Origin of the sequence: uncultured Xylophilus sp. (assembly GCA_913776965.1) — a bacterium.
Classification (GTDB): domain Bacteria; phylum Pseudomonadota; class Gammaproteobacteria; order Burkholderiales; family Burkholderiaceae_C; genus Xylophilus.
Genome location: CAJYQL010000025.1, coordinates 108,424 through 160,821, shown reverse-complemented (window position 1 = coordinate 160,821; position 52,398 = coordinate 108,424). Strand labels below are relative to the sequence as shown.

At 66.5% G+C, this 52,398-nt stretch carries 59 protein-coding genes (1 of these 59 only partly in view); 37 read left to right on the top strand and 22 right to left on the bottom strand.

The genetic code is table 11. The features are described 5' to 3' along the window. From QZ500_RS04530 to QZ500_RS04505, 6 genes are all read left to right on the top strand, one after another. Positions 1-855, top strand: an 855-nt coding sequence (locus QZ500_RS04530; protein WP_295851378.1) for a CerR family C-terminal domain-containing protein, incomplete at its 5' end; no start/stop codon positions are given. Further along, on the top strand, positions 852-2,417 hold the full coding sequence (locus tag QZ500_RS04525) for an efflux transporter outer membrane subunit (protein WP_295851376.1): 1,566 nt from the start codon (positions 852-854) through the stop codon (positions 2,415-2,417). The genes QZ500_RS04530 and QZ500_RS04525, both read left to right, overlap by 4 nt. Before the next feature lie 58 nt (positions 2,418-2,475). Continuing rightward, positions 2,476-3,705 carry an efflux RND transporter periplasmic adaptor subunit gene (locus QZ500_RS04520; RefSeq protein WP_295851373.1) on the top strand — a complete coding sequence of 410 codons (1,230 nt, stop codon included), beginning with the start codon at positions 2,476-2,478 and terminating at the stop codon, positions 3,703-3,705. 51 nt (positions 3,706-3,756) lie between these two features. Next, on the top strand, positions 3,757-6,867 hold the full coding sequence (locus QZ500_RS04515) for an efflux RND transporter permease subunit (RefSeq protein ID WP_295851370.1): 3,111 nt from the start codon (positions 3,757-3,759) through the stop codon (positions 6,865-6,867). Beyond that, positions 6,864-7,040 (top strand): hypothetical protein, encoded by a 177-nt coding sequence (locus QZ500_RS04510; protein ID WP_295851367.1) that lies wholly within the window; start codon positions 6,864-6,866, stop codon positions 7,038-7,040. The genes QZ500_RS04515 and QZ500_RS04510 overlap by 4 nt, the downstream gene beginning before the upstream one ends. Positions 7,041-7,504: 464 nt before the next feature. Then, positions 7,505-7,924 carry a Uma2 family endonuclease gene (locus QZ500_RS04505; RefSeq protein ID WP_295851366.1) on the top strand — a complete coding sequence of 140 codons (420 nt, stop codon included), beginning with the start codon at positions 7,505-7,507 and terminating at the stop codon, positions 7,922-7,924. Positions 7,925-8,042: 118 nt separating this feature from the next. On the opposite strand, the gene QZ500_RS04500 is transcribed toward QZ500_RS04505, so the two are convergent. The 6 genes from QZ500_RS04500 to QZ500_RS04475 form a co-directional block, all read right to left on the bottom strand. Then, entirely contained in the window at positions 8,043-9,185 is a 1,143-nt protein-coding gene (locus tag QZ500_RS04500) for a mandelate racemase/muconate lactonizing enzyme family protein (RefSeq protein ID WP_295851364.1), read from the bottom strand. A 34-nt stretch (positions 9,186-9,219) separates the two neighbouring features. Beyond that, entirely contained in the window at positions 9,220-10,191 is a 972-nt protein-coding gene (locus QZ500_RS04495) for an NAD(P)-dependent oxidoreductase (RefSeq protein WP_295851361.1), read from the bottom strand. Continuing rightward, positions 10,188-11,105 carry a fumarylacetoacetate hydrolase family protein gene (locus QZ500_RS04490; protein WP_295851359.1) on the bottom strand — a complete coding sequence of 306 codons (918 nt, stop codon included), beginning with the start codon at positions 11,103-11,105 and terminating at the stop codon, positions 10,188-10,190. Before QZ500_RS04490 ends, QZ500_RS04495 begins: the two co-directional genes overlap by 4 nt. A gap of 13 nt (positions 11,106-11,118) precedes the next feature. Next, positions 11,119-12,261: a mandelate racemase/muconate lactonizing enzyme family protein gene (locus QZ500_RS04485; protein ID WP_295851358.1), complete on the bottom strand. Its 1,143-nt coding sequence runs from the start codon at positions 12,259-12,261 to the stop codon at positions 11,119-11,121. A 46-nt stretch (positions 12,262-12,307) separates the two neighbouring features. After that, positions 12,308-13,297, bottom strand: a complete 990-nt coding sequence (locus tag QZ500_RS04480; RefSeq protein ID WP_295851355.1) for a tripartite tricarboxylate transporter substrate binding protein — start codon at positions 13,295-13,297, stop codon at positions 12,308-12,310. A 145-nt stretch (positions 13,298-13,442) separates the two neighbouring features. Then, complete coding sequence (locus QZ500_RS04475; protein ID WP_295851352.1) at positions 13,443-14,129, bottom strand: GntR family transcriptional regulator; 687 nt, start codon at positions 14,127-14,129, stop codon at positions 13,443-13,445. Positions 14,130-14,330: 201 nt separating this feature from the next. Between QZ500_RS04475 and QZ500_RS04470 the strand changes: the two genes are divergently transcribed. The 3 genes from QZ500_RS04470 to QZ500_RS04460 all read left to right on the top strand — a co-directional run bounded on the left by QZ500_RS04470 (position 14,331) and on the right by QZ500_RS04460 (position 18,505). Beyond that, complete coding sequence (locus QZ500_RS04470) at positions 14,331-16,559, top strand: TonB-dependent receptor (protein WP_295851349.1); 2,229 nt, start codon at positions 14,331-14,333, stop codon at positions 16,557-16,559. Positions 16,560-16,646: 87 nt separating this feature from the next. Then, the gene (locus QZ500_RS04465) at positions 16,647-17,867 is read left to right on the top strand and encodes a phosphohydrolase (protein WP_295851347.1); all 1,221 of its coding nucleotides are present in this window, start codon (positions 16,647-16,649) and stop codon (positions 17,865-17,867) included. 44 nt (positions 17,868-17,911) lie between these two features. After that, complete coding sequence (locus QZ500_RS04460) at positions 17,912-18,505, top strand: glutathione peroxidase (protein ID WP_295851344.1); 594 nt, start codon at positions 17,912-17,914, stop codon at positions 18,503-18,505. Between the two features lie 350 nt (positions 18,506-18,855). On the opposite strand, the gene QZ500_RS04455 is transcribed toward QZ500_RS04460, so the two are convergent. Then, entirely contained in the window at positions 18,856-19,473 is a 618-nt protein-coding gene (locus QZ500_RS04455; protein ID WP_295851339.1) for a glutathione S-transferase N-terminal domain-containing protein, read from the bottom strand. 142 nt (positions 19,474-19,615) lie between these two features. On the opposite strand from QZ500_RS04455, the gene purB reads away from it, so the two are divergent. The 3 genes from purB (at position 19,616) to QZ500_RS04440 (ending at position 22,385) form a co-directional block, all read left to right on the top strand. Further along, on the top strand, positions 19,616-21,010 hold the full coding sequence (gene purB / locus QZ500_RS04450) for an adenylosuccinate lyase (protein WP_295851337.1): 1,395 nt from the start codon (positions 19,616-19,618) through the stop codon (positions 21,008-21,010). 35 nt (positions 21,011-21,045) lie between these two features. Beyond that, entirely contained in the window at positions 21,046-21,705 is a 660-nt protein-coding gene (locus QZ500_RS04445; RefSeq protein WP_295851333.1) for an alpha-ketoglutarate-dependent dioxygenase AlkB, read from the top strand. A 119-nt stretch (positions 21,706-21,824) separates the two neighbouring features. Next, positions 21,825-22,385 (top strand): YaeQ family protein, encoded by a 561-nt coding sequence (locus QZ500_RS04440; protein ID WP_295851331.1) that lies wholly within the window; start codon positions 21,825-21,827, stop codon positions 22,383-22,385. 7 nt (positions 22,386-22,392) lie between these two features. Here QZ500_RS04440 and QZ500_RS04435 read toward each other — a convergent pair whose 3' ends face one another. From QZ500_RS04435 to QZ500_RS04425, 3 genes are all read right to left on the bottom strand, one after another. After that, positions 22,393-22,725, bottom strand: a complete 333-nt coding sequence (locus tag QZ500_RS04435; RefSeq protein WP_295851328.1) for a YnfA family protein — start codon at positions 22,723-22,725, stop codon at positions 22,393-22,395. Positions 22,726-22,794: 69 nt separating this feature from the next. Next, positions 22,795-23,106 carry a DUF2007 domain-containing protein gene (locus QZ500_RS04430; RefSeq protein ID WP_295851326.1) on the bottom strand — a complete coding sequence of 104 codons (312 nt, stop codon included), beginning with the start codon at positions 23,104-23,106 and terminating at the stop codon, positions 22,795-22,797. After that, entirely contained in the window at positions 23,103-23,579 is a 477-nt protein-coding gene (locus tag QZ500_RS04425; protein WP_295851323.1) for a DUF3717 domain-containing protein, read from the bottom strand. Before QZ500_RS04425 ends, QZ500_RS04430 begins: the two co-directional genes overlap by 4 nt. A 533-nt stretch (positions 23,580-24,112) precedes the next feature. Between QZ500_RS04425 and QZ500_RS04420 the strand changes: the two genes are divergently transcribed. The 3 genes from QZ500_RS04420 to QZ500_RS04410 all read left to right on the top strand — a co-directional run bounded on the left by QZ500_RS04420 (position 24,113) and on the right by QZ500_RS04410 (position 25,875). Beyond that, positions 24,113-24,856: a TerC family protein gene (locus QZ500_RS04420; protein WP_295851319.1), complete on the top strand. Its 744-nt coding sequence runs from the start codon at positions 24,113-24,115 to the stop codon at positions 24,854-24,856. A gap of 73 nt (positions 24,857-24,929) precedes the next feature. Continuing rightward, positions 24,930-25,391: a hypothetical protein gene (locus tag QZ500_RS04415; protein WP_295851317.1), complete on the top strand. Its 462-nt coding sequence runs from the start codon at positions 24,930-24,932 to the stop codon at positions 25,389-25,391. A 130-nt stretch (positions 25,392-25,521) separates the two neighbouring features. Further along, positions 25,522-25,875, top strand: a complete 354-nt coding sequence (locus QZ500_RS04410) for a phage holin family protein (RefSeq protein ID WP_295851314.1) — start codon at positions 25,522-25,524, stop codon at positions 25,873-25,875. On the opposite strand, the gene QZ500_RS04405 is transcribed toward QZ500_RS04410, so the two are convergent. Then, entirely contained in the window at positions 25,843-27,408 is a 1,566-nt protein-coding gene (locus QZ500_RS04405) for a M48 family metalloprotease (protein ID WP_295851310.1), read from the bottom strand. The genes QZ500_RS04410 and QZ500_RS04405 overlap by 33 nt on opposite strands. A 203-nt stretch (positions 27,409-27,611) precedes the next feature. On the opposite strand from QZ500_RS04405, the gene moaC reads away from it, so the two are divergent. Further along, positions 27,612-28,106, top strand: coding sequence for a cyclic pyranopterin monophosphate synthase MoaC (gene moaC / locus QZ500_RS04400; protein ID WP_295851306.1), 495 nt, complete (start codon positions 27,612-27,614; stop codon positions 28,104-28,106). Between the two features lie 74 nt (positions 28,107-28,180). On the opposite strand, the gene QZ500_RS04395 is transcribed toward moaC, so the two are convergent. Continuing rightward, positions 28,181-28,735, bottom strand: a complete 555-nt coding sequence (locus tag QZ500_RS04395; RefSeq protein WP_366762559.1) for a pilin — start codon at positions 28,733-28,735, stop codon at positions 28,181-28,183. Positions 28,736-28,857: 122 nt separating this feature from the next. Between QZ500_RS04395 and QZ500_RS04390 the strand changes: the two genes are divergently transcribed. After that, a protein-coding gene (locus QZ500_RS04390) for an IS5 family transposase (RefSeq protein WP_295851303.1) occupies positions 28,858-29,830 on the top strand; the annotation gives its coding sequence in 2 pieces (ribosomal slippage) (positions 28,858-29,718 and positions 29,720-29,830; 972 coding nt in all). Positions 29,831-30,417: 587 nt separating this feature from the next. After that, positions 30,418-32,040, top strand: a complete 1,623-nt coding sequence (locus QZ500_RS04385) for a methyl-accepting chemotaxis protein (protein WP_295851300.1) — start codon at positions 30,418-30,420, stop codon at positions 32,038-32,040. Between the two features lie 59 nt (positions 32,041-32,099). Here QZ500_RS04385 and QZ500_RS04380 read toward each other — a convergent pair whose 3' ends face one another. After that, on the bottom strand, positions 32,100-33,011 hold the full coding sequence (locus QZ500_RS04380) for a DUF3883 domain-containing protein (RefSeq protein WP_295851297.1): 912 nt from the start codon (positions 33,009-33,011) through the stop codon (positions 32,100-32,102). A gap of 246 nt (positions 33,012-33,257) precedes the next feature. Here QZ500_RS04380 and QZ500_RS04375 point away from each other — a divergent pair, with 246 nt between their 5' ends. Further along, the gene (locus QZ500_RS04375; protein ID WP_295851294.1) at positions 33,258-33,587 is read left to right on the top strand and encodes a hypothetical protein; all 330 of its coding nucleotides are present in this window, start codon (positions 33,258-33,260) and stop codon (positions 33,585-33,587) included. A gap of 22 nt (positions 33,588-33,609) precedes the next feature. Here the strand turns inward: QZ500_RS04375 and QZ500_RS04370 are convergent, their stop codons facing one another. Then, entirely contained in the window at positions 33,610-33,879 is a 270-nt protein-coding gene (locus QZ500_RS04370) for a hypothetical protein (protein WP_295851291.1), read from the bottom strand. Positions 33,880-33,917: 38 nt separating this feature from the next. Next, a complete protein-coding gene (locus QZ500_RS04365; RefSeq protein ID WP_295851288.1) occupies positions 33,918-34,694 on the bottom strand; it encodes a FadR/GntR family transcriptional regulator in 777 nt (258 codons plus the stop codon). Between the two features lie 214 nt (positions 34,695-34,908). Here QZ500_RS04365 and QZ500_RS04360 point away from each other — a divergent pair, with 214 nt between their 5' ends. The 3 genes from QZ500_RS04360 to QZ500_RS04350 all read left to right on the top strand — a co-directional run bounded on the left by QZ500_RS04360 (position 34,909) and on the right by QZ500_RS04350 (position 38,915). Then, positions 34,909-36,336 (top strand): aldehyde dehydrogenase family protein, encoded by a 1,428-nt coding sequence (locus QZ500_RS04360; protein ID WP_295851286.1) that lies wholly within the window; start codon positions 34,909-34,911, stop codon positions 36,334-36,336. Between the two features lie 35 nt (positions 36,337-36,371). Then, a complete protein-coding gene (locus QZ500_RS04355; RefSeq protein ID WP_295851284.1) occupies positions 36,372-37,262 on the top strand; it encodes an NAD(P)-dependent oxidoreductase in 891 nt (296 codons plus the stop codon). Between the two features lie 297 nt (positions 37,263-37,559). Next, entirely contained in the window at positions 37,560-38,915 is a 1,356-nt protein-coding gene (locus tag QZ500_RS04350) for a tyrosine-type recombinase/integrase (RefSeq protein ID WP_295851281.1), read from the top strand. A gap of 199 nt (positions 38,916-39,114) precedes the next feature. Here QZ500_RS04350 and QZ500_RS04345 read toward each other — a convergent pair whose 3' ends face one another. The 3 genes from QZ500_RS04345 to QZ500_RS04335 all read right to left on the bottom strand — a co-directional run bounded on the left by QZ500_RS04345 (position 39,115) and on the right by QZ500_RS04335 (position 42,951). After that, a complete protein-coding gene (locus tag QZ500_RS04345; RefSeq protein ID WP_092940159.1) occupies positions 39,115-39,612 on the bottom strand; it encodes a hypothetical protein in 498 nt (165 codons plus the stop codon). Between the two features lie 200 nt (positions 39,613-39,812). Then, positions 39,813-40,253: a hypothetical protein gene (locus tag QZ500_RS04340; RefSeq protein WP_092940160.1), complete on the bottom strand. Its 441-nt coding sequence runs from the start codon at positions 40,251-40,253 to the stop codon at positions 39,813-39,815. Between the two features lie 205 nt (positions 40,254-40,458). Continuing rightward, on the bottom strand, positions 40,459-42,951 hold the full coding sequence (locus QZ500_RS04335) for a hypothetical protein (protein ID WP_295851277.1): 2,493 nt from the start codon (positions 42,949-42,951) through the stop codon (positions 40,459-40,461). A 469-nt stretch (positions 42,952-43,420) separates the two neighbouring features. On the opposite strand from QZ500_RS04335, the gene QZ500_RS04330 reads away from it, so the two are divergent. From QZ500_RS04330 to QZ500_RS04260, 15 genes are all read left to right on the top strand, one after another. Then, the gene (locus QZ500_RS04330) at positions 43,421-43,822 is read left to right on the top strand and encodes a hypothetical protein (protein ID WP_139222841.1); all 402 of its coding nucleotides are present in this window, start codon (positions 43,421-43,423) and stop codon (positions 43,820-43,822) included. A 202-nt stretch (positions 43,823-44,024) separates the two neighbouring features. Continuing rightward, the gene (locus tag QZ500_RS04325; RefSeq protein WP_092940163.1) at positions 44,025-44,261 is read left to right on the top strand and encodes a hypothetical protein; all 237 of its coding nucleotides are present in this window, start codon (positions 44,025-44,027) and stop codon (positions 44,259-44,261) included. Beyond that, positions 44,258-44,515: a hypothetical protein gene (locus QZ500_RS04320; RefSeq protein ID WP_092940164.1), complete on the top strand. Its 258-nt coding sequence runs from the start codon at positions 44,258-44,260 to the stop codon at positions 44,513-44,515. Before QZ500_RS04325 ends, QZ500_RS04320 begins: the two co-directional genes overlap by 4 nt. Before the next feature lie 370 nt (positions 44,516-44,885). Next, entirely contained in the window at positions 44,886-45,362 is a 477-nt protein-coding gene (locus QZ500_RS04315) for a hypothetical protein (RefSeq protein WP_295851271.1), read from the top strand. Further along, entirely contained in the window at positions 45,359-45,778 is a 420-nt protein-coding gene (locus QZ500_RS04310) for a hypothetical protein (protein WP_092940166.1), read from the top strand. The genes QZ500_RS04315 and QZ500_RS04310 overlap by 4 nt, the downstream gene beginning before the upstream one ends. Further along, positions 45,775-46,155: a hypothetical protein gene (locus QZ500_RS04305; RefSeq protein ID WP_092940167.1), complete on the top strand. Its 381-nt coding sequence runs from the start codon at positions 45,775-45,777 to the stop codon at positions 46,153-46,155. The genes QZ500_RS04310 and QZ500_RS04305 overlap by 4 nt, the downstream gene beginning before the upstream one ends. Continuing rightward, complete coding sequence (locus QZ500_RS04300) at positions 46,152-46,439, top strand: hypothetical protein (protein WP_092940168.1); 288 nt, start codon at positions 46,152-46,154, stop codon at positions 46,437-46,439. The genes QZ500_RS04305 and QZ500_RS04300 overlap by 4 nt, the downstream gene beginning before the upstream one ends. Then, a complete protein-coding gene (locus QZ500_RS04295) occupies positions 46,436-46,819 on the top strand; it encodes a hypothetical protein (RefSeq protein ID WP_092940169.1) in 384 nt (127 codons plus the stop codon). The genes QZ500_RS04300 and QZ500_RS04295 overlap by 4 nt, the downstream gene beginning before the upstream one ends. Before the next feature lie 175 nt (positions 46,820-46,994). Further along, entirely contained in the window at positions 46,995-47,261 is a 267-nt protein-coding gene (locus QZ500_RS04290) for a hypothetical protein (RefSeq protein ID WP_139222843.1), read from the top strand. Further along, positions 47,258-47,686, top strand: a complete 429-nt coding sequence (locus QZ500_RS04285) for a hypothetical protein (protein WP_092940170.1) — start codon at positions 47,258-47,260, stop codon at positions 47,684-47,686. Before QZ500_RS04290 ends, QZ500_RS04285 begins: the two co-directional genes overlap by 4 nt. Continuing rightward, entirely contained in the window at positions 47,683-48,216 is a 534-nt protein-coding gene (locus QZ500_RS04280) for a hypothetical protein (RefSeq protein ID WP_092940171.1), read from the top strand. The genes QZ500_RS04285 and QZ500_RS04280 overlap by 4 nt, the downstream gene beginning before the upstream one ends. Continuing rightward, on the top strand, positions 48,213-48,533 hold the full coding sequence (locus QZ500_RS04275) for a hypothetical protein (protein ID WP_092940172.1): 321 nt from the start codon (positions 48,213-48,215) through the stop codon (positions 48,531-48,533). Before QZ500_RS04280 ends, QZ500_RS04275 begins: the two co-directional genes overlap by 4 nt. 151 nt (positions 48,534-48,684) lie before the next feature. Further along, positions 48,685-48,921: a RusA family crossover junction endodeoxyribonuclease gene (locus QZ500_RS04270; RefSeq protein WP_092940173.1), complete on the top strand. Its 237-nt coding sequence runs from the start codon at positions 48,685-48,687 to the stop codon at positions 48,919-48,921. Beyond that, positions 48,918-49,274, top strand: a complete 357-nt coding sequence (locus QZ500_RS04265; RefSeq protein WP_175518503.1) for a hypothetical protein — start codon at positions 48,918-48,920, stop codon at positions 49,272-49,274. Before QZ500_RS04270 ends, QZ500_RS04265 begins: the two co-directional genes overlap by 4 nt. A gap of 61 nt (positions 49,275-49,335) precedes the next feature. After that, on the top strand, positions 49,336-49,740 hold the full coding sequence (locus tag QZ500_RS04260) for a hypothetical protein (protein WP_295851245.1): 405 nt from the start codon (positions 49,336-49,338) through the stop codon (positions 49,738-49,740). Between the two features lie 192 nt (positions 49,741-49,932). Here QZ500_RS04260 and QZ500_RS04255 read toward each other — a convergent pair whose 3' ends face one another. From QZ500_RS04255 to QZ500_RS04240, 4 genes are all read right to left on the bottom strand, one after another. Then, complete coding sequence (locus QZ500_RS04255; protein WP_092940176.1) at positions 49,933-50,133, bottom strand: antitoxin VbhA family protein; 201 nt, start codon at positions 50,131-50,133, stop codon at positions 49,933-49,935. Positions 50,134-50,140: 7 nt separating this feature from the next. Continuing rightward, the gene (locus QZ500_RS04250) at positions 50,141-50,746 is read right to left on the bottom strand and encodes a PIN domain-containing protein (RefSeq protein ID WP_175518504.1); all 606 of its coding nucleotides are present in this window, start codon (positions 50,744-50,746) and stop codon (positions 50,141-50,143) included. Next, positions 50,746-51,429 carry a hypothetical protein gene (locus QZ500_RS04245; protein ID WP_092940178.1) on the bottom strand — a complete coding sequence of 228 codons (684 nt, stop codon included), beginning with the start codon at positions 51,427-51,429 and terminating at the stop codon, positions 50,746-50,748. Before QZ500_RS04245 ends, QZ500_RS04250 begins: the two co-directional genes overlap by 1 nt. A gap of 128 nt (positions 51,430-51,557) precedes the next feature. Beyond that, positions 51,558-52,398 carry the 3' portion of a hypothetical protein gene (locus tag QZ500_RS04240; protein WP_295851236.1) on the bottom strand. 38 nt of this gene lie beyond the right edge of the window, so only the last 841 of its 879 coding nucleotides appear in the window; its start codon lies off the right edge, out of view; the stop codon is at positions 51,558-51,560.

Sequence of the window (52,398 nt, the reverse complement as noted above, 5' to 3'; positions counted from 1 at the left end):
GCCGCCACCCCCCCCCCGGCCCTGCGCCCCGACGGCGCCGAAGCGCGCGACCGGCTGCTGCGCACCGCGCTGCGGCTGTTCTCGGAACAGGGCTTCGCCCGCACTTCCACCCGCGCGATCGCGCAGGCCGCCGGCGTCAACCTGGCGGCGATCCGCTACTACTTCGGCGACAAGGCCGGCCTCTACCGCGCGACCTTCACCGAGCCGCTGGGCGCCGCGCCGCGCGAGCTGGTGCCGCTGCTCGACCGCACGGACGTTACGCTGCGCACGGCGCTGCAGGCGTATTTCGGCGGCGTCACCGCGGGGCTGAAGCAGGGCGAGCTGGCCCGGCAGTGCCTGCGGCTGCACATCCGCGAGATGCTGGAGCCGACCGACCAGTGGGCCGTCGAGGTCGAGCAGGACCAGGTGGCGCCGCAGCAGGCGCTGGTCGGCGTACTGCGCCGGCACCTGGGCCTCGCGGCCGAGGACGACGACCTGCACCGGCTGGCCTTCGGCATCGCCGGGCTGGGCGTGCACCTGTTCGTCGCGCAGGACATGATCGGCCTGATGCGCCCGGCCCTGCTCGACACACCCGAGGCGGTCGATGCCTGGACGGCGCGGCTGGTGGACCAGGCGATGGCGCTGGTGGCGGCCGAGCGTGCACGGCGCCGGCGGAGTGCTGCCGGCGCCCCCGCAATCTCACCCGCACCCGCCCGTGCTCGCGCAACGCCGCGTTCCGCGGCCAATGCCGTCACGCCGCCGTCGCCGCGCCGCCGCAGGATGGCGGCCGCTCCCGCCACGGCGCCGGCCGCCTCCGTCCGTCCCGCATCCGCGCCCTCATCCGCCCCCGCTTCCCGCACCCGCAAAGCCGCATGACACCGCTGCCTTCCCGCTTCCTCCCGCGTCGCGCGCCCTGGGCGGCGCTGCTGCTGCCGCTGGCGCTCGCCGGCTGCGCGCTGCCCCGCCCGCCCGCCACGCCCGACGTGGCCCTCCCCACCGCGTGGCAGGCGCCGCGCCCGCCGGCCCCCGCCGCCGTGGCGCCCGCGACCGACCCGTCGCTGCCCCACGGCGGCAGCGCCGACGGCATGGCGCGCTGGTGGGAGCGCGCCGGCGATCCGCTGCTGGTCGAACTGGTCGGCGCCGCCCAGGCCGCCAGCCCGACGCTCGCGCAGGCCGCCTCCCGCATCGGGCAGGCGCGCGCCAGCCGGGTCGCGGCCGGCGCCGCGCTGGGGCCGACGCTGGATGCGGTCGGCAACCTCAGCCGCGGCTTCCAGCCGCAGTTCCTGGCGGTGGCGACCACCGCGCAGGGCAACCTGCAGGCCGGCTGGGAGCCCGACGTGTTCGGCGGCAACCGGGCGGCGCGCGATGCGGCGCAGGCCCGGCTGGAAGGCGCGCAGGCCGGCTGGCACGACGCCCGGGTGTCGGTGGCCGCCGAGACGGCCAACCAGCTGACCGCCCTGCGCGCCTGCCGCGAGCAGCTGGTCGTCGCCACCGACGATGCCCGCTCCCGCCGCGAGAGCGCCCGGCTGTCGGCCCTGACCACCCAGGCCGGCTTCCAGGCGCCGGCCGACGATGCGCTGGCCCGCGCCAGCGCCGCCGACGCCGGCAACCGGCTGCTGCAGCAGCAGGCGCAGTGCGACGTGGCGGTCAAGGGCCTGGTCGCGCTGACCGCGATCGACGAGACGGTCCTGCGGCAAAAACTGGATGCAGCGCCCGTCGCACCGGTGCCGGATGCCCTGTTTTCGATAGCAGAGCTGCCGGCCCAGGTGCTCGCCCAGCGGCCGGACATCGCCATCGCCGCGCGCGACGTGGTGGCCGCCAGCGCCGACGTCGCGAATGCCGAGGCGCAGCGATACCCGCGCCTGACGATCGGCGGCGCGATCGGCCGGTTCTATGTCGATGCGCCGCAGTTCTCCGGCAGCAGCACCACCTGGACCGCCGGGCCGCTGCAGCTGTCGCTGCCGCTGTTCGACGGCGGGCGGCGCGCGGCCAACACCGCCGCCGCCCGGGCGAAATACGACGAGGCGGTCGCGCTCTACCGCGCCCGCGTGCGCCAGGCGGTGCGCGAGGTGGAGGAAGCGCTGGTCAACCTGCGCGCCACCGCCGACCGGGCGGCCGATGCCGAGACCGCCGCGGCCGGCTACCGCGCGTCGTTCGAGGGCTTCCAGGCCCGCTACGACGCCGGCCTGGCGAGCCAGATCCAGCTGGAGGACGCCCGCCGCACCGCGCTGGCGGCCGAGACCACCCGGGTCAACCTGAAGCGCGAGCGTATGGCCGCCTGGATCGCGCTCTACCGCGCGGCCGGCGGCGGCTGGGAGCCGTCGGCCGCCGCGCCGGGAGACAGCGGCGCGACCGTCGCCGTCCTTTCGCCCGCCGAGGCGCCATCCGCGCCCGCAGCACCCGCGCCGGCCGTCGGCCCCGCCCCCACGTCGCGCTGATCCCGACCGCCGCCCCACCTCGCCCGTCGTCCTGCCGCCTTCCGTCCGAGACCGCACCATGCACCGCCTGATCTCCACCGCCGACGCCGCCGCCCGCCGCCTGCTGCCGCCGGCCCTCGCCGACCATCCCCGCCGCCGTTTCGCTACGCTTTCGATAGCATCTGCCGCCCTGCTGGCGGGCGCGTGGGGCATTTTTGCCGCGCAAAAGGCGGTCGCCGCCGACCCGCCGCCCGCGCCGCGCCCGGCGCTGACCGTGACGACGGTGCTGCCGCAGACCGCGCCGCTGCCGGTCAGCTTCGCCGCCAACGGCAGCATCGCCGCCTGGCAAGAGGCGATCATCGGCTCCGAGGCCAACGGCCTGCGGCTGACCGACGTGAAGGTCAATGTCGGCGACACGGTGCAAGCCGGCCAGGTGCTCGCGACCTTCGCCGCCGACACGGTGCGGGCCGAGCTCGCTCAGTCGCGCGCCAGCGTGCTGGAGGCCGAGGCCACCGCCGCCGACGCCGCGGCCAACGCCCAGCGCGCCCGCACGCTCGAGAAGAGCGGTGCGCTCAGCGCCGCGCAGATCGCCCAGTACCAGACGACCGAGCAGACCGCGAAAGCGCGGGTCGAGGCGGCCCGCGCCGCCTACAACGCGCAGCAGGTGCGGCTGGGGTACGCATCGGTGCGGGCGCCCGACAGCGGCGTGATCTCGTCGCGCAGCGCGACGGTCGGCGCGGTGGTGGGCGCCGGCACCGAACTCTTCCGCATGGTGCGCAAGGGCCGCCTGGAATGGCGCGCCGAGGTCACCTCGGCCGAGCTGGGCCGGGTGCGGCCCGGCACGCCGGCGCGCATCGTGGCGGCCAGCGGCGCGCAGCTCGACGGCCGGGTGCGCATGGTCGCGCCGACGGTCGATCCGCAGACGCGCAACGGGCTGGTCTATGTGGACCTGCCCGCCACCAGCCGCAACGGCATCCCTGCCAAGGCCGGCATGTTCGCGCGCGGCGATTTCCTGCTCGGCACCAGCGACGCGCTGACCGTGCCGCAGCAGGCCGTCGTGGTGCGCGAGGCGTTCAGCTACGTCTTCACCGTCGGCGACGACGGTCGCGTGGCCCAGCGCAAGGTGCAGACCGGCCGGCGCGTGGGCGACCGGCTGGAGATCACCGAGGGCCTGCCCGCCGGCACGCCGGTGGTGGTGCAGGGCGCCGGTTTCCTGAACGACCGCGACCTGGTGAAGGTGGCGAACCCGTCTTCGGTACCGAATCCGGCCCCGGCGCCCGCCGCACCTGCGCCGGCAGCTACGAAATAAGGAGCACGGCATGTCGATCCCCTGCCTGCCGCCCACCACCGGAGCCTGGCGATGAACGTCTCCTCCTGGTCGATCAAGAACCCGATCCCGGCGGTGATGCTGTTCGTGCTGCTCACCTTCGCCGGCCTGCTGTCCTTCAAGGCGATGAAGGTGCAGAACTTCCCCGACATGGACCTGCCGCTGGTCAACGTCACCGCCCTGCTGCCCGGCGCCGCGCCCGGCCAGCTGGAGACCGACGTGGCCCGCAAGATCGAGAACTCGATCGCCACGCTGCAGGGCCTGAAGCACATCACCACCACGGTGCAGGACGGCACGGTCACCATCCTGGCCGAGTTCCGGCTGGAAAAACCGGTGCAGGAAGCGGTGGACGATGTGCGCTCGGCCGTCAGCCGGGTGCGTGCGGACCTGCCGGCCGACCTGCGCGACCCGATCATCACCAAGGTCGACCTAGCCGGCACGCCGGTGCTGGCGTACACGGTGCAGTCCACCAAGCTGGACGACGAGGGCCTGTCCTGGTTCGTCGAGGACACGGTCGCCCGGCGGCTGCTGACGGTGCCGGGCGTCGGCGCGGTCAACCGCGTCGGCGGCGTGCAGCGCGAGGTGCGGGTGGCGCTCGACGCGAACAGGCTGCAGGCCCTCGGCGCCAGTGCGGCGAACATCTCGCGCCAGCTGCGCCAGGTGCAGGTCGAGAGCGCCGGCGGCCGGGCCGACCTGGGCGGCGGCGAGCAGCCGGTGCGCACCATCGCGACGGTGAAGTCCGCGGCCGAACTCGGCGCGCTGCAGCTCTCGCTGCCCGACGGCCGGCGTATCCGGCTGGACCAGGTCGCGACGGTGAGCGACACCGTCGCCGAACGCCGCGCCGCCGCGCTGCTCAACGGCAAGCCAGTGGTCGGCTTCGAGGTGGCCCGCAGCCGCGGCGCGAGCGAGGTCGAGGTCGGCGCGCAGGTGCAGAAGGCGCTCGACGATCTGAAAGCCGAGCATCCCGACATCACACTGACCGAGGCCTTCAACTTCGTGCAGCCGGTGGCCGAGGAATACGACGGCTCGATGCACCTGCTCTACGAGGGCGCGATCCTCGCGGTGGTGGTGGTCTGGATCTTCCTGCGCGACTGGCGGGCCACGCTGGTCTCGGCGGTGGCGCTGCCGCTGTCGGTGATCCCGGCCTTCATCGGCATGTACCTGCTGGGCTTCTCGGTCAACGTGATCACGCTGCTGGCGCTGTCGCTCGTCATCGGCATCCTGGTGGACGACGCGATCGTGGAGGTCGAGAACATCGTGCGCCACCTGCGCATGGGCAAGTCGCCCTACCAAGCGGCGATGGAGGCGGCCGACGAGATCGGCCTGGCGGTCGTCGCGACCACCTTCACGCTGATCGCGGTGTTCCTGCCGACCGCCTTCATGAGCGGCATCGCCGGCCGCTTCTTCAAGCAGTTCGGCTGGACCGCGTCGCTCGCAGTCTTCGCCTCGCTGGTGGTGGCGCGGGTGCTCACGCCGATGATGGCCGCCTACCTGCTCAAGCCCCTGGTGGACCAGGAGAAGGACCCGCGCTGGCTCGCCGCCTACATGCGGGCGGTGACCTGGTGCCTGAAGCACCGCTGGGCGACGCTCGGCGCCGCGACGGTGTTCTTCGTCGGCTCGGTCGCGCTGATCCCGCTGCTGCCGACCGGCTTCATCCCGCCGGACGACAACTCGCAGACGCAGGTGTACCTGGAGCTGCCGCCGGGCAGCACGCTGCAGCAGACCACCGCCGCCGCCGAGGATGCCCGCCAGCGGCTGATGGCGATCGACACGGTCAAAAGCATCTACACCACCGTCGGCGCCGGCAGCGCGGGCGCCGACCCGTTCGCCGGCAGCGCCGCGGCCGAGCCGCGCAAGGCGACGCTCACGATCCAGCTGTCGCCGCGCGGCGAGCGCGAGCGCAAGCAGGGCATCGAGCAGCAGATCCGCCGCGCGCTGGAATCGCTGCCCGGCGTGCGGCTGAAGGTGGGCCTGGCCGGCGGCAACGAGAAATACATCCTGGTGCTGGCCGGCGACGACCCGCAGGCGCTGACCTCTGCCGCCCGCGACGTGGAACGCGACCTGCGCACGGTGCCCGGCTTCGGCAACATCGGCTCGTCGGCGAGCCTGACCCGGCCCGAGATCGCGGTGCGGCCCGACTTCGCCCGCGCCGCCGACCTGGGCGTGACCAGCGCCGCGATCGCCGAGACGCTGCGCGTCGCGACCGTCGGCGACTACGACGTGTCGCTGCCCAAGCTCAACCTGTCGCAGCGCCAGGTGCCGATCGTGGTGCGGCTCGACGACGCCGCGCGGCAGGACCTGGCGGTGCTGGAGCGCCTGACGGTGCCCGGCACCCGCGGCCCGGTGCTGCTCGGCGACGTGGCGACACTGGAGGTGGCGGGCGGGCCGGCCGTCATCAGCCGCTACGACCGGGCGCGCAACATCAACTTCGAGATCGAGCTGTCGGGCGTGCCGCTCGGCGACGCGGCCAAGCTGGTGCGCGAGCTGCCGTCGGTGAAGAACCTGCCGCCCGGCGTGCGGGTGACCGAGGTGGGCGATGCCGAAGTCATGGGCGAGCTGTTCGCGAGCTTCGGCCTGGCGATGCTGACCGGCGTGCTCTGCATCTACATCGTGCTGGTGCTGCTGTTCAAGGACTTCCTGCACCCGGTGACGATCCTGGCCGCGCTGCCGCTGTCGCTCGGCGGCGCCTTCGTGGGCCTCCTGATTGCGCAGAAGAGTTTCTCGATGCCGTCGCTCATCGGGCTGATCATGCTGATGGGCATCGCGACCAAGAACTCGATCCTGCTGGTCGAGTACGCGATCCTGGCGCGCCGCGGCCAGAACCATGCCGGCGAGGACGCCGACGCGCACGACCTCACGCCGATGAGCCGCTGGGACGCGCTGCTCGACGCCTGCCACAAGCGCGCCCGGCCGATCATCATGACCACGCTCGCGATGGGCGCGGGCATGATGCCGATCGCGCTCGGCTTCGGCGCCGCCGACTCGAGCTTCCGCTCGCCGATGGCGGTGGCGGTGATCGGCGGCCTGATCACCTCCACCGTGCTGAGCCTGCTGGTGATCCCGCCGGTGTTCACCTTCATCGACGACATCGGGCAGTGGATGCTGCGCAAGCTGCGCGGCGGGCGGGCCGGGCCGCAGGCATGAGGCCGCCGGCCGGCGCCGGACCGGCCACCGCGCTGGCCGACCGGCTGCTGCCGGTGTCCGACTTCGCGGAAACCCACCGGCGCAGCGGCGTCCGCGCCGTACCGTCGGCCGTCATCGATGCGGTGGCGCGGTACGACGATGCGGCCGACCCGCTGCTGCGCACCGCCCTGTAGCTGCGCGACGCGCCGGCGCGGCTGGCGCGTCGTATCAGCCTCGGCGGCGGCATCGCGCCCGGCACCCGCCGTTTCGGCCTGCACAGCTTCACCGAGCTGGAGCGCACCGATGACCACATCGCCCTCGGGTTGATCGGCCGCTTCTGGGCCGGCGATTTCGGGCCGGCCCCTGCGCCGACCTCGCGCAGTTCCAGACCTTCGATGCACCCGGCAGCGCCCGGCTGCTGCTGTGCTTCGCCACACAGCCCTCGTCTGTTGCGGGCACGTTGCGCATCGAGACGATCACCCGCATCCAGTCCACCGACGACGCAGCCCGCCGACGCATGCGCCTCCACCGGATGCTGATCCGGCCGGTGAGCGGCTTGATCAGGCGGCGCATCCTGCGGTCCCTGTAGTCGGCGGCAGAGGCGCAGCGCTGACCTCCCCGGCCGATAATGGCGACCCTTGCATCCCCGAGGGACGCGATGGCCCGCCCCCGACCCCCGCATCGCCTCACCGCCGACGACTACCTCGCCTGGGAAGCGGAGCAGACCGAACGCCACGAATACATCGACGGCGAGGTCTTCGCGATGGCCGGTGCCGAGGACCGGCACGTAACGGTGTCGGGCAACCTCTACATGGCGCTGCGCCACCACCTGCGCGGCACCCGGTGCCGCACCTTCATGAGCGACATGGGGCTGCAGGTGCAGGCGTCCAACGCCTACTTCTATCCCAATGTGATCGGTCACCTGCAGCGATGCGGACCATGCCAGCCCGCTGTCGAAGGCCGAGCCGGTACTGCTGTGCGAGGTGCTGTCGCCGGGCACCGGCGCCTTCGAATGTGTACCGCAAGGGCGCGGATGGCCTCTGGGTGCTGCATCCGTTCGGTGCCGACGATGCGCTGACGCTGGCGAGCGTTGGGCTGACGCTGCCGGCGGCCGAGCTGTACGCCGACGTGGAACCACCGCCGGCAGCGTGACGGTGCCTGCGGGGCCCTGCCGAGCAAAAGCCGCCCGCCGAGCCTCAGACGTAGCAGGGCCCTTCGATCAGCGGATGGTCCTTGATGAAATCGAGGTCGATCGTCAGCCCGATACCCACGCCCTCGGGCGGGCGCACGCAGCCCTGCTCGTCCAGGGCGTACGGCGGCCGGTCGGTCAGCCGGTCGCGGAATGGGTTGAGCGCGGTGACGTCGCCTTCGAAGTACCCCGGGTTGTCCACGCCGCAGAGGTAGTGGATCGTGGTGGCCATGTTGATCGCGGTGGCCGAGGTGTGCGGGTTGACGGTCAGCTTCAGGGCGCTGGCCATCGCGGCGATGCGCATCGCCTCGGTCACGCCGCCGGTCTTCGACAGGTCGGGCTGCACGAAGCCGACGTGACCGTCCTCGAACAGCGCCTGGAATTCGTAGCGGGTGTAGTGGTTCTCGCCCGCGGCCAGCGGGGTGCGGCCGAGCCGAGCCGCGGCGGCGTAGGCGCGGCGGTCCTGCGGCGGGAACGGTTCTTCCAGCCAGCCGACGTTGCATTCGTCGTAGGCAGGCATGACGCGGCGCACGTCGTCCACGGTGTAGGCGGTGTTGGCATCGACCAGGATGTCGATGCTGTCGCCGACCGCCTGGCGCACTGCGCGCACCCGCTCGATGTCGCGGGCCGCGGTGTCGCCGACCCGCAGCTTTAGCGCACGGTAGCCGGTTGCGATATGCGCCAGCGCCTCCTCGGCGAGCTGCGCCGGCGGCTGGTAGCCGAGCGCGATACCGCCGGCATAGGCCTTGATCGGCCGCGACACGCCGCCGAGCATCCGGTAGAGCGGCCAGCCGGTCTCCTGGCAGCGCAGGTCCCAGAGCGCGATGTCGAGACCGCTGAGCGCCAGCGCCGCGGCGGCGCCCATGCCGTGGCTGGCGAGTTGCATCTTGAACACCCGCGCCCAGACGCCGTTCACGTCGCGCGCGTCGAAACCGACCACCAGCTCGCGCAGGGTGGTGTCGACCAGCTTCGCCACCGCGCCGGGGCAGCGGCCGTGGTGGGCTTCGCCCCAGCCGACGTGGCCGTCGTCGGTCTCCACGCGGATCAGGACCGTGTCGCGCTTGACGCTGCGGCCGATGCCGAGCGTGACGGACTGGTGCGGAGGAACGGGAAAGGAGAGCGGGACGGCCCGGATGTCGGCGATGCGCATGGTGTCGATGGAGCGTGAGGAAGGGGCGCGGCCGTCAGGACGGCTGGGCGGCGAGGAAGACCTCGGGATTGACGATATTGGCCGGCCGTTCGCCGTCGAGCAGCGCGAGCAGCGTGGCCACCGCGCCTTCGCTCATGCCGCGCATGCTGGTGGCGGTGATGCCCGCGACGTGCGGCGTGAGCAGCAGGTTCGGCGCCTCGAACACCGGCTCGTCGGCGGCCAGCGGCTGGCGGTCGTGCACGTCGAGCGCGGCGCCGGCCAAGCGGCCTGCGCGCAGTGCGGCGAGCAGCGCCTCGGTCTCGACCACCGGGCCGCGCGATACGTTGACCAGCACCGCCGTCGGCTTCATCGTCGCGAGCGTGGCGGCATCGACCAGGCCGCGGGTCTGGTCGTTCAGCGGGCAGCAGAGCACCACCGCATCGGCCTGGGCGAACAGCGTCGCCTTGTCGGCTGCCTCGACGCCCGGAGGCAGGCTGTCGGGCCGCCGCGTCAGGCCGAGCACCCGCATGCCCAGGCCCTGCGCCGCACCGGCCAGCCGGCGGCCGATCTCGCCGACGCCGACGATGCCGAGCACAGTGCGGCCGAGCTCGGTGCCGCCGTCGGCCATCGGCCGGGCCGCGGCCCAGCCGTCGCGGCGCAGCCGGCCGTCGATGCCGGCCAGGTTGCGGCGCAGGTGCAGCAGCGCACCGAAGCAGTACTCCACCACCGCGGCGCTGTTGGAGCCCGGCAGGTTGGCCACCACGATGCCGCGCGCGGTGGCGGCCGGCACCGGGATCATGTCGAGCCCGACGCCGTGGCGCACCACGAAGCGCAGCCGCGGCGCCTGGTCGAAGATGTTCGGCGGCAGGTGCGCACGCACGATCAGCCCGTCGACATCGGCGACCAGCCGCGCGAGCGTGGCGGCGCCGGTGTCGGGCGCGGTCACCACCTCGCAGCGGGCCTCGAGCACCGGCAGCAGTTCCGGATGGATGGGGTTGGTCAGCAGGATGCGGGGCCGGGTCGTCATAACGGGGTCGATTCGGGGAAAAAGGCGGGGCCGGCCTGCACCGGGTTGGTCAGCCGGCCCAGGCCGGCGAGTTCGACCGTCACGGTCTGGCCCGGCCGCAGCCAGGCGGGCGGCGTGTGGGTGGCGGCGACGCCCGCGGGCGTGCCGGTGGCGATCACATCGCCCGGGTCGAGCGGCATGCGGGCCGAGGCATAGGCGATCAGCGCGGCGATCCGGTGCAGCATCGTGGCGGTCGAGCCGTCCTGCAGTCGGCGGCCGTCGATGTCGAGCCGGATGCCGACCGCATACGGATCGGGCAGCGCGTCGGCGCTCACCAGCCAGGGGCCGAGCGGCGCGGTGGCCGGCAGGTTCTTGCCGCGCACGAAGTTGCCGCCGTCGGCCTTGACCAGCGCGCTGCCGCTCACGTCGTTGTGCAGCGTGTAGCCGGCCACGTGGTCCATCGCGTCCTCGGCGCCGACGCGCAGCGCGCGCCGGCCGATCACCACCGCGAGTTCGGCCTCGTAGCCGACGTCGCCCACGTCCGGCGGCACCAGGATCGACTCGCCCGGCCCGATCACAGTGCTGCCGGAGCGCACGAAGGTGACCGGCTCCGGCGGATGCGCCATCGACCGCTCGGCCAGCGCATCGGTGAAGTTGAAGGCGGCGCCGACGACCTTGCCCGGCCGCACCGGTGCCAGCAGACGCAGGCCGGCGAGCGGCCGCAGCACATCGGGCGCGAAGGACGCCGCGCCCAGCCGCCGTACCCAGCCGGCGAGGCCCTGTTCGACGAAGGCCATCAGCGAGGGCTGCGTGCCGCCGAGCACCGCCCGGCATGACGGATGCGACAGGTCGGCGACCTGCGCCGCGTCGCCGTCGCCCTGCACCACCCCCGCGACCGGCGCACCGTCGGCGCCGGCAAAAGAGACGAAACGCATGCGGACCGTCTCCTCAGGCGACGCGGTAGCGGTCGAGCACGCTGCGGTCGATCTCGATGCCGAGGCCGGCGCCGGTCGGGATCTGCACCACGCCGCGCTGCTGCACGATCGGCTCGACCGACAGGTGGTCGCGGAACGGGTTCTCGCACTGCTCGAATTCGAGCAGCGGCGGCATCGGGCGGAAGCTCGGCGGCTGGTCGGGCAGCGACGCGATGAAGTGCAGCGTGGCCGCGATACCGATCGCCGAACCCCAGGCGTGCGGCACGCATTCCACGCCGTGCGTGGTCGCGAGCGTGGCGATCTTCTTGCACTCGGTGATGCCGCCGGCCGCGCAGACGTCGGGCTGGACGATGTCCATCGCTTTGCGCACCACCAGGTCGCGGAAGCCCCAGCGGGTGAATTCGTTCTCGCCGCCGGCCACCGCCATGTCGAGCGCGCGGGTCACCTCGACGTAGCCGTCGATGTCCTCCGGCGAAATCGGTTCCTCGAACCATTCCACGTCGAGCTTTTCCAGCTCGCGGCCGAGGCGGATCGCCTGCGGCACGGTGAAGCAGTGGTTGGCATCGACCATCAGCCGGGTTTGGTCGCCGACCGCGCGGCGCACCGCCTCCACGCGTCGGATGTCGAGCTTGGGGTCGCCCAGGCCGATCTTCATCTTGACCGCGGTGAAGCCTTCGGCGACGTAGCCCTGAGCCTCTTCCACCGCTTCCTCGATCAGCCGGTCCATGTCGATGAAGTAGAGGCCGGTGGCGTAGCAGGCGACCTCGGTGCGGAAGGCGCCGCCGATCAGCTTGTGGACCGGCTTGTTCACCGTCTTGCCGATGATGTCCCACAGCGCGATGTCGATGCCGCTCATCGCCGAGGTGACCATGCCGCGGCCGCCGTAGTCCTTCACCCGGTTGTAGAGGTCTTCCCAGATCACTTCCACGTCGAACGCGTCACGGCCGATGATGCGCGGCGCGAACTGCGATTCGATATAGGCCTTCGACACGGCCGACGGGCCGTAGCACTCGCCCCAACCGACGATGCCGTCGGCGGTCTCGATCTCGACGATGCAGGAGCCGCGGGTCTTGTAGAGCCAGCCGCGGGACGAGGTGAAGGGCTTTTCCACCGGGGCGGAAACGACGTGGCAGGTGACTTTCTTGATGGTGCTCATGGATGCGGGGCGTTCTCTCGGATGCGGCGGCTGTGGTAGGGAAAATTCACTTCTTCTCGGCGACGAAGACCTTCTTGCCGACCTCGTTCAGGGACTTCTGCACGTTGGCGATCTCGCGGCCCAGCGCAGCGCCGGTCAGGTTGTCGACGACGGCGCCCTGCTGTTCGGTCGGGGCCTTGAACTTGGCGCTCTGGATCGCCTTGTTGAAGATGTCGGTCAGCTTCGCGCGGACCGGCTCGGGGATGCCGACCGGCGCGACGATGTACGCCATCTGCACCAGCGGACCGTAGGGGAAGACGTCGTAGCCGCGCTCCTTGAAGGTCGGCACGTCGGGCATGGCCTGCAGCCGCTGGTTGGCGAACACCGCGATCGCCTTGACGTGGCCGCCGTCGATCATGGCCTTGCTCTCCGACGGCTTCAGCACCGCGGCGTCGATCTGCTTGCCGGCCAGGTCGGCCACCACCTTGGAGCCGCCGGTGTAGGGCACGTTGATCGTGTCGACCCCCGCGGCGCGCCCGGTCATCACGCTGAAGATGTGGTTGAGGTTGTTGGTGCCGGGCGTGCCGATCGACACCTTGCCGGGGTTCTGCTTCAGGTGGGCGATGAACGCCTCCAGGCTGGTCGCCGGGCCGCTCGTCGGCACTACCAGCACCAGCGGGTCGATCGTGACCCGGGCGATCGGCGCGAACTGCTCGTTCTTGAGCGGCGTGAGGCCCTGGGCGATCAGCGCCAGCGTGGAACTGGTGCCCATGCCGATGGTGTAGCCGTCGGGCTCGGCATTGGCGACCTTGGTCATCCCGATGGCCCCGGTGGCGCCCGGCACGTTCTCGACCAGCACCTTGACGCCCTGCTCCGATGCGAGCTGCGCCAGGAGCCGCGCCGCGATGTCGTTCGAGCCGCCCGCGTTCCACGGCACGATGAACTTGATCTCCTTGGCGGGGAACGGATCGGCGGCATGGGCCGTCAGGCCGGTGGCGCCCAGGGCGACGACGCCCAGCAAGGCCGCGGCGAGCGCACGGCGGGAACGAACCATCATCTGTGTCTCCTGTCGTTTTGGCGTGAACGGCTCAATGTTATAACAAACAACAATCAATGCCCAGCGGGTCGGTGCGAAACGCCGCCGCGACCGGGTGCCGGTCAGGCGGCGCGCAGGTTCAAGGCATCGAAGGCGGGTGGCCCGTTCAGGCCGCAGCGTCGTCCAGCAGGGCGCAGATGTCGGCCCGGGCGCTCTCGATGTCGGCGCGGATCGCCTCGGCGGCGCTGTCGGCATCACCCCGGCGCAGCGCGCCCAGCGCCGCTTCGTGGAACGGATAGCGCTTCAGGCCCGGAATGTTGCGCGGCAAGGCCAGCGTCAGGGTCGGCGCGCAGCGCAGCCAGGCGTTCTCGATCGCCTGCTCGACGATCGGCATCCGGGACATCCGGTAGATGCCGAAATGGAAGCGGTAGTGCGCATCCAGGTAGCGGTCCAGCCGCTGGGTCTCGACCGCGTCCTTCATCTCGTGCAGGGCGGCCGCGACCGGCTCCAGCGCTTCGGGCGTGGCATGCAGCGTGGCGGCCGCGGCGGCGACCGGCTCCAGTCCGCTGCGGATCGTCATCAGCTGGCCGAACTGGTCGGCGTCGAGCAGCGGCACCGTCGCGCCGCCCCCCTGCCCGACGCTGCCGCGGTCGAGGATGTTCTCCGCGACCAGCCGGTTCACCGCATCCCGCACCGGCGTCAGGCTGATGCCCAGCGCGTCGGCCACATCGCGCAGCAGGATGCGTTCGCCCGGCGCATAGCGGCCGGCCAGCAGCGCCAGTTCCAGCGCCGCATAGGCGCGGTCCCAGAGCGTCTCGCGGGCCAACTGTTTCAGGCGGGGCGGCTGTGTCATGGCGGGACTGTCGCATGGAAGGGCGGGGGCGCCGCGCCCCGCCGGCTGGCATGCGGCCTCCCGAGCGGTCGCAGCGTCGTGCAGGTGTTGCGACGGCACGACAAATTCGGTCGCCCGTCGCGCCGACACCACAAAAAGCCGCGAGCCGCCCCGAACGCACTAGAAAATACGATGCATTCTCATTCCTGTTGTGAAGTCTTAATGCGCCGCGCCCGTTGTCCTCTCGCTCCTCTCAGCATCGCTCTCGGCACCGTCTTCGCTGCCGCAGGCACCCAGGCGCAGACCGGCTCCGCCACCGACAGTGGCGCGACCCTCTCCACCGTGACCGTCAACGCCAGCGCCGACGCGTCCGCCGAGGGCCTGACGCGTCCCTACGCCGGCGGCCAGGTCGCCCGCGGCGGGCGGGTCGGCATCCTGGGCAACCAGGACAACATGTCTACGCCGTTCGCCGTCACCAGCTTTACCCACGAGCTGATCCAGAACCAGCAGGCGCGCAGCGTCGGCGATGTGCTGCTGAACGACCCGTCGATCCGCATCGCCCGCGGCTTCGGCAACTTCCAGGAGTCGTATTTCATCCGGGGCTTCCTGCTCAGCTCCGACTACATGGCCTACAACGGTCTCTACAGCCTGCTGCCGCGGCAGTACATCTCGTCCGAACTGTTCGAGCGGGTCGAGGTGCTGCACGGCGCGAGCAACTTCCTGACCGGCATCACCCCCGGCGGCGACGGCATCGGCGGTACGGTCAACCTGCTGCCCAAGCGCGCGGCCAACGATCCGCTGACCCAGGTGACGTTCGGCGTCGCCAGCGGCTCGCAGGTCTACGCGGCCGCCGATGTCTCGCGCCGCTTCGGCCCCGACAACAGCACCGGCATCCGCGTCAATGCGGCGCACCGCGAGGGGGGCACCGGCATCGACCGCGAGAAGGTGAAGCTCGACGTGGCCTCGCTCGGCCTCGACTGGCGCGGCCGCGGCGTGCGGCTGTCGGGCGACATCGGCTACCAGGACCACCGGCTGAACGCGGCGCGGCCCAGCGTCACTCCGGGCGCGGTCACCGCGATCCCGCGCGCCCCCGATGCGTCGGTGAACTGGGCCCAGCCCTGGTCCTTCTCCAACGAGCGCGACACCTTCGGCACGGTGCGCGGCGAGTGGGACATCACCGACCGCGTGACCGGCTGGTTCGCGGCCGGCGCCCGCCGGGGCGCCGAAGCCAATTCGCTGGCCAACCTGACGCTGTCGAACAACGCCGGGGACGGCGCCACCTACCGCTTCGACAATACCGGCCGCGAGACGGTGAAGACCGGCGAGTTGGGGGTGCGCGCCCGGGTCGAGACCGGCCCGGTCCAGCACACGCTGGTGGCGTCCCTCGCGTACTTCGGGCTGGACCGCGACAATTCGTACGCCTTCGACTTCGCGCGCCAGCAGACCACCAACCTCTACAACCCGGTGTTGTCGCCCTTCCCCGGCTGGAGCGCATCGGCCGGCAGCGGCAACCCGGACGGCCCGGCCCTGCAGCGCCGCAGCCGCCTCAACAGCATCGCGATCGGCGACACGTTGTCCTTCTTCGACGACACGCTGTTGGTCACGCTCGGCCTGCGCCGGCAGTCGGTCAACACGACCGAGATCGGCTACCGCACCTTCTTCGGCAGCGCGCTGACCAGTCCGGGCGGTGGCGTCACCGTCTATGACCAGAGTCGCACCAGCCCGTCGGCGGGCGTGGTGTTCAAGCTGCAGCCGCAGGTGTCGCTCTATGTCAACTACACCGAGCAGCTGAGCCCCGGCGAGACGGCGCCGGCCCAGGTGGGCGGCGTGCCGGTCCGCAACGCCGGCGCCCAGCTCGCGCCGTACGTTGCGAAGCAGAAGGAAGTCGGCGTGAAGTACGACGGCGGCCGCCTGGGCGCGAGCGCCGCGCTGTTCAGCACCGAGCGGCCGCGCAGCATCACGGTCGACCAGGTGTTCGGCCCGCGCGGCCAGGACCGCCACCAGGGCCTGGAGACCACCGTCTTCGGCGAGCCGCTGCGCGGCCTGCGGCTGCTCGGCGGGCTGACGCTGCTCGACGCGCAACAGCGCTCCACCGGCAGCGCTGCGACCGACGGCAAGCGGGTGATCGGCGTCGCAGAGGCGCAGGGCAGCCTGAACGCCGAGTGGGACGTCGCCGGCGTGCGGGGTCTGGCGCTCAACGGCCGCGTCACCGCCACCGGCAGTAGTTATGCCGACGCAGCCAACGCGCTCAAGGTGCCGGGCTGGACGCGGCTCGACGTCGGCGCGCGCTACACGACCGAGGTACAGGGCCGGCTGCTCACGCTGCGCGCCCGCATCGACAACCTCGCCGACCGCAACTACTGGGCCTCCGTCGGCGGCTACCCGGGCTCCGGCTACTTGGTGTTGGGCGCCCCGCGGACCTTCAGCCTGTCCGCGTCGGTGGACTTCTGACGTGGTGTCGCGGCAAGGCCTATGCCTGCCGCGACACCGGACGGCAGGTTCGACGCGGATAATCCCGTCATACCTGCCGCGCCATTCATGAATCTGATCCCGCTCCAGTCCGAATCGATCAAGTTCGGGCATCCCCTTCCGTTCTCGCTGCGGACGCAGGAAGGCACGCTGCTGGCCCACAAGGGTTTCGTCGTCGCCAACCGCCGGCAGCTCGACATGATGCTGGCGCGGGCCGGCACCCTGCACATCGACCTGGAGGAATCGCCGGATCAAGCGCGGGCGTTCATGGAGCAGCTCGATACGCTGGTCCGCGAGCAGCGCACCATCGGCCAGATCGCCGCGGCGCAGATGACGGCGAAGACGGTGCCCACCAGCCCGCTCGAACGCGCGGAACTGGCCATGCGCAGCGGACCGCCCGACTGGCAGGAGATGCAGCTGCGCGCCACCGCGCTGCTCAGGCATCCGGAAGCCGCCGACTTCCTGCCGCGCCTCGACCGGCTGCACGCCGAACTCAGCGTACTCACCCGTCGCCAGCCCGACGCCACCATGTTCGCGCTGATCCATTTCGCCGCGCGCGAGTTGTCGATGTACAGCGCTACGCATGGCCTGCTGGTGGCGGCAGTCTGCATCCTTGCGGCCCGCGACACGCTGCACTGGGATGTCGCAGCCGTGGATGCGGTCGGCAAGGCTGCCCTCACGATGAACATCAGCATGACCGAACTGCAGGACGAACTCGCGCAGCAGGTCGGCCGCCCGACGGAATCGCAGATGGCGACGATCGCCGTGCATTCGGACGCCTCCGTCGGCCTGCTCGAGCGCCAGGGCGTCGCCGACCCCCTGTGGCTGGGCGCGGTACGGCTGCACCACCAGCCGCCGTCCGGCCGCCTGGCAGACATGCAGCCGCACGAGCGCATCGCGCGGATCATCGAGCGGGCCGATATCTTCGCGGCCCGGCTGTCTCCGCGGGTGTCGCGCTGGGCGATGCCCGCGGCGGTCGCGATGCGGGCCAGCTACTTCGACGACGAACACCGGGTCGACGAGGGCGGCGCCGCGCTGATCACCGCCATGGGCGTCTACCCGCCCGGCTCCTTCGTGAAGCTAGCGAGCAACGAGACGGCGATCGTGCTCAAGCGCGGCCGCACCGGCACCACGCCGAAGGTGGCCACGGTGCTGAACCGCCAGGGCATGCCGATCGGCGAGATCGTGGTGCGCGACACCAGCCAGATCATGTTCAAGATCGTCGGCAGCGTGGCGCACCGGGACGTGAAGGTGCAGCTGCAGCTCGACCGCATGCTGGCGATGATCTGAACCGGCTGTTAGGCCCGCACATCCTGATCCACTCGAGGCCCGCCATGTCGTCCATCCACCGCTTCCTCGCTGCCGCTGTCCTGGCGACCCTCGCGGGACTGCCTGCGCTGCCGGCCGCCCGCGCCGCCGAACCGCCGGCGTCCGCCGCCCCAGCGGCCTGCCCCGCCCTGCTCCAGCACACTTTCCCCCGCTTGCAGGACGAGAAGCCGCAGTCGCTCTGCCAGTACGCCGGCAAGGTGGTGCTGGTGGTCAACACCGCCAGCTTCTGCGGCTTCACGCCGCAGTACAAGGCGCTGGAGGCGCTGCATGCGAAGTACCGCGACCGGGGCCTGGTGGTACTGGGCTTTCCGTCGAACGACTTTTCGCAGGAGTCGGGCTCGAACCAGGAGATCGCCGCCTTCTGCGAAAACACCTTCGGCGTGAAATTCCCGATGTTCGCCAAGTCGGCGGTGCGCGGTGCCGACGCCAACCCGCTTTTCCGGCAGCTGGCGGCCCAGACCGGCACCACGCCGAAGTGGAACTTCTACAAGTACCTGATCGGCCGCGACGGCCGAGTGGTGGACAGCTATTCCAGCGTCACCGCGCCCGACAGCCGGGATTTCGTGCGCGACGTGGAAAAGCAGCTCGCGGTGCGCTAATGCCCTGCCGACCCGCGGCTCGGAATTGCGATTAGAAGGCGCAGAAGCGCTAACAGACGCTTACGTTTGCGTGCGGAACCCCGGACGGGCCGCCCGCTCCTACAGCGTACGGGGGGCGACTGCCTCCCACCGATTTCTTGCTGCGAAGTCTTCCGGGTTTGCGTGATCCGGTTGCAATCCCGAGGCGACTCTTCTCCTCCTCCCTCCCTCCCTCCTTCGTGTCGGGGCGCTTCGCAGCAATTTTGTCTTCCGCCGGTGCCGCACGCGAGCGACCCGCGCTACGGAATCGAGAGCAGGATGCGCAGGTAGCACCTGCGTCGGAGGCCGAAATCCTTGAGAAAAAGCCGCCGTTATGCCGGCACCGTGTCCGCGAAGCTCGGACGCTGCGCCAGCTTGTCCGTCAGGCGGGCGAGGTTGGGATATTCGGTACGCCAGCCGATCTCCGGGAAGCGGAACTCGAGCCAGCCGAGCGCGCAGCCGACTGCGATGTCCGACAGGCTCAGGTGGATGCCGCTGCAGTACGGTTTGTCGCCCAGCCCTTGCGACATGGCCTTGAGAGCACCCTGGATCTTGCGCAGCTGCCAGTCCACCCAGGCCTGGCTGCGCTCGCCCTCCGCGCGGCCCTGGAAGCCGCCCTTCTCCAGCCGCACCAGGATGGCCGCGTCCAGCAGGCCGTCGGCCAGCGCCTCCCAGGTCTTGACCTCGGCGCGTTCGCGCCCCTGCTGGGGGATCAGCTTGCCGACCGGCGACAGGGTGTCCAGGTATTCCACGATGACCCGCGAATCGAACACCGCCTCGCCGCCTTCCATCACCAGGCAGGGCACTTTGCCCAGCGGGTTGGAGACGCCGATCGCGGTGTCCTGGCTCCAGACGTTCTCGAGCATGAACTGGTAGTCCAGCTTCTTCTCCGCCATGACGACACGCACCTTGCGTACGTAGGGGCTGGCCAGGGATCCGATCAGTTTCATGGAGGGGACTCGGGGGGTGGGGAGGAAGGCGGGACACGGCCGCCGGCGGGGGCCTCCCGGCGGGGCGACCGATTCTATCGACTCGCCTTGCGCCCGCCGGTCACAGGGGCTCCGGCGTAGGTCGGCACCTACAATTCGCGCCATGAGCCCTATCCCTGCCACCCACTCGCCTGTTTCCGCCCTTTCGCCGCTCGACGGCCGTTACGCCGCACGCCTCGCGCCGCTGCGCCCGCTGATGAGCGAGCAGGGCTTCATGCACCGCCGGGTGCAGGTGGAGATCGCCTGGTTCATCGCACTGTCGGACGCCGGTTTGGCCGAATTCAAGCCGCTGTCGGCCGGTGCCCGCACCTACCTGCTGGGCCTGGTGAAGCATTTTTCCGAAGCCGACGCGCTCGCGATCAAGGAGATCGAGAAGACCACCAACCACGACGTGAAGGCGGTCGAGTACTGGATCAAGAGCAAGTTCGACGCGCGCCCCGAACTGGAAGCGGCGGCCGAATTCGTGCACTTCGCCTGCACCAGCGAGGACATCAACAACACCAGCCACGCCCTGCAGCTCAAGGCCGCGCGCGACACGGTGATGCTGCCCGCCCTCGACGGCATCGTCGTCAAGCTGCGCGAGATGGCTCATGCCTACGCCGACGTGCCGCTGCTCTCGCGCACCCACGGCCAGACCGCCAGCCCGACCACCGTCGGCAAGGAGATCGCCAACGTGGTGGTGCGCCTGGCCGCCGCCCGCGAGAAGATCGCCGGCGTGAAGCTGCTGGCCAAGATGAACGGCGCGGTCGGCAACTACAACGCCCACCTCTCGGCCTGGCCCGACGTCGACTGGGAAGCCTTCGCCCGCAAGGTCGTCGAGACGCCCGAGCCGCTCGGCCTGGGCGTGACCTTCCAGCCCTACAGCATCCAGATCGAGCCGCACGACTACATGGCCGAACTGTTCGACGCGCTGGCCCGCACCAACACCATCCTGATCGACTGGTCGCGCGACGTCTGGGGCTACGTGTCGCTCGGCTATTTCAAGCAGCGGCTGAAGGCCGGCGAGATCGGCTCGTCCACGATGCCGCACAAGGTCAATCCGATCGATTTCGAGAACGCCGAAGGCAACCTGGGCCTGGCCAACGCCCTGCTGCGCCACCTGTCGGAAAAGCTGCCGGTCAGCCGCTGGCAGCGCGACCTGACCGACAGCACGGTGCTGCGCAACATGGGCGTGGCGCTCGGCTACACGCTGCTGGCCTACCACTCGCTCGCCACCGGCCTGAACAAGCTGGAGCTCAACACCGAGGCGATCGAGGCCGACCTCGACGCCGCCTGGGAAGTGCTGGCCGAGCCGATCCAGACCGTGATGCGCCGCTACGGCGTGCAGGGCGCCTACGAGAAGCTGAAGGAAGTGACCCGCGGCAAGACGGTCCGCGCCGAGGACCTGCACGGCCTGATCCGCTCGCTGGCGATCCCCGACGCCGAGAAGGACCGCCTGCTCGCCATGACGCCCGGCAGCTACACCGGCAAGGCGGCCGAGCTGGCGCGGCGCAGCTGACCGTGCCCCGGTCGCCTGCCGAGGATCCCCGCCGCGTGCAGCACGACCTTTTCGCCGCCGGCCGCGCCGAGGCCGATCCGGCCGTGCTGCAGCCGCTGCCGCTGGCCGATGCCGACCTGCGCTTCGCGCCGCAGTGGGTTCCGGCCGACCAAGCCGCCGAGTGGTTCGCCCGGCTGCGGGACGACACCGTCTGGACCCAGCCGTCCACCCGCGTCTACGCCCGGACCGTGCCGGTGCCGCGCCGGCTGGCCTGGGTCGGCGACGTCGGCTACGGATACTCCGGCCTGCGGCACGACGCCGCGCCCTGGACGCCGCTGCTCGCCGCGATCCGCGCGCGGGTGGAAGCGGCCTGCGGCCAGTCCTTCAACGGCCTGCTGCTGAACTACTACCGCGACGGTCGCGACCGCATGGGCTGGCACAGCGACGACGAATCCGTCCTCGGCCGCAACCCGGTGATCGCCTCGCTCAACCTGGGCGGCACCCGCCGCTTCGACCTGCGCCGCCGCGGCGAGCACCGGATCGCACATTCGATCGACCTCGGCCCCGGCAGCCTGCTGGTGATGGGCGGCGCGACCCAGCACCACTGGCAGCACCAGATCGCCCGTACCGCCAAGGAGGTGCTGCCGCGCATCAACCTGACCTTCCGCCGGATCGGCGAGATCGGCAAAGGGGGCCCAGGCGGGGCCGCGCCCTAGAATCCGGCACCCTCGCCCGTCCCGGGCGCCGCCCTGCCAGCCGGTCCGGTCCGATCCGCCGCCCAGCAGCCGTCTCCAGCGCCCGACCGCCGGCCGCGCCCCTTCCTTCCCCGCGCCCCATGGCTCTCAAATCCACCATCTTCAAGGCGAATCTCGCGATCGCCGACATCGACCACGGCTACTACGCCGACCATGCGCTGACCCTGGCCCGCCACCCGAGCGAGACCGACGAACGCATGATGATCCGTCTGGTCGCGCTGGCCCTCAACGCCCACCAGCTGCAGACCACCTGCGGCGGTGATGGCACGCTGGCCTTCGGCGCCGGCCTGTCGAACCCGGACGACCCGGACGTGCACCTGCGCGACTTCACCGGCCGCACCCGGCTGTGGATCGAGGTCGGCCAGCCGGAGGAGAAGCCGCTCGCCAAGGCCTGCAGCCAGGCCGACGCGGTGCTGCTCTACTGCTTCAGCTACGCGGCTGAGGTCTGGTGGAAAGGGATCGAGACCAAGCTGACCCGGCTCGACAAGCTGCAGGTCTGGCGGGTGCCGACCGAGCAGTCGCAGGAACTCGCCGCGCTCGCCCAGCGCACGATGCAGCTGCAGGCGACGATCCAGGACGGCACGCTGATGCTCGGCGACGCCAGCCGCACCGTCACCGTCGAGTGCGTGCGCTGGAAATAGCGCGGCCTCAGCCCGTCGGGCTGCCCCGGACGATGATCGCCACGCCGACCAGGCACACCGCCGCGCCGAGCAGATCGGTCCGGCTGGGCGCGATGCCGTCCACCACCCAGAGCCAGGCCAGCGCCACCGCGACGTAGACCCCGCCGTAGGCCGCATAGACCCGGCCCGCCGCCGCGGGGTGCAGGGTCAGCAGACCGACGAAGAGCGCCAGGCTGGCCGCGGCCGGCAGCAGCAGCCAGGCGCTGCCGCCCTGGCGCCACCAGAGCCAGGGCAGATAGCAGCCCACGATCTCGGCCACCGCGGTCGCGGCGAACAGGGCCAGGGTTTTCGCCAGATCCATACGATGCTCACTTATTCATAGCATGCTGCGCACGTCCCGCTTGCGCAGAAGGCCTGAAAGCATCCGATTTCATGCTTCGCGCGGCATCCAGGCACCGCAGTTCCAGCACTGCTCGAAGCCGCCCTCGATCGCCTCGCCGCAGGCCGGGCATGTCCAGCGGCGCTGCGGCAGGGCTTCGAGTGCCGCCAGCAGCGCCCGGGCCGGCGCAGCGTGCTCGTCGTGGCGCAGCCAGATCTCCGGCAGGCACTGGTCGGGCGGCAGTTCGCCGGCGGCCGCGCCGAGGAACTGGCGCTGCACCATCGCCGGATAGCCGGCCTCGGTCAGCAGGTCGGCCCAGACGGTCGCGATCGCGGCATTGGGCGCCTGCGTCAGGCGGATCACCGGCGCCGCCCGAAGATCGGGGCCGTCGGCGGCTCGGCCGGGGCGCTGCCGTCGTCCGGCGCCGCCCGGCCTTCCGCGGCGCGCTCGGCATAGCGGTTGAAGCGCCAGGCCGTGCCTTCGCGGGTGATGCGCCGCCAGGTCGCCCGCTTGGCGACCGGGTCCATCTCCGGCCAGCGCTGCACCTCGTCGAAGGTGCGGCCGCAACCCTTGCACGACGCATCGCCCTGGCTGGTCGAGCAGATCGCGATGCAGGGCGTGTCGGGCGTGGTGTCGTACCAGGCGAGCCACGCCGCCCAGGCTTTCGGCGGAAAGCCCTCGCAGGCCACCTCGTCCTCGTGGAAGTACACCATCAGCGCATAGACCTCGGCGAGCGCCCGCACCTGCGGCGCCAGCGTCACGCCGTCGGACGAGGGGCTGCGGGCGCGCCAGTAGTTGATGGCGGCTTCGATGTCGGTGATGTGGAGGGTGGCCATGCACAGGCCCGGGGCGGGCGGCATCGGCCGGCGCAGCGGGAGGGCGATGATAGGCGCAGCCCTGCCACCCCGGGCTTACCCGGAGCGCTCAGAAATCACATGCTCATCTTTCGATAGCACACTCCGCAGGCTGGACGAGCGTGATGGCGCCATCCTGTTTCAAACCCGCGCGACACATCCGGATGCATCCGTCGCAAACCCTTTGCCGGCGGGCGGCGGGCGGTGTTCTAATCCGCGCCACGAAGGGGAGTAGCTCCCGCCTTCCGTCGCACAAGGAGGATGCCCCACGGCGTCGCGGCGGAGAGTATCGGCACGTCGTCAATACGAAGTCATAACAACTTCCGGCGTGCTGGGCAGAAGAACCGACATGACACCATGCCGAGCAAGACCTTCGATTGGAACCTGCAACCGCGGTTTGGTCGAAGCGTGCCGGCAGCGTGCCCTCCCCGAGGGCGCGCATGCTTCCGTCTTTGGCCGCCCTGCGGCTGCAGGTTGTAGATCGAACGATCGAATCAACCCGGAGCTTTGTGTCCATGGAACTGTTCAGTACCGCGTGGTTTTCCGCGCTTCTCGCGATCATCCTGATCGACCTCGTCCTGGCGGGCGACAACGCCATCGTGATCGCGCTCGCGGCACGGCGCCTGCCCACCCACCTGCAGAAGAAGGCCATCGTCTGGGGCACCGTCGGCGCCATCGTCGTGCGCTCCGCCATGACGATCGGCGTGGTATGGCTGCTCAAGATCCCGGGCCTGATGCTCGTCGGCGGTCTGGGCCTGCTGTGGATCGCCTACAAGCTGCTGGCCGACCAGGGCCATGACGACGGCGAAGAGCATGCCGGCGGCGCCACCACCTTCTGGGGCGCCATGAAGACCATCGTGATCGCCGACGCACTGATGGGCATCGACAACGTGCTGGGCGTGGCCGGTGCCGCGCACGGCTCCTTCGACCTGGTCGTGATCGGCCTGCTGATCAGCGTGCCGATCGTCGTGTTCGGCAGCACCCTGGTGCTGAAGCTGGTGCAGCGCTTCCCGATCATCATCCAGCTGGGTGCCGCCGTCCTGGCCTTCACCGCCGCCAAGATGATCGTCAACGAGCGCATTCTGGCCGCCTACTTCAAGGGTCCCGAGACGATCCACCAGGTCGCGTACTGGGGTGTCTGCGTGCTGGCCATCGTGCTGGTGCTGGGCGCCGGCTGGCTGAAGTCGCGTCGCAAGGTGCCGGGTTCCGAGCGGATCGACCAGGCCAAGACCGCTGCTGCGGTAAACCCTATCGACTGACCGCCCGGGACGGCCGAAGATGAAACTCCCTGTTCCCGTGTCTCCGAAACCCACTACACCAGAAGGAGCTTCCATGGACAAGATCATCGTGTACGTCGACGACGCCGCCTACGCACAGCAGCACCTCGCCTCGATGGTGCAGCGCCGGGGTTCGGGCACGCCCGCGACGCAGTGGATCGTGGTGGCCTGCGCGCCGCGCATGACACACCGCATCAGTAAGTGGGTGAGCCATAGCGCCCGCGAGAACTGGCGTGCCAAGTGGGCCGACAAGCTGTTCGGCCAGACCCTGCCGTGGCTGGAAGCCCAGGGCGACACCGTCGTGCCGGTGCTGGCCAAGGGCCCGCTGGCGGACCTGACCGAGTCTCTGCTGGCCCAGCATGCCGGCGCCCGCGTGATGGACGCGCGCCGTCCCAAGTTCGGCCAGGACCTGCAGCCGATCAGCGACCAGGGCCCCGCGCCCGCGCAGAACAGCCGCTGGACCTTGCCCGGTGCCGTCGCCGGCATGGGCGCCATGCTGGTGCTCGCCGCCGAATAAGGCATTGCCCTCGGGCCCGGCCCGTGGCCTCCGCGTGTGCGCACGCAGGGGCCACGGGCTTTTTTCTTACCCGCGCCGCGGCGGGACCGGTGCAGACTCGCAGGTCGATCCTCCACCCTGCGCTCCGACCATGAAACTCATCCTCAAATGGCTTTTGAGCGGCGCGGCCCTGCTGTTCGTTGCCTACATCTACAGCGGCGTGCAGGTCCAGAGCTTCGGCGCCGCGCTGGTCGCCGCGGCCGTCATCGGCCTGTTCAACGTAGTGCTGCGGCCGGTGCTGGTGCTGCTCACCCTGCCGGTGACGATCCTCACCCTCGGCCTGTTCCTCTTCATCATCAACGCGCTGATGTTCTGGGCCGCCTCCGGCGTCCTGCAGGGCTTCCAGGTCAACGGCTTCGCCGCCGCGCTGATCGGCTCGCTGATCTATTCGGCGCTGGGCCTGGTGATCGAGTCAGCGCTCGGCGGCCTGTTCACGAAGTCGTGATTCCGCCTCGCGCAGGCGGGTGTCGATGATCGAGGCTTCCATATAGTCCGCGCCCGGTCCGCCGCGGCGCATGAACTCCTGTCCCGCTTTGTAGCGGTCCACCGCGCCCGCCCAGTCCAGGTGGGCGACCTGCGCCTCGGCCTCGGCACGCAGCGCCCGCAGCGGCTGCTGTTCGGCCCGGTAAACCGTCGCCAGCGCCTGCCAGGCGGTCGCGTCGTCCGGATGGGTCGCTACCCAGGTCTGCAGCCGGCCCGACAGGTCCGGCGCTGAAACGCCCAGTGGCCGTGCCTGCGCGTAGGCCAGCAGTTCCGGCCGGCCCGTCCGCAGCGGCAGCGCCGTCACACCGGTCGGCAGCAACGCCTGCACCGCAGCCGGTCCGCGGCCCGCCGCGAGCTCGATATCCGCCTGGAGCAGCCGTACCAACCGGGCCGCGCGCACGTCGCCCGCCACCAGCGATGCCAGCCGGGTCGCATGGCGCCGCGCGCGGTCGCCGTCGCGCTGCTCCAGCGCCGCGAGCGCACCTGCATAGAGCGCGGCGGCCTGCCGCGGACGGGGTAGCGCGCCGAAACCGCTCTGGTCGGGCTCGCCGCCCCAGGCACGCAGCACGTCGACACCGGGCCGCGACACCACCCGGGCACGGGCCGCGATCATCGCGTGCTCCAGCGCGCTCGACCGGCGGGCGGTGACGGTGACCGTCGCGCCGGTCGCCTCGTCCGCGGGCACCCCTGCACCCGTGGCCGCCGCCGATCCCGCCCCGATCGCCGGCATCGCGACCACGTCGTCCGGTGGCGGCGCGGCGCCCAGCGGCAGGCGCGACCGCATGTCGGCGATCCGTTCGGTCGTCAGCGGATGGCTGCGCAGGTAGGGATAGGAGCCGTTGTCGTTGATGCGGGACGCCTGCTGCAGCTTCTCGAACATCGACGCGAAGCCGTAACCGGAGAAACCGGCCTGCGTCATCACGCCGTAGCCCACCCGATCCGCCTCCCGCTCCATGTCGCGCGAGAAGTTGAGCTGCGCCTGGGCGTGCAGCGCCGTGCCGCCCACCACCAGCGCATTCGCGGCCTGCGGGCTCTTGCTGGCCGCCAGCGCGCCCAGCACCATCGCCGCCAGCATCAGCGGCGTGGTGCGGCTCTGCTGGGTCATCAGCCGGGAAATGTGCCGCTGGGTGACGTGGCTGAGTTCGTGCGCCAGCACCGAGGCCAGCTCGTCGCGTGACGTCGTGATCGCGATCAGTCCGCAGTGCACCCCCAGGTAGCCGCCCGGCAGCGCGAAGGCATTGACCGACCGGTCGCGGCCGAGTAGCACCCGCCAGGCGAAACGTTCGTCAAGTTCGGGGCTGAGTTCGCCGCGCGCCTTGGCGGCCTCGACCAGGGCGGTCCAGGTGTTCTGGATGTATTCGACCAGGACAGGATCGTCGACATAGTCCGGGTCGCGGTAGAGCGAACGGGCGATCCGGTCGCCCAGCCGGCGCTCGTCGCCGGCGGTCATCTCGCTGCCGTCGCCGAGCGTGGGGAGGTGCGCCCTAGCGGGCATTGCGCTGCCGACGATCAACGCACCACACACAACGGCTCGGAAGCGCGACCATGCGCGGCCAGGGTAGGTGCGGGTAGAACAAGGCATCGCCGTATGATGCGCGATGATCGCCAACGTTCACTGCGCCTGCTGCTTTACGGGGTGCACGGCGACCCGGCCTGCCGGCCCGTCCCGAGGCTGGCGCCGGCACTGCGAGACCCGCCATGAGTTCCCTCACCCACTTCGACGTTCACGGCCAGGCTCACATGGTCGATGTCGGCGCCAAAGCGCATACCCACCGTATCGCCGTTGCTACTGGCCGGATCACCATGCGGGCCGAGACGCTGGAGTTGGTTCGTAGCGGTACGGCAAAAAAGGGGGATGTGTTGGGCATCGCCCGGATAGCAGCCATTCAGGGCGCCAAGAAAACTAGTGATTTGATTCCGCTATGCCATCCACTCGCATTAACCCGGATCGCAGTCGATTTTATTTATGAGGATGCAGACCAAACTCACACAACGGCGATTCGGTGCAATGCAATCGTAGAAAACTTTGGCCAGACAGGGGTCGAGATGGAGGCACTCATAGCAGTGCAATTAGGCTTAATTACGATATACGATATGTGCAAATCCGCAGACAAGACGATGGCAATAACAGATGTTTTTCTCAAAGAGAAAAGCGGAGGCAGAACCGCAAAAAAAACTGAAATTCAAAAATAAAATGATTAATATCAATCTTGCTCAGGAATGGTGCGACTGCACCATTCCTGATTACCAATATACCGGTCTTTTTCTTATTTGCATTCTGCAGGAGCGAATCGGGCAGGCAAGGTTCCAGCCGTTTGACCCACAGCAAGCGTTGTTACTCCAGCGGCTGCGCAGCGCCATTTAACTGAGTCGGCAGGCGGAGTAAAGGTTGCAGTACCCACCGGGAGAGCCGTACCAGGAAGGGCAGCACCCAAATAAGGCATAATAGTCAGCGTGCCACCACCAGCAGCAGCCGTAGTGGTGACCGTAATAAACCCTGTAGCAGGATCGATAGCAACACTGGTAATATTCCGAGACGCAGCAGGGGCAGAAAACCCTAGACTATAGCCTGCCGCAGCCCCTGTAGGATTGCCAGAGGACAATATGTCCTGGACGTTTACTTTTGCAGCTGAAGCGGCAATTAACCCCTCAGAAACGCGAGCTCGCACGGTGTAGTCCTGATAAGCAGGCAATGCAACAGGGAAAAGAATACCAATGATCGCAACAACGATCATCAATTCAATCAGAGCAAAGCCCTTTTGGACCGTACGGGAAATAGAGAGACGCATCAGAACTCCAGCTTGGTTATTGACGCGATACACTCAGCATCTTCCGTGAAAGCCTATTTTCACTCTAATGGGCCGAATCACTCACCTCTAAGGAGGTTCTGCAAAACCTCCCGGCCCGGTGGCAGGCAAGCATTGGATGGGCGAGGATCGGGGCCATGGACCAGATCAACCTCGGCCTCGACCCGCTGCCCAAGAAGATGCGCAAGGAAGTCTTCCTTGAAGAGATGAACCGGGTTGTGCCCTGGTCGACGCTGGTGGCGTTGATCCAGCCCCATGCCCGCGGGGCGCACCAGGCCCTGGGAGGCCGCCCACCCTTTGCAGTGGAGACCATGCTGCGCATCCACTGCCTGCAGCTGTGGTGGAACCTGAGCGATCCGGCCATGGAAGAGGAACTGCACGAGCGCCCTCTGTACCGGCGCTTCGTCGGGCTCGACGGCTCGGCGCGCATGCCCGATGAGACCACCATCCTGCGCTTTGGGCACCTGCTGGAGAAGCAGCAACTCGCGCCGAAGGTGCTGGCCACGATCAACGCCACCCTGGCCCGGCAGGGCTTGATGCTCAAGACCGGTACGGTGGTCGACGCCACCATCATTGCCGCGCCGAGCTCGACCAAGAACGCCGAGGGCAAGCGTGAGCCGGAGATGCACCAGGCCAAGAAGGGCAACCAGTGGCATTTCGGCATGAAGGCCCACATCGGCGTGGATGCCGATTCGGGGCTGGTGCATACCGTCATCGGCACGGCCGCCAACGTCGCCGATGTCACCCAGGCGGCGGCCTTGCTGCATGGGCAGGAAAGCGATGCCTGGGGCGACGCGGGCTACCAGGGCGTGGACAAGCGCAAGGAGTGCGAGGGCAGCGTCGTGCGCTGGGAAGTGGCCATGCGTTCTGGCAAGCGGCGCCGGCTCGATCCAGCGCGGGAGCTCGACAGGCTTCGGGAGAAGGCCGAGAAGCTCAAGGCCAGCATCAGGGCCCAGGTCGAGCATCCGTTCCGGGTGGTCAAGCAGCAGTTCGGCTACGCGCAAGGTGCGCTACCGCGGCTTGGCCAAGAACACGGCCCGCCTGACCATGCTGTTCGCGCTGGGCAATCTGTGGATGGTGCGAGCGCGGCTGCTGGCCATGCAGGCATAAGTGCGTCTGCTGCAGCCCAGAAGGGCCTGCGGCCAGTCCAATGGCGCTATTTGATGGCCCTGGGACGCTGAAACTTATCCGTTATGGACTCATCTCGTCGGCTTGGCAGATCGGTCGTGCGGCCGCAGCGGGTTTTGCAGACCCTCCCTTGAAGTTCTTCAAGGGCTTTTTTGTTTTGGGCCGTTGATTCTCGTGGTGTCTGGATGACCCAGATCGGTCTGAGCGTGATGTGGCAATTTCTGATCGAACGGCCGGAACCGCAGTAACTCCTGAGTATCTTTAAGCCGTTCCGCTCGCGGCACGAGGTGCGGGTAACAACACATGATGTGGTCGTCGCGACTGCTCATTTTTTAATTAGCGCGTTGATGCGGCGCTATTGCTGTACGGCGTGACGGCAAGGAAAAGTGGCCGATACGCCGACGTGATGGCTCTTCTGTGCTCTCGAAATGAGAGCAAATAACCGCTTGCGCGGCACTACGGTGCTGTTTTGGACGCTGTAGGCGGTAGCCGCGTCGTTGTTGCGAAGTGCACACAAATTAAACACAAATGCTTAGCATGTAAAAAGTGTTTATTTGAGTCATTTCCTGATGAAGCTCGCATCTCTGTCCGTCAAGCGACAACTCACCTTTGCGTTCGGCCTGCTGGTCGTTCTCATGGCATTCGTAGCGGCCCTGGCGGTCGTGTTCCTAGAGTCGTCGGAACAACGTTTCGTGCGTTACGTCGAAGGCATCAACGCCCGTGCTTCGATGGCCGAGCAGGTACGGACAGGGGTGGACCAGCGGGCGATCGCCGCGCGCAACCTGACACTGCTGCGCCCGACCGACGACACCAAGTTCGAATACGACGCCGTGGTCGCGGCGCATCGCCGGGTGCAGGATCGCATCCAGCGCCTGCAGGAGATGGTGGCCCAGGCCGACGACGCGAACGACAAGACGGCCGCGCTGGTGCGCACCATCGCCGAAGTCGAAAGCCGCTACGGTCCGGTGGCGCTGTCGATCGTCGCGATGGCCAACGAACGGCGCAATGCCGAAGCGGCACTCAAGATCCTGGACGACTGCCGGCCACTGTTGCGCGAGCTGGTCGCGGCGACCGAGGCCTTCCGCGACTACACGGCGGAGCGGTCTGCGGCCCAGATCGCGCAGGCACAAGCCCAGTTCGTTTTCGACCGCAATGTGCTGATCGCGGTGGCGTCGCTGGCGCTGGCCCTGGCGCTGCTGTGCGGCTGGGCGATCGTGCGGTCGCTGATCAACGTATTGGGTTCGGAACCGGCCGACCTCAGCAAGGTCGCGCAGGTCGTGGCGGCCGGAGATCTGAGCGACGTTGCCGGTGCGGCGGCCGCACGGCGCTCGAGCGTGCTGGCGTCGCTGGCCCATATGCAGAAGAGCCTGCATGCCACCGTCTCCCAGGTGCGGGATGCGGCGGACTCAATCATGACCGGCGCTGCGCAGATCGCCGCCGGCAACACCGACCTGAGCCAGCGCACGGAGGAGCAGGCGAGCGCCCTGCAGCAGACCGCGGCGACGATGGACGAGATCGCCGGCACCATCCAAAACAACGCAGTGCATGCCGAGAACGCGGCACGCATGGCGTCGCGCTCGCTGCAGGTGGTGGACGAGAGCAACGGCATCGTCCAGCGGGTCGTCGCGTCGATGCACTCGATCAACAGCGGGTCGCGGCGCATCGCCGAGATCGTCGGCGTGATCGACGGCATCGCTTTCCAGACCAACTTGCTGGCGCTCAACGCGGCGGTGGAGGCGGCCCGTGCCGGCGAGCACGGCAAGGGTTTCGCGGTGGTGGCAGGCGAGGTGCGCAGCCTGGCCCAGCGCAGCGCGAGCGCCGCGGGCGAGATCCGCCAGCTGATCAATACGAGCGTCACCGCGGTGGGCGACGGCGTGCAGTTGGCGCAGGAAGCCGGCAGTTCGATGCACGAGGTGGCTGGCTCGGTCAAGTCGCTGGCACAGCTGGTCGACGAGATCAGCCTGGCGAGCAAGGAACAGGCGAACGGCGTCGCGCAGGTCGGCGACGCGATCAACCAGATGGACCGGGTGACCCAGCAGAACGCGGCCCTGGTGGAAGAGGCGGCCGCTGCGGCCGGTAGCTTGCGGGTGCAGGCCCAGCAACTGGTGGCGTCGGTGCAGGCGTTTTCCCTCGGCACCGGCGGCCCCGCTCGCGCCCGCCTGGCCGCACAGCCGGCGTTGCTTGCCGGCTAGTGCAGGAGGGTATGGACGGCGGTGGCCGCCCGTCCATCCGCCTAGCCGTCAGTCTCCTGTTACGACATCTTCTGCAAGGTCGGCAGTCCGTCGACCTCGGCAGCCTTGTGGATCTTGTGCTGGACCTCGGGCGTGCCGGCATCGTTGACGACGACCAGCCGCCACGGGTCCCCGCGGCCGGCGGCGGCCCGTTCCTGCGGGTTCAGGGTGAAGCTGCGGACCGGCCCGCCCAGCCCCTTGACCGCCAGTTGGATCAGCACCTTGCCCTTTTTGTCGCGCACTTCGATGTCGTAGCCGGGCGCATCGGCCCGCACATCGGTCGGCACATAACCGTAGCCCGCGAAATGCCCCATCAGATAGGCCATCGCGGCTTCCTGCACGTCGGTTTCCGAGCTCGGGGCAGCCGGCGCAGGGGGGGCGGCCTCGGGAACGCCGCTTTTGGACCGGGCCGCAGCGAGATCCTCGGCCGACGGCATCCAGCCCCGCTCGCCGCGCACCAGCACGGCAATCTTTCCGTCGGCATCCCAGTCGGCCACGTGCCATTCCTGGTCGTCGGGCACGCGGACCGCCACCTTGGCTGCCTTGTCGGATTCGGCCGCCAGGATGTCGACGCGGTTGGCCTGCAGCACGGCCCGCACCGCATGGCCGCGTTCGAGCGATTGGCGCAGCAGCTGCATCCGGTCCTTGGCACGCTGCACCTGGGCCGGCGAGCGGGTGCCGCCGCCGATGCGGCGCTGGCTGTCGAGCGATTCCAGATAGAACCAGCGGCCGTCCGCGCCGATGCAGACCAGCTCCGCCCACAAGGTGACGATCACGTTGTCGCCGCTGGCGAGCCAGGCCGAAGCCGCCGACTGGCTGCGCGCATCGAAGACGCCCATCTTGGCGATGATTTCCACCGGCGTGAGCTTGACGCCGGACAAACGCTTTTCGTTGATGACCGCCATCACGGCGGCGTCGACTTCTTTTTCCATGAACAGGTTCGGGCAGTTGGCAAAAGGTGCAAGTATCGAGGCTCCGACGACCGTGCCGGCGGAGGCGGTGACGGAGCGATGGGCGCGGGCAGTCGTGCCGTAGGTGCCGACCGACGCCACCCACGGTGGCTACGCCCGCGCGCTGGGTGGATGCGCGCCGAGGCCGTCGAGGCTCCGAGCGCGGCATGGTTCCGAAGATCGTCAGAACCGCTGCCGACACCCCCATTTTCGACAAAGGAGATTCCGATGAACGTTCGCACCCGATGGATCGCCGCAGCGCTGTTGACAGGCGCCGCCACGGCCGCCGTGGCCCAAGCCGCAGACCGCCCGTCGGCCGAGGGCGACAGCACCGTTCGCACCGACCCGGAGGCTCCCTCCGAAGGTTTCAAGGCACAGTCCGATGCGGTCGCACGCGAGAACCTGCAGGCCCGTCAGGAGCGCAAGCGCCAGCAGAAGGACGGCAACATCAATGACGCCGTGTGGGGCACGAAAAATCGCAAGACCGGTCCCGAAGGCACCGCCAACGGCGGCGACCGGGCCGGCGGCAGCGCCAGCGGTTCGGCGGGCCTGCGCTGACGTGCGATGGGCTGTGGTGGCGCTAGGCGGATGCCTGGGTCGCCACCCGCAATGCAATTCGCCGCACCGGCACGCCGTCGGTGAAGATTTGTGCCCGCAGCAGGACCTCATTGCCGTTGCACAGCGCAGGCACCGGATGCTCGAAGAGCGACGCCACCTGCCGCAACGCGGCGGGCGGTCCGTCCACCAGGATGTCGCAAATGCCGCCGCCCATGTTCTGCATCGAGAAACTGCAGTCGGGGAACTGCACCAGCGCCGGCACGTGCAGGTCGATGAAGTCGTCGTCGGTCATGTTCGGGTGGCGGGCGGAAAGCAGCGCGGCGCTGCCCGTCAGATTTTCGGGTCGCCTTCGAGGATGCGGATACGGGCGTTTTCGATATGGCCCCGCATCGCACGGCGGGCGGTATCCGGGTCTTGCGTGCGGATGGCCTCGAGGATCGTCCGGTGTTCGTCGAGTGTGTCCTGGGTGCGGTGCCAGGGTTTCAGCTGCGCGATGCGACGGCCGAGGTTGACGGCACGGCTCACGTCGTATTCCAGCGATTTCAGCACCTGGCCAATGCGGGGGTTGCCGGTGGCCTGCGCGATCGCCTCGTGGAAGCCGTAGTCGAGGTGGTGCGCGATGTCGCCGCGGCGGCTGGCGGTATCGAAGCCGTCAAGCAGCTCGGCCATGCGTTCCAGATCGCGCGGCTTGCGGCGCAGGGCGGCCAGCGCGGCGCTCTCGGGCTCGACCAGCATCCGCAGTTCCAGGCCGTGGAAGATGTGGCTCATGTCGGCCGCCGTCGGTGTGGGCGCTGCCATCGGCGCTGCCGGCGTGCCACCCTGGCAGACATAGGTGCCCGAGCCACGGATCGATTCCACGAGTTGCTCGTTGCGCAGGCGGTCGAGCGCCTGCCGGACCACCGGGCGCGACACGCCGAAGGTCGCGGCGAGCTGCAACTCCGGCGGCAGCCGTGTCCCCGGTCCCAGCTTGCCGGTCACGATGGAGTGGAACAGCCCGTCGTAGACACGTTCGGCGAAACGTTCGTGGCGCACCGGCTCCAAGCCCAGCCCTGAGACGTCGTCTCGACGTCCGGTGCAGGGCGTAGTGAGCGTATCGGGTGCGGCCATGGCCGGGATTATGAAAGATCGGCGGACGACAGGCGTTCTGACGCCTGTCCGCAGAACTGACTGATTGGGTTCGCTGTTCCACTTGGGCAAAATGAATAGAACGTTCAAGAAGTTAACTCGATTGACAACTCGACGGCGGCTGCCTACAGTCGTCTGCGCACCTGTCGGAGCCGCCGGATGTCTTCGGCCGCGGCAGCACAGACCAAGGAATTTCATGAAGCAGCATTTCATCGCCAACCGATGGGTGGGCACCGGCGAAACCATCCCGGTCATCGACCCCTCCACCGGCGAAACCTTCGACAGCATCCTGCGCGGCACCGGTGCCGACATCGACCAGGCCGTCGCCGCGGCACGTACCGCCTACGAGGGCGACTTCGGCCGGCTGACCGCGACCGAGCGCGGCCGGCTGCTGATGAGGCTGTCGCTCAAGGTGCAGGAGCATGCGGAAGAGCTGGCACAGCTGGAAGCGCGCGACTGCGGCAAGCCGATGAAGCAGGCCCGCGCCGATGCAGCGGCCCTTGCCCGGTATTTCGAGTTCTACGCCGGTGCCGCCGACAAGCTGCAGGGCTACACCATTCCCTACCAGAACGGCTACACAGTGCTGTGCACTCGGGAGCCGCACGGCGTAGCCGCATCGATCGTGCCGTGGAACTACCCGATGCAGATATTCGGCCGCTGCGTCGGCGCCGCGATCGCCGCGGGCAATTCCTGCGTCGTCAAGCCGGCAGAAGATGCCTGCATCTCGCTGCTGCGCGTGGCCGAACTGGCCGCCGAGGTCGGTTTTCCGGCGGGCAGCATCAACATCGTGACCGGCTACGGGTACGAGGTGGGCGATCTGCTGGTGCGGCACACCGGCATCGACCATGTGTCCTTCACCGGCTCGCCGGCCATCGGCACCGTGGTCGCCAAGGCGGCCGCGGACAACCATACGCCGGTGACGCTCGAGCTCGGCGGCAAGTCGCCGCAGATCGTCTTCGCCGACGCCGACATCGACGCGATGCTACCGGTGGTGGTCAACGCGATCGTGCAGAACGCCGGCCAGACCTGCTCCGCCGGCAGCCGGCTGCTGGTGGAGCGCAGTGCCTACGAAACGGTGATCGCGCGCCTGTCCGAGGTGTTCTCGCGCCTGCAGGTCGGCTCCTCGCAGATGGACCTGGACTGCGGGCCCCTGATCCGCCAGAGCCAGCAGCAGCGCGTGGGCGCCTTCCTTGACGACGTGCGGCGCGACGGCCTGACGATCGCGGCCCAGGGCCGCATCGCCGAAGGGGCACCGGCAGGCGGCTTCTTCCAGGTCCCGACGCTGGTGCGCGATGTGCCGGTGGACCATCGCCTGGCGCAGGAAGAGGTGTTCGGCCCGGTGATCGCGGCGATCCCGTTCGACGACGAGGCCGACGCCGTCCGGATCGCCAACGCCACCGACTTCGGCCTGGTCGCGAGTGTCTGGACACGCGACGGCGGCCGGCAGATGCGACTGGCCAGGAAGCTTCGGGCCGGGCAGGTCTTCATCAACAACTACGGCGCCGGCGGCGGCGTGGAGCTGCCGTTCGGCGGCGTGAAAGCCAGCGGCTACGGACGCGAAAAGGGCTTCGAGGCGCTCTACGGCCTGACCGTCCTGAAGACGATTTCCATCAAGCACGACTGACTGCCGCGGCCGCAGTCCCTCCGACGAGAACTTCCATGAGCACACGTCCCCGCATCGGCATGGTCGGCATCGGCCTGATGGGCCACGGCATCGCGAGCAACATCGCGAAGCACGGCTATCCGCTGACCGTCCTCGAACATCCCGGCAACCAGCCGCTCGACGCCCTGAAGGCTGCCGGCGTGACCAGCGAAGCGAGCACCGCAGCGCTCGCGGCCGTCTGCGACATCGTGCTGCTCTGCGTGACCGGAACGCCGCAGGTCGAGGCGGTGCTGCTCGGCGAGGGCGGCGTGCTGTCGGGCATCCGGCCCGGCACCATCGTCATCGACTGCTCCACCGCGGTTCCGTCCTCCACCGAGCGCCTGGCTGCGGCGGTGCAGCAGGCCGGGGGCCGCTTCATGGACGCCGCCATGACCCGCACGCCGAAGGAGGCCGCGGAAGGCCGGCTGAACCTGCTGGTGGGCGCCGACGCTGCATTGCTGGAAGAGGGGCGGCCGCTGCTGCGGTGCTTCGCCGAGAACATCGTCCATGCCGGCCCGGTCGGCGCCGGCCACCGGATGAAGCTGCTGCACAACTACGTGTCGCTCGGCTCGGTGGCGCTGATCGCCGAGGCGGCGGCCTGCGCGCAGCGGGCGGGCGTGGCGATGGACGTGTTCACCGACGTGCTGGCCCAAGGCGGCGGCGGCGGGGCGGCGCTGGAGCGGCTGCGGCCCTTCCTCACCGCGCAGGACCCGACCGGTTTGAAGTTCGCGCTCTCGAATGCGCAGAAGGATCTCGGTTACTACAACGCCATGGCGGAGGACACCGGCGCGGCGCACGTCATCGCCGAAGCCGTACACGCCACCTTCGGCGAAGGGGTGCGGATCGCGGGAGGCAGCACTTTCGTGCCGGAACTGGTGGACGTGCTGGTGGGCAAGCGCAGCGGCTGACAGCCCAGTCGCAGCGTCCTCGATGACAGGACGCCCCAAGGAAAAACCCCCTGGCTCTTGCGAACCAGGGGGTTTCCTGTTTTGGTGCCGGAGAGATGAATCGAACACCCGACCTTCTCATTACGAATGAAAAGTTTCCGGTGTTGATCGGTGTTGTTTTGGAGGCCTTTCAGAGGCATTTCTCCTGTGAGGGGACGATTCTAGGTGCACTAATGTTTGGATCGCGTTGATCGGCGTCGCTCAAATTCCCTTACCTTGGCCTTACCTTGAGGGGCCAAGGTAAGAGATGATCGAGGCATGACTAATAAAGTGAAGTTGTCGGTCAAGCGCATCGCTGACCTCCGCCCCGTGGACGACAAGAACCCAGGGTTCCTGATCGATGCCGACACGCCCAACCTGTACGTTCGCATTCGGCCCCGTGGCAAGCCAGCGTTCCTCTTTGTTGGTTCAATGGCTGGCAAAGCAGTGAACCTGGTGATCGGCAACACCCAGACCTGGACGATCCCAGCGGCACAAGAAGAAGCGCGCAGGATGCGCACGCTCATCGACCGAGGGATCCATCCGAAGCTGGAGCGCGAAGATCGGGAGGCCGAGACTGCGAAGGCCATTGCGGCGAAGTCGCGGATCGAGATCACTGTCGGAGAGGTGTGGGAGGCCTACATCGCCAGAGGTGTCGGCAAGAGGGGCAGGCCATGGGCGCCGACGTATCTGCGATCGCTGAAATCAGCCATGCACGAAGGCGGCGAGATGTTCCCGCGCTGTGGAGAAAGGCGCACAGTTCAAGGGCCGCTGTTCGTTGCCCGCGACATTCCAATCGGTGAATTCGACGATGACGCCCTGGCCGACATCCTGGGCGACGAGCTCGACAGGATTGGAGAACGATTCCGCGGCGAGCCCGGCGTGAACCCGCCTGGGTACGCCGTCGTGAACAAGGCGGCCGAGAGCCTGAGCGGGATGTTTCGCTGGGCATCGCGAGAGCGCGAGTACAAAAGCCTGATCAATGGAAACCCTGCGCGGTCACCGACTGTGCAAGACAACCTGCCATCTAAAACCGGCGTGCGCCGGCTGGATTTCGTCGAGATCGTGCAGCTCGAAAAGTTCTTTGAAGGCGTGTCGAAGCTGCCCAATCGCACGATGGCCGGCTACTTGACAGGGCTCCTGATCACCGGCGCACGGCGTCAAGAGCTTGCAGCTTTGAAGTGGTCCGACATCGACTTCGATTTGAAGAAACTCACGATCGCTGACAAAAGCACGCAGACGCTTCACCGCACTCGTGAAATTCCGCTCGCGCCCTGGTTCGAGGCCGTTATCAAAAGCATGCCAAAAGTCGACCAGAACCCGTACGTCTTCGCAGCTCCGCGATCGAAACTCGGGTACGTGCAAGATGCCCGCAAGTCGCTCGCGCCTGTGATTGAGCACGCAAAAATCAAGCACCTGACCCCCCATGGCCTGCGACGCACTTTCTCGTTGGTGGGCGAAGCGGCTCGGTGCCCATCGGGGGCCGTTGAGCAGATCATGGGCCACTCGGTCAGCAGCATGGAGGAGCACTACAAACCCCGCCGAATCGATGCCTTGCGCGAGGAGCTGGTGCGGCTCGAAGAGTTCGTGCGGGAGAAGGCGAAGCTTCCGGCCCTTGAAGTCGAAGCGGTTTAAAGAGAGGCTTTGCCGTCCAGGACATTCTGCAGATCGGCAATCGCCCACATCCTGCGGCCCGAGGGTCCAAGGGTCGACTGGATCGGCCCGGTCTGGTGGCTCGACCAGCGCCGAAGCGTCTGTGGCTGAAGACCAAGAATTTGCGCCGCGACCACGTTCGACACGTGTGTTGAGAACTGGAAAAGTTCGGCCAGGCGCTTCACTTCGACAGCGGGCGCTTGTTGTCCTCGAGGTCCGTATACGACGTCTTTGGCACGCGCTTTCGTGGGATCTTCTTGACGACTCTTCCAGTCGCTTCGAGCAGCCTGTGATCCTCTGGCGTTGGCTGCATCGTCGCCGCGTCCAGCACCATCGGCTTGTCTTCTGGTAGCGACTGAAGGTGGCCGATGAACATCCGAAGAGCTGCTTCGACGATCAGGTATTGCCGCGTGCCGGTCACCTCGAGCTCCTCGAGATCTCTCCAGATCGTCGGCCTGATTCTCATCAGCGTCGCGCCCCGACCGTCCATGCTCGATCGTCCCGTGATGATCAGTTTTGGCTTGCGGCCTGGAGGCACCTGCATCGACTCCAGAGTCTTGATGGCACCGTTGCTCACCTTCGGCGATGCAAGCTCCCTCAGCTCTTTCTGAGCCGCTTCCCGGGCCACCTTGGCGAGGTACGCGGCGTTGCCCCGACTCTTCTGCTCGACTTCCGCCATTGCATTCCTCATACACGTCTAGAGAGGTATGAGTGTAGTTACTCTTCGAGTTTTCGCCAAAAAGCGAAACTCGCAATGCAGCGATCATCAGCCGATCTCGGGTAATTTTCAGCGGGTGTTTCGGCGCCGAAACACCAGGACCTTTCGAGCCAGAAAAGGAGCGACTGAAATCAGCACGCGGATCGTCGAGGCGCATTTTGTTAGCCTCGCTTTCCCGGTATCCGCGTCTGAAAAAAGTCTGAGATGTCTGTCAGGTCAGTCACCTCCGACTCTCTTCCTGGCCAAACCGGCTCACCTTTTTTCACACGGCGATTGACGTTCTTGCCTTCGACTTTTCGCGCTTCGGCTTCTTCAAGCTCCTTGAGGTCCTCGGCAGTCGGGTTGAACTTCGACGCAAGAATGGGAATGCGCGGAACCTTGCTTTTCTCAAGGTCCTCGCAGAGCTCCAGGAGCGCTTGTTCAATCAGCAAGTAGATAGGGCCCAGAGCCACGGCCTGCACGCGCTTGAGCGTCGAGGGGCGGATCTTCACAAGCATGTTGTGCCGGCCCTTCGTCGAGACGCTGCTGCCGACGATGGCCAACTTTGGCGGGTTGTCGGACTTGATCGCCGCAAGAATGTCTGCGGCAGAAATGCGGGCCATGGAGGGAACCTTTTCGTGTTCGGAACTGATCCGTTATTGTATCTTTAAAGACTTCGGAAACAGCAAAAATAGTTGCATGTAACGCGCTCTGAGATTAGAATTACGTCATCGTTGGAGTGCTTTCGACGAACCGCAGTTGGACCGCTTACCCAGCTGCACAAAACCCCGGCGCCTCACGGCGACCGGGGTTTCTTTTTGCCACGGCTCAAGCGGCCGCTTGCTTTTCGGTGGCGTTTTCGGATTTCGATTTCGCAACCGGGTCGCCGTGGACAGCGATCGTGGCTGCGCGGACGGTGCGGGCTTCTTCGGCTTCGTCGATCTCTTCCAGCGTGAGCACAACGAAGCGCTCGCCGGTCGTGCGGTTCTCGTCACCGCCAACAGGCGTGAAAGTCTGAGCGCCTTGGGCCTTCAACCTGGCGGACTCAACTCGCAGTTCGGCAGTCTTGATCGACATCTTGTTGTCCGTGCGCGGGTCGTTCAGCAATGCGCGCATCAAGTCTTCGTTTTGCCACTGCGTGCCTTTGAAAAGTTCACGAAGGCCGGCACGCTTCGGGAAGAATCGGATCTCCATCGAGCCGCGGTGTCCACTCGGCTGTACGCTCATGCCCATCACTGCGAGAGCGGCAATGGCGTTGGCTTTCGAAGCCCCTTCGCCATGGCGGGCAACGTGCCACAGATCCAACATCGTGCAGGGCAGCGTTCCCTGGGCCAGGCACTTCGGTGGCACTTGCATGTGCGAGATGTGCTCAATGATTCCGGTGCTTCGTTGGGCTTCTTCGATGTTGGCCAGGTCTTCTGCGAAGTCGAAGTTTGCGAGCCAGGTGGCCGCCGTGTCCTTGTCGAGCACGTCGTCGTGCAGGGCGGTGAAAGATGCAGCGATGCAAGGCGCAAGCGTGTCGCTCGCTCGGCTGTCCGAAGCAAAGGCGATCTTCACCTGCTCGAGGTTTAGCAAATAGCGATCATTCGAGCGAATCATGCGCATGAACAGCTTGCGACCCATCTCTTCCGCGGCCAGGAACCTGCCCGCCTTTGGATTGGGCACGAGCGGGTGCGGCTTCAGGCCTTTGTCTGTGAACTTCTCCAGCTTCACAACGAACATACGCGTCACCTCTGACGCTTTGAGGTCGGGGAATTTGTTGGAGGCCAACATCGCTTGAGCTTTGATGGCGTGCTCAACAACATTACCTGGCGAAGATCCGCGCTTCTCAACGCCGCCTTTCGCTGCTTTTCGAAGGTTTGCCATCATCTTCCGGAACTCGCCTTGACCGCCTTCTTCAGACTCTGCTTCGTCCCAAAACCATCCGAGCGAACTCATGCCGCCGCCCTGACGCATGCCCGCTTCGCTGCCGCCAACCACGGCATCGCACGCTTCACCCAGCAGTGATTTCGAATACAGCATCAGCGTCGACTTTCCGCCCGAAGGCAGGCCGGTCAGAAGGAGCCAACCGCGCCATTCGTTCGCGCCCGCGGTGTAAGTGTTCACCGTGTGCCCGAAAACCTTCAAGGCATCTCCGCGCTTGGTGTAGTTGTAGCGCTTGAAAAACTCAAACGCCGTGTGAGCTTCTTCGGCGGTGGCCTCGGGTGTATCCGGGGTGATGCCGAGGTCTCGCCCCGCGACGTAGATCGCGTCGCCGTCCAGGCGCTTGGCAAGACTGCCATCTGCGTGAAAGGCGATCTTGCTGTTGATGACCAGCTTGCCTTCGCTGTTACGCCAGACCCCATCGCCGAAAACGTGATCGCGTCGGAAATCGCCAAGCTCCTGGCATCGCGCGCTGATGTCCAGGCCCAGGGCGAGCGTGTCGATGGTTTCGGACTTCGTCTCGGCCGAAACTTTCAAGTAGTTTGAGCGCAGAAAGCCGGCGCCCACAGCGTTGGCCATGCTTGACCACTTGGTCAGATCGTTCGGCGACAGGTCGATGATCTTGTTCCGGCTCAGCGAAAAAATGGTGCAGTTGTCGCCGCTGAAACCGAGCGGGACGAACCCGCCGCCTGTCCGGGAACGGCTGGTTTCATCGCGCTTCTCACGGACCTTCTTTGAGATAGAGGAGCTGACGACCGCCGACGAGCGCTGCTTCAGCCATACGCCGAGGGTGACTTCTTCGCCCTCTTTGAGCTTGAAGCTCTCTGCAGACGGGCACGTGACCACAACCACAGGCGAATTGGGCTTTGCGGCTTTGAAGGCCTTTTCCAAGGCGCGGATGGCGTCGTTGCCAGCCGACTTGGTGCCGTCACGCACGAGCACAAGGGTCCGGTCCCCCAGGAGCTTCAGCAGGCCCTCGGGCACACCCGTGGACGCCGCGGCAAGGGCAACACAAGGAAGACCCTGGGCATCGGCTGCAACCGCGTCGAGCATCGAGGCAGCCACCAACAGGCGATCTTCGAAGGCGAGGTTCGACTTGAAGCCAGGGGGCTGGTACAGCCCTCCCTGGAAGCTTGCGCGCGGGGTTGGCACGTCGCCATCGAAGGTGATGCCCGCAACCGCCGCGGCGATCGAGTCGATGCCAATCTTTCGCAGGGCGGCTTCTTCGTAGTTTTTGTATGCGGGAACCGTCTCGACCATGACAGTGCCGTCGGGCGTGACATTAACCGATGACGACGGGATCAACTTGCAGCCACCGTCGTCGACGAGCGGGGTCGGGGCCACTTTCAAAGAGGCATCAGTGACGAGGGAAGAGAGTTTCGCGTTTTTGACTTGCATGGAGTGCTTTCCGTGTTATGGGGTGCTTAATCCCTGCCGCCAGGACGGCGACATGCACTAATGTATCTTGAAAACAAAACTGTCAACAGAAATTTGGGGCTTGAACACCCATTATTTCCAACCTGGACCAAACCAGACAAAAGCTGTCTTGGGAGTTGTCTTGTTTTCCATGCGTTTAAGCCGTTGTTTTGATTGGATAAATTCGAATCCAGACAAACAAGACAAACCAGACAAGGAAAAACACCCTATGACTCCTTTCCTCCGTCACCGATCCCTCCTTGTGATTTCTCTCTCCTCTTGGTAAACGTTGTCTTGTTTGTCTTGTTTGTCTGGGAACGAGTTAAGTCATTGATTTATATATAAAATCTTCCAAGACAGCTTGCCAGACAAATTGCCAGACAGGAATCAACTGTCTAAAAAACAGGCAGCACGGTAGAATTGTAGTTGCACTCTCGCAAGGAGCGACCGCATGATGACCGCACAAACAACTGAAAGCCAGCCAGCTGCTTGGAAGCCTGGTGATGAAAAGCACCGCATCGTTTACGAGCGTGTGCTGGCCGGCGACTCTTGGAAGAGCGCGTGCGAGAACGTCGGTGTGTCGTTCGCCGCGGCTCAGTTCATGTACAGGAAGCGCGGGTTTCCTTCTCCTCGCCGAACAAACATCGAGCCTGTTGGTGGACGGGATGCTGCGGCAGAGCGTGCCTACTCACGAGCTCTTGCCGGTGAAGTTGCTGCCGTCGTTTCAAAGGCTGAGGGCATCGGCTATCAATACCTCCGCCGGTGGTGTGCCAAGAACGGGAGGGTGGCGCCTCGGACAAGCCTGCGCACCGTTGAAGCGGAAATCAAGGCGATGTTTGGCACCGCCGCGTGAAGCCGATGAAAGACATCGAGCCAGTCGGGTTCGCGCGGCGCCATGCTGACTTCGTCGCCGTCCACCGGCGCGTGTGGGCGGCGAACTGCCGTCGATCGCTGCGCCAGCCCAAGGCGTCTCCCGCTCTGGGTACCTCCGCTGGCGCCTTCGGCACGGCATTGACTCTCAACCCAGGGCGATCCCATGCTCAGTCTTCAAATCTGTGGAACGCGAGATCCGCGAGAGCACTACCAGGTCGATCTGTGCTCGCTTCGGGGTCAACCCGGATACCTACTGGAATCGCCGAGCGGTGGTCTCCGAGGATCTGCTGGAAGGCATCTTGCGCGTGCACCGCGTTGTGCGCAAAAGGCTGACCACCGACCAAATCTGCGCCAAGTACGGCATCACCACGCCTCAGCTTTATTGCTGGCGGAAAGCAACGGGCGGGATTGCGCCGTGAATCCAACCGAGGCAGGTGGTCTGTTCCGCCGCCTCAAGTCGAAGCCCTCAATCAGGGCACTCATCACCGAATTCTTCCCCGGCGTGGATGTCACCGATTTCCACGAGTTCACCTCGTTCTTGCTGGCTTTCGATTCGATCGCCCAAACGCTCGACGACCTGGCCAGAGGGCCCGGCGCCAGGTACTACGCCAAGTCTTTGGACTGGATCAACGAGAGCGAAGCGCCGCTTCCTTTCGATCTGGTCTGCGGCTAGCTCGAGCTGAACCCGCGGCAAGCTCGTCAGAGCATTGCGGACATGTTCCCCGGCCTTGAGGCGCGTGGACCTCTGCGCATCGTCCGTTCCAACCACAGCGCCAAGCATGGGATTTATGGGGCCTGTGGCCAGTTCCCCTGAGTTCAGACTTTAGATTGGTCGAGCTCCGACCAGGAGTTTTGATTGCTCAGGCTGACCTACGCCAACGCAAACTATTTTTGGCTCACCCTCAAAAAGACCGCACAAACAAATCTGCAATAAGATACAATAGAGTCATCGGCAGGAAACAGACCTGCACGACAGCAAGCCCCGAGTAAGGGGAGGCGTCCTCCAACTGAAAAGTTGGACTTGCCCACGGCGAATCCGCGCCGTGGGCTACTTCGAAATCTACGAAGAGACGCCAATGAAACAACTTGCTGACATTCAATTCGAGCCATTCCTGCCCACGCTGCTCTGCACGCTGGAAGACTCTTTCGACAACGTCGAACACGCTCACCGAGCCCTCTCCGCCCGCGCGGACCACGACCACGCGTTCAAGTACGACTTCGCCGAGTTCGGCGCCGAGTTTTTCCGCGGAGGCGACAAGGTCAGCATCGACACGCTGTTGATCGTCTGGCTTCTGGACCTGAGCTTGTCCACCCAGTACAGCCCCGGCCACGCTGACGTCCTCTCCGGCGCCGCAAAGGCATACGACATCGTGCCCGGTGGCCAAGCGCTCCGAGACGCGATCGGTGACTTCAAGACCGAATACGCCTGCGCCAACGAGTCCCGCAAGGCCGTGTTCCTGCAAGCTCACGCCGAACGCATCCAGGCCGTGGTGGCTGAGCTCCAAGGAGCATCGGCATGAGCTTCCTCACCAGCATCCCCCTGAGCCACTCGTCGCTCGTCCGCACGTGCCTGGCCGCTGGCGTCGTGTTCCCTGACGCCACGCCGCCGATCTCCATGGGCGACCTTGTCGTTGCCAACGCTGTCTACCAGCACGCCGGCACTGACGACTTCATCAACCCGCTCCCCGAGCGCGACTTTTCCGCGATCGTGATCGCGTACTTCACCAAGAACCCTGAGCGCCTGAGCCTCGAGGCCATGCGCGCGGCCTTCGTCCTGTTCTTGTGGGACGCAAGCAACCGCCGCCAGCACCCGCGGCTCGACAAGCTGAACGAACTCTGGTCCATGGCCGAGGCGGACGCGCAGAACGCGTTCTTGCAGTTGTTCGTCGAACAGTGCGTCTGGATTCGCCGCCAGGCTGCAGGAGAGTTCAAATGAGCACCACGACCCTCTCAAAGCGCGATCAGCGCACCCTGAAAGTCGCGCTCGAGGCTCTCAAGATCACCGGCCTGCAGATCTGCAAAGCGATCGAGGCCAGCGGCCAGGACGTGGTCCGGTTTGATGATCTGGCCGGGCTGATTCGCAACAAGCCACCTCAGACGGTCATCGACCTGAGCGTGGTTTATGTGGCGATTGGCATGGCTGTGACCAAGGGCCTGATCCGCGATCCGGGTGAGAACGTGCCCGACGAGTCGTATCAGCACGCCTACGAGCTCACAGACGCCGGCCGCTTCATCCTCCGAACGTTCGACACCGGTCCCAAGGCGCACTCGATCCTGGCCGACATCGAAGCAGAAATGGCGGGTGCGGCATGAACCAGCGCCTCCAAATCTGCCAAGAGGTCGAAGCCGCCGGTGAGGCTGGCCTAAAAGGCATCACTGCGAACCCGCGCTTCCGAAGCATCTCCCAGCGCGCAAAAGCTGTGATTCTTCAAGACGCGGTCGATGAAGGCCTGATCGAAGGCTTCCGAATCCTCCAGGCGCACCACTATTTCCGCCTGACCGAGGCTGGTCGTTTCTATCTCCAGACCGCCATGACAGGCCCCAAGGCGCACTCGATCCTTGACGAGATCGAAGCAGAAATGGCGGGTGACGCATGAACCGCAAGCAATGGCGCGCCAACCGAATTATTGCAATCGACCTGGAACGGATCGAGCTGTCCAAGCAGATCACCAATCTTGAGATCTGCAACCGGTTTCACGAGGCCGATCTCAACTTCATAAGTCTTCGCGAATGCGGAAACGCCTTCCATGGCCATGCTGGAAAAGTCGTTTTGCACGCGATGGCGCGGGCCAGGGACGAGGGCCTCATCGTCAGCTGCATTTTTGAGCACCACGGGCATTACGGAGAGCTCGCTGGACTTGTCCCGGGCTACCGACTCACTGACGCCGGCCGGCACATCGCAACGACCTCCGTCACCGGCAAATCCGCTCGCGAAACCCTCGACGAAATCGAAGCAGAAATGGCAGGCCAAGCATGAAGGTAGTCGCTCATCTCCCAGCGCAGCACACCACCGGCTGCCCTGCTTGGGACCACTGGCCCTGCAACTGTGGTGCTCGGCCCATTCCGCTCGTGCGATTGGATGAAGCCGAGGCCGCGTGCGACGACGTTGCCAATCGCGCGATCGCAGTGTTCGCAGAAACGGCAGGCCAAGCATGAACAACGAAAAGCGTGAGTTCATGAGGTTCGATGCGCCAGCAGGCATGCCCATCCTGCATCTTGATGTTGAAGTTCCCCGCGGTGTTGGGACCCTCGACTTCGACTTCGATGTGTTCGTCTCAAGCCGCCAACTGGTCCGCGTCGCACCGAAGCAGGTCCGTCGGCCAAAGCGTCGCTCGAAGGGCGGCCGGACAACGGGCAACCCTAGCATTGCGAGCGTGTTCTGTTGGATGCCGATCGATCGGAAGGGTGGCACGGCATGAACCTCATCATCAAACAGGGCTCCGCCATGCCCGACATGTTCGCGCAGCACCTGATCACGCGTGTTTTCCACGAAGGCGAAGAGATCTTCGCATTCGCAGAGGGACTCCCCCTTGACGAAGTCGAGACCCTCATCGGCGCCGATTTTGCGAATTGCGCCATCGAGATTTCTTCGATTTCGGGAAAGGTTTCGCTGACGGAAGAGGAGCGACACACCCGCCTGTGCAGGGCCACGCTGCATTTCCTGATGCGCAAGGTGTGTGATCAGTTCTTCGCGTCACCGCACTTCGATCGCGCAGTCATGTCCTCGGGGCTGGAGGTGACCCTTCAGCAAGAGATCTTTGGCGAGCGTGGTGGCGTGAAGGACCCGCGGTCGTGGGTGACTGCGAAGCCGTGGCTTCGGAAGCGGAAAGGCGGTGCAGCGTGAACGACGACATGGGAAAGCACTACAAGCCTGTCCGGGTGGGCCGGCAGATCGATGACGCCACCGGCATCGAGACGACGACCATCCGCTTCGAAGACCAGCGGATCTACTGCTGTTCGGAGATCACGCCAGTGTCAGATCCACAGACAGTGAAGACCGGCTACCTTTCGATGGAGCGCTACTACCACCCCCGTGGGTGGGTGCAGGCCACCGACGAGGAGATCCGCCAGCACGAGGCCGAGGTCGAGCACCAGCGCCAGCTCAAGGAAGAGCAGGAACGCATTTACGACGCCGCAGACATCACGCTCACGGATCTGCTGGCAACGTCGACGAACCTGTTTGCGGTGACGAAGAAGCGCGGTGTCTGCGACGACGAAGAGTGTCACGAATTCGAAATTCCGTTGGCGGTGTTCGAGTCCGAGGCCGAAGCTGAAGCCGCGTGCCTCACGTTCGCGGAAGCGCGTGCGCATCACGACAGTGACGTGTTCGAAGTCAAGCCGCTGCCGTTTTTCAAGAGGGGCAGTGCTCGATGAGCGCGCTTCTGATGGCCATCTTGCTGGTCGGCCTCGAGATTGGGTTCATCGTTGCCGCCCAGGAGGCCTACAGCGGCTTCAGGCGCGCTGTCGGGCCCCAGGCCCTGACGCTGCCCGGTAACTGCCTGGTGTGCTCAGTGCTGGCATGGGCTGTCGACCCTCGCCACACGAAGGTTTGCCGGATGCGCAACCGTCACGGTCGCTGGCACCTGTACTGGACGCGACACGGTCAGCGCTTTGAGTTCCACGCGCCGGGTCGGTCCACCAAGACCTATCTCCAGAACGCGCTGTACCTCGGCCGCGTGCGGTCGTTCTGAGGATCATCGTGAGCTACACCTTGACCCTTCCGTACCCCGTGAGCACAAACGTGATGTGGCGCCACTTTCCCGGCCGCCCGGTGCTCTCGGCCAAAGGCCGCGAATACAAGGCCCTGGCAGCCCAGCTGGCGCTTGATGCAGGCATCACCCCATCGAAGGCGATGTGCGCCTGGAGGTGGTTCTGCACGCGAAGAAGACCAAGAAGGCCACCGGCAAGCGCCCGCGGTGCATCGACCTGTCCAACTCGCTCAAAGTGGCGGAGGACAGCCTCATCGGCATCGCGTTCACCGACGACGCCCAGACCCGTTCGATCGCGATGGCATACGGCGAGCCGGTTCCTGGCGGCGCTTTGGTGATCACCGTTTCCTCGCTGAAAGACGTCCAATGATGAATCCCGAGAAGTTGGCTGCTTCCGACGCTGGCGCGCCAAGAAGGGCATCAAGCCTTCACCCGCGGAAATGTATCGACTTCGGAATGGGGAATGAAATGAAAGTCCGCGAACTGATCAAAGCGCTCAAGGCCTACGACCCTGAGCTTCCCGTGGTGATGTTTGATCTCGAATTGGGCGGATGCATCGAGATCAACGCACCCGAATTGACCAAGGCGCTGGCCCCTCTTGAGCCAAAGACACCGGGAGATCTGTGCCTCGAAATCCCCGGATGGGGCTTTCAGCGGCCTGACGAGGTTGCCAAGTCCGTCGAAATCGACGTTGTCAAGATCTTCGAATACTCGATCGTATGAACGACTTCGAATCAACGTTGGCGGGGCTCCCGGCATACTTCGTTGAACAGCGGAGATGATCTTGAACCACGAAAACCCCATCTCAGTCGCTCGGTACTACTCGGACAAAGCTAAGGCTCAGCGCGAGTTCGATTCTCGGCGCCTGTCCGAGCACGAAGTCCTGCTGATCGTCCAGAGCGCCACGGATGGGGAAGCAAGCGCTCAGGACCTGTTGAAGGTTCTTTACCCAGGCCGCAAAGCCTTCAACTTCGCTCACCATCACATTGCCGAGATGGCGTTTTCCCGCATCGGTGATAAGGGACTGCTCAAAACTTTTCGGGTGCAGCGCTTGCCGACGAAGAAAAGGGGGCCTCCCACTCTTGAGTCTCGGTGGTGCCTCACGGACACCGGCCAACACAACCTGATGACCCGCGCCACCGGCTCCAAAGCGCGCGACATCCTGGAACAAATCGAGGCCGGGGAGTGAACGACTTCGAATCTGAGGTGGCGGAAGCCCACACTGCGTTCCTTGAGGCCGGGCACGCTTGGGCTCAGCCGCGCAAACCCACGGAAACGGAAAGGCTCGAAGCCGCCAGGCTGCCTGTGGAATGGATCTCCGCCCCGAAGCCGGCGATCGATCAGCGGACGGTGCGGATCGGGTGCATCGACCGATTGGCCATCAGGTTCGCTTCGCTGGAGAGGATGGCAGGCCGGGCTTGAGAAACTCGGCCAGGTCGATTTCCCCGTCGACGTAGCGTTGCGCGTGCGCTTCATGCGCTTCGGAGATTTTGAAACCGGAGAGGCCGATGTTGCCGCGAGCGACGTCGACTGCCTTGCGACGGCGTGCTTTTTCGGCTTCGGAGATCGTGCCGGTCCGCATGCGCAGATCAGTCCGTTTTCGGGACTTGCGCTGGCGCTGGCGGGGTGGGGACCACGGTCAGTGGGGCTGGCCTGAAGTTGAGCCGACGCCCCTTGGACACCGGCGCAATCAGCGTCAGTTGCTTCGCGCTCTCGGGCAATTCGAGGTCTTGGATGCGCTTGGCTTCGAGCCTCAACCTGATCGCCTGCGTGCGAACACCTTCGTCGCGCGAAATGATCATCTTGGCGCCGTGCGCCAGACCGATCGCCACGATCTGTCGGTCGACCTTAATTTTTTGGTACGGCTCTTCGGAGCCGGCACGCTTGCCGCCGGGTCCAGCCAGCGCTTCGCGTTCCATCTTGGCCAGCTCCTGGGCTGCCCCGCGATCGAAGTCGGCCACGAAGACCGTGGACTTTCGCTCGAGCTCCTCGAGGAACGCAACGCTGGCGGCGTCGGCCTTCACGAGGAATTCGCTGATCGAGATCATCGGGAAGATAATTCTGACCTTCAGCTTGTCGACCTCAGAAATGAAGTGATCGATGCGGGCACGGTCGCTGGCGGTCGTGTCTTTCTTCGTGATGTACGAAATGATGAAGTTGGAGTCAACGACGATGCAACGAGGCAGAGGACTCATCAGTGGATGCCTCGAATGTTGTCCCATGTGGCAAGAGGGTCCTGAAGTTCGTTCCAGCCATTGCCTGGAATCCGCGCAACGCGCTCAAGAATGGTGCTGAATGGGGTGTCGTCGAGCGGCTGAAAGCTCTGCACGACGCATTTGTTGACCTCCGGGGACCATCCGTTCTCGGTGCGAATCCAAGTGCCGCGGGCAACTAATCGCACAGTTCCGAGCTTGAAAAGCTTGAGCAAGTCACGGGCGAGCTGGTCGTCTTTAACGATCAGCTTCAGATCTCGATCGAAGAAGTCCCGGATGTGGAGGTGCATGGTGTCATCGACACCGATCAAGCCCGTCACCACGCCGTCGACCTTGCTCTCTTGGAACAGGCGCTCAGTGTCTTCGTCGGCATCGGGCTTGATGCCGAAGATCACGTGGATTACGTTGTCTCGCGCATCCAAAATCTCGGCTTTAGGGATGCCGTCTTCTCCCATCATTTGCTCGAGCTTCGCCAGGTGCTTACCGGGCCTGCTGCTGGGCTTCGACTTCGCCTCCACGATCCTGGCATGCGAGTAATGCTCTCGTTCGGGGGCCACCGCAGCGCCGTACCCAACGCTCAGATTCCTGATGCCCTTGAACCGAGGCTTGTTCTCGTCGCCGAGCAGCTCCGCAAATTCAGTGATGTACTCACCGATCCGACTCATGGGGACGCCACTCGCCTTGCGATTTGGGATTCGCAGAGTGAATGAGTACCGGGTCTTGGGCATCCCCTAATGTAACCGTGGGAGGTGCTTTCCGCAGCGGCAGAAACCCGGGCCTCTGTTACACATTTTCAGTAGAGCTGAGAAACTACTACCACCCCAAGACGGCAACTAATGTCTGGATTCTTGTTGCCCGACAACGACTTGAGATCATCGCCAAATTCTATTTTCAGTAGATCTAATGTACAGACCCTTTGGCCTGTTACATGAAACGGGTCACTTCCGACCAGGAACAGCAGGGCGACAAAGATGAGGCCTGCACCCCATTTCAGCGAGGTCCGGAGCTTCTCAACGTTGACGGTCAGAGCAACGACAGCGGCGGCCACGGGGTCGGCTGGGATCAGTGCGGGAGCCGGGATTTCCGTGTTCGTTTCGTCTTCGGAGGCGTAAGGGTCCGGCCCCGGAGGGGGTGCGATTGCGTGGAGAGTGTTCCTCGCGAAGATGCTGCTCACGTAGCCTTTGGCCAACTTGGCCGATCCGAGCGTCTCGCTCGGATCGGCCGGCCTCAAGAACAGGTTCTCCGCGCGAGTTCCGGGCGCCATCGGGTGATGCGAGGTGTAGCCTTTGAGGCTGACCACCAAGTGCATGCGCGACGCCTTGCATTCACCGACTGCGGAAAAAAGAAGATCAAAGGCGGCCTTGTGCAGGTACATCGAGACATACCACCAGTCTGGCGAGCCGCGCTCCCAGTCGGCGCGGCTGAATCCAATGTTCGAGTGACCCAGCCTGGCCTCCTCCGGGTCCAAGGCCGCCAGCACCACCACAGCGTCTCCATCGTCACGGGCAACCGTTTCGCCGCCAGTTAAATTGGATTCAGCCGACACGGTAATCGACTGATCCCTGAGTAGCAGTTCCACTGCTGCTTTTACGGTGAAGTGGCCGGGCGAGCCCATTCGTGGCCGAGCGCGGTGG

Coding starts and splice junctions, on each gene's coding strand:
- QZ500_RS04525 (WP_295851376.1), top strand. CDS start 852: ATGACACCGCTGCCTTCCCGCTTCCTCCCGCGTCGCGCGCCCTGGGCG.
- QZ500_RS04520 (WP_295851373.1), top strand. CDS start 2,476: ATGCACCGCCTGATCTCCACCGCCGACGCCGCCGCCCGCCGCCTGCTG.
- QZ500_RS04515 (WP_295851370.1), top strand. CDS start 3,757: ATGAACGTCTCCTCCTGGTCGATCAAGAACCCGATCCCGGCGGTGATG.
- QZ500_RS04510 (WP_295851367.1), top strand. CDS start 6,864: ATGAGGCCGCCGGCCGGCGCCGGACCGGCCACCGCGCTGGCCGACCGG.
- QZ500_RS04505 (WP_295851366.1), top strand. CDS start 7,505: ATGGCCCGCCCCCGACCCCCGCATCGCCTCACCGCCGACGACTACCTC.
- QZ500_RS04500 (WP_295851364.1), bottom strand. CDS start 9,185: ATGCGCATCGCCGACATCCGGGCCGTCCCGCTCTCCTTTCCCGTTCCT.
- QZ500_RS04495 (WP_295851361.1), bottom strand. CDS start 10,191: ATGACGACCCGGCCCCGCATCCTGCTGACCAACCCCATCCATCCGGAA.
- QZ500_RS04490 (WP_295851359.1), bottom strand. CDS start 11,105: ATGCGTTTCGTCTCTTTTGCCGGCGCCGACGGTGCGCCGGTCGCGGGG.
- QZ500_RS04485 (WP_295851358.1), bottom strand. CDS start 12,261: ATGAGCACCATCAAGAAAGTCACCTGCCACGTCGTTTCCGCCCCGGTG.
- QZ500_RS04480 (WP_295851355.1), bottom strand. CDS start 13,297: ATGATGGTTCGTTCCCGCCGTGCGCTCGCCGCGGCCTTGCTGGGCGTC.
- QZ500_RS04475 (WP_295851352.1), bottom strand. CDS start 14,129: ATGACACAGCCGCCCCGCCTGAAACAGTTGGCCCGCGAGACGCTCTGG.
- QZ500_RS04470 (WP_295851349.1), top strand. CDS start 14,331: ATGCGCCGCGCCCGTTGTCCTCTCGCTCCTCTCAGCATCGCTCTCGGC.
- QZ500_RS04465 (WP_295851347.1), top strand. CDS start 16,647: ATGAATCTGATCCCGCTCCAGTCCGAATCGATCAAGTTCGGGCATCCC.
- QZ500_RS04460 (WP_295851344.1), top strand. CDS start 17,912: ATGTCGTCCATCCACCGCTTCCTCGCTGCCGCTGTCCTGGCGACCCTC.
- QZ500_RS04455 (WP_295851339.1), bottom strand. CDS start 19,473: ATGAAACTGATCGGATCCCTGGCCAGCCCCTACGTACGCAAGGTGCGT.
- purB (WP_295851337.1), top strand. CDS start 19,616: ATGAGCCCTATCCCTGCCACCCACTCGCCTGTTTCCGCCCTTTCGCCG.
- QZ500_RS04440 (WP_295851331.1), top strand. CDS start 21,825: ATGGCTCTCAAATCCACCATCTTCAAGGCGAATCTCGCGATCGCCGAC.
- QZ500_RS04435 (WP_295851328.1), bottom strand. CDS start 22,725: ATGGATCTGGCGAAAACCCTGGCCCTGTTCGCCGCGACCGCGGTGGCC.
- QZ500_RS04425 (WP_295851323.1), bottom strand. CDS start 23,579: ATGGCCACCCTCCACATCACCGACATCGAAGCCGCCATCAACTACTGG.
- QZ500_RS04420 (WP_295851319.1), top strand. CDS start 24,113: ATGGAACTGTTCAGTACCGCGTGGTTTTCCGCGCTTCTCGCGATCATC.
- QZ500_RS04415 (WP_295851317.1), top strand. CDS start 24,930: ATGGACAAGATCATCGTGTACGTCGACGACGCCGCCTACGCACAGCAG.
- QZ500_RS04410 (WP_295851314.1), top strand. CDS start 25,522: ATGAAACTCATCCTCAAATGGCTTTTGAGCGGCGCGGCCCTGCTGTTC.
- QZ500_RS04405 (WP_295851310.1), bottom strand. CDS start 27,408: ATGCCCGCTAGGGCGCACCTCCCCACGCTCGGCGACGGCAGCGAGATG.
- moaC (WP_295851306.1), top strand. CDS start 27,612: ATGAGTTCCCTCACCCACTTCGACGTTCACGGCCAGGCTCACATGGTC.
- QZ500_RS04385 (WP_295851300.1), top strand. CDS start 30,418: ATGAAGCTCGCATCTCTGTCCGTCAAGCGACAACTCACCTTTGCGTTC.
- QZ500_RS04380 (WP_295851297.1), bottom strand. CDS start 33,011: ATGGAAAAAGAAGTCGACGCCGCCGTGATGGCGGTCATCAACGAAAAG.
- QZ500_RS04375 (WP_295851294.1), top strand. CDS start 33,258: ATGAACGTTCGCACCCGATGGATCGCCGCAGCGCTGTTGACAGGCGCC.
- QZ500_RS04370 (WP_295851291.1), bottom strand. CDS start 33,879: ATGACCGACGACGACTTCATCGACCTGCACGTGCCGGCGCTGGTGCAG.
- QZ500_RS04365 (WP_295851288.1), bottom strand. CDS start 34,694: ATGGCCGCACCCGATACGCTCACTACGCCCTGCACCGGACGTCGAGAC.
- QZ500_RS04360 (WP_295851286.1), top strand. CDS start 34,909: ATGAAGCAGCATTTCATCGCCAACCGATGGGTGGGCACCGGCGAAACC.
- QZ500_RS04355 (WP_295851284.1), top strand. CDS start 36,372: ATGAGCACACGTCCCCGCATCGGCATGGTCGGCATCGGCCTGATGGGC.
- QZ500_RS04350 (WP_295851281.1), top strand. CDS start 37,560: ATGACTAATAAAGTGAAGTTGTCGGTCAAGCGCATCGCTGACCTCCGC.
- QZ500_RS04345 (WP_092940159.1), bottom strand. CDS start 39,612: ATGGCGGAAGTCGAGCAGAAGAGTCGGGGCAACGCCGCGTACCTCGCC.
- QZ500_RS04340 (WP_092940160.1), bottom strand. CDS start 40,253: ATGGCCCGCATTTCTGCCGCAGACATTCTTGCGGCGATCAAGTCCGAC.
- QZ500_RS04335 (WP_295851277.1), bottom strand. CDS start 42,951: ATGCAAGTCAAAAACGCGAAACTCTCTTCCCTCGTCACTGATGCCTCT.
- QZ500_RS04330 (WP_139222841.1), top strand. CDS start 43,421: ATGATGACCGCACAAACAACTGAAAGCCAGCCAGCTGCTTGGAAGCCT.
- QZ500_RS04310 (WP_092940166.1), top strand. CDS start 45,359: ATGAGCTTCCTCACCAGCATCCCCCTGAGCCACTCGTCGCTCGTCCGC.
- QZ500_RS04305 (WP_092940167.1), top strand. CDS start 45,775: ATGAGCACCACGACCCTCTCAAAGCGCGATCAGCGCACCCTGAAAGTC.
- QZ500_RS04300 (WP_092940168.1), top strand. CDS start 46,152: ATGAACCAGCGCCTCCAAATCTGCCAAGAGGTCGAAGCCGCCGGTGAG.
- QZ500_RS04295 (WP_092940169.1), top strand. CDS start 46,436: ATGAACCGCAAGCAATGGCGCGCCAACCGAATTATTGCAATCGACCTG.
- QZ500_RS04290 (WP_139222843.1), top strand. CDS start 46,995: ATGAACAACGAAAAGCGTGAGTTCATGAGGTTCGATGCGCCAGCAGGC.
- QZ500_RS04285 (WP_092940170.1), top strand. CDS start 47,258: ATGAACCTCATCATCAAACAGGGCTCCGCCATGCCCGACATGTTCGCG.
- QZ500_RS04275 (WP_092940172.1), top strand. CDS start 48,213: ATGAGCGCGCTTCTGATGGCCATCTTGCTGGTCGGCCTCGAGATTGGG.
- QZ500_RS04265 (WP_175518503.1), top strand. CDS start 48,918: ATGATGAATCCCGAGAAGTTGGCTGCTTCCGACGCTGGCGCGCCAAGA.
- QZ500_RS04255 (WP_092940176.1), bottom strand. CDS start 50,133: ATGCGGACCGGCACGATCTCCGAAGCCGAAAAAGCACGCCGTCGCAAG.
- QZ500_RS04250 (WP_175518504.1), bottom strand. CDS start 50,746: ATGAGTCCTCTGCCTCGTTGCATCGTCGTTGACTCCAACTTCATCATT.
- QZ500_RS04245 (WP_092940178.1), bottom strand. CDS start 51,429: ATGAGTCGGATCGGTGAGTACATCACTGAATTTGCGGAGCTGCTCGGC.